This is a genomic window from Vogesella amnigena (assembly GCF_042648905.1).
GTDB classification, from domain to species: Bacteria; Pseudomonadota; Gammaproteobacteria; order Burkholderiales; family Chromobacteriaceae; genus Vogesella; species Vogesella amnigena.
In genome coordinates this window covers 1-57,671 of record NZ_JBHRYH010000008.1, presented here as the reverse complement: position 1 = coordinate 57,671, position 57,671 = coordinate 1, and the positions used below count along the sequence as shown (strand labels likewise).

At 58.9% G+C, this 57,671-nt stretch carries 46 protein-coding genes (1 of these 46 running past the window's edge); 18 read left to right on the top strand and 28 right to left on the bottom strand.

Annotated features, from left to right (window positions below; all coding sequences use genetic code 11):
* The 3 genes from ACFOKJ_RS03355 to ACFOKJ_RS03345 form a co-directional block, all read right to left on the bottom strand.
* Nucleotides 1–1,260: the 5' portion of a Mu transposase C-terminal domain-containing protein gene (locus tag ACFOKJ_RS03355; protein ID WP_390276652.1), read on the bottom strand. Its footprint begins 693 nt before the window's first position; 1,260 of the gene's 1,953 nt are visible here — the first part of the coding sequence; the start codon lies at nucleotides 1,258–1,260; its stop codon lies beyond the left edge, outside the window.
* Entirely contained in the window at nucleotides 1,257–1,976 is a 720-nt protein-coding gene (locus ACFOKJ_RS03350) for a hypothetical protein (protein WP_390276650.1), read from the bottom strand. The genes ACFOKJ_RS03355 and ACFOKJ_RS03350 overlap by 4 nt, the downstream gene beginning before the upstream one ends.
* A gap of 240 nt (nucleotides 1,977–2,216) precedes the next feature.
* Entirely contained in the window at nucleotides 2,217–2,639 is a 423-nt protein-coding gene (locus ACFOKJ_RS03345; protein WP_390276648.1) for a helix-turn-helix domain-containing protein, read from the bottom strand.
* A gap of 234 nt (nucleotides 2,640–2,873) precedes the next feature.
* On the opposite strand from ACFOKJ_RS03345, the gene ACFOKJ_RS03340 reads away from it, so the two are divergent.
* Nucleotides 2,874–3,647 (top strand): HNH endonuclease, encoded by a 774-nt coding sequence (locus tag ACFOKJ_RS03340; protein ID WP_390276646.1) that lies wholly within the window; start codon nucleotides 2,874–2,876, stop codon nucleotides 3,645–3,647.
* Nucleotides 3,648–3,650: 3 nt separating this feature from the next.
* On the opposite strand, the gene ACFOKJ_RS03335 is transcribed toward ACFOKJ_RS03340, so the two are convergent.
* Complete coding sequence (locus ACFOKJ_RS03335) at nucleotides 3,651–4,289, bottom strand: hypothetical protein (RefSeq protein ID WP_390276715.1); 639 nt, start codon at nucleotides 4,287–4,289, stop codon at nucleotides 3,651–3,653.
* Nucleotides 4,290–4,437: 148 nt separating this feature from the next.
* Here ACFOKJ_RS03335 and ACFOKJ_RS03330 point away from each other — a divergent pair, with 148 nt between their 5' ends.
* Nucleotides 4,438–5,742, top strand: a complete 1,305-nt coding sequence (locus ACFOKJ_RS03330) for a DNA cytosine methyltransferase (protein WP_390276644.1) — start codon at nucleotides 4,438–4,440, stop codon at nucleotides 5,740–5,742.
* 114 nt (nucleotides 5,743–5,856) lie between these two features.
* Here ACFOKJ_RS03330 and ACFOKJ_RS03325 read toward each other — a convergent pair whose 3' ends face one another.
* From ACFOKJ_RS03325 to rluD, 10 genes are all read right to left on the bottom strand, one after another.
* Complete coding sequence (locus ACFOKJ_RS03325; RefSeq protein WP_390276642.1) at nucleotides 5,857–7,539, bottom strand: hypothetical protein; 1,683 nt, start codon at nucleotides 7,537–7,539, stop codon at nucleotides 5,857–5,859.
* Nucleotides 7,539–8,759: an AAA family ATPase gene (locus tag ACFOKJ_RS03320; RefSeq protein WP_390276640.1), complete on the bottom strand. Its 1,221-nt coding sequence runs from the start codon at nucleotides 8,757–8,759 to the stop codon at nucleotides 7,539–7,541. Before ACFOKJ_RS03320 ends, ACFOKJ_RS03325 begins: the two co-directional genes overlap by 1 nt.
* A gap of 2 nt (nucleotides 8,760–8,761) precedes the next feature.
* Nucleotides 8,762–10,588 (bottom strand): DrmB family protein, encoded by a 1,827-nt coding sequence (gene drmB / locus ACFOKJ_RS03315; protein ID WP_390276638.1) that lies wholly within the window; start codon nucleotides 10,586–10,588, stop codon nucleotides 8,762–8,764.
* Nucleotides 10,589–10,603: 15 nt separating this feature from the next.
* Nucleotides 10,604–13,771 (bottom strand): hypothetical protein, encoded by a 3,168-nt coding sequence (locus ACFOKJ_RS03310; RefSeq protein ID WP_390276636.1) that lies wholly within the window; start codon nucleotides 13,769–13,771, stop codon nucleotides 10,604–10,606.
* 12 nt (nucleotides 13,772–13,783) lie between these two features.
* Nucleotides 13,784–15,427, bottom strand: a complete 1,644-nt coding sequence (locus ACFOKJ_RS03305) for a nuclease-related domain-containing protein (RefSeq protein ID WP_390276634.1) — start codon at nucleotides 15,425–15,427, stop codon at nucleotides 13,784–13,786.
* A 457-nt stretch (nucleotides 15,428–15,884) separates the two neighbouring features.
* On the bottom strand, nucleotides 15,885–16,967 hold the full coding sequence (locus tag ACFOKJ_RS03300; RefSeq protein ID WP_390276632.1) for a ribonucleotide-diphosphate reductase subunit beta: 1,083 nt from the start codon (nucleotides 16,965–16,967) through the stop codon (nucleotides 15,885–15,887).
* Nucleotides 16,968–17,043: 76 nt separating this feature from the next.
* Nucleotides 17,044–17,634: a hypothetical protein gene (locus ACFOKJ_RS03295; protein WP_390276630.1), complete on the bottom strand. Its 591-nt coding sequence runs from the start codon at nucleotides 17,632–17,634 to the stop codon at nucleotides 17,044–17,046.
* Between the two features lie 582 nt (nucleotides 17,635–18,216).
* Entirely contained in the window at nucleotides 18,217–21,069 is a 2,853-nt protein-coding gene (locus ACFOKJ_RS03290) for a ribonucleoside-diphosphate reductase subunit alpha (RefSeq protein ID WP_390276628.1), read from the bottom strand.
* Nucleotides 21,070–21,734: 665 nt separating this feature from the next.
* Nucleotides 21,735–22,469, bottom strand: coding sequence for a peptidoglycan editing factor PgeF (gene pgeF / locus ACFOKJ_RS03285; RefSeq protein ID WP_390276626.1), 735 nt, complete (start codon nucleotides 22,467–22,469; stop codon nucleotides 21,735–21,737).
* Complete coding sequence (gene rluD / locus ACFOKJ_RS03280; protein WP_390276624.1) at nucleotides 22,459–23,583, bottom strand: 23S rRNA pseudouridine(1911/1915/1917) synthase RluD; 1,125 nt, start codon at nucleotides 23,581–23,583, stop codon at nucleotides 22,459–22,461. Before rluD ends, pgeF begins: the two co-directional genes overlap by 11 nt.
* Before the next feature lie 157 nt (nucleotides 23,584–23,740).
* Between rluD and ACFOKJ_RS03275 the strand changes: the two genes are divergently transcribed.
* Nucleotides 23,741–24,532 (top strand): outer membrane protein assembly factor BamD, encoded by a 792-nt coding sequence (locus ACFOKJ_RS03275; protein WP_390276622.1) that lies wholly within the window; start codon nucleotides 23,741–23,743, stop codon nucleotides 24,530–24,532.
* 111 nt (nucleotides 24,533–24,643) lie between these two features.
* On the opposite strand, the gene ACFOKJ_RS03270 is transcribed toward ACFOKJ_RS03275, so the two are convergent.
* Nucleotides 24,644–24,982: a P-II family nitrogen regulator gene (locus ACFOKJ_RS03270; protein WP_390276620.1), complete on the bottom strand. Its 339-nt coding sequence runs from the start codon at nucleotides 24,980–24,982 to the stop codon at nucleotides 24,644–24,646.
* A 150-nt stretch (nucleotides 24,983–25,132) separates the two neighbouring features.
* Between ACFOKJ_RS03270 and purL the strand changes: the two genes are divergently transcribed.
* Nucleotides 25,133–29,014 carry a phosphoribosylformylglycinamidine synthase gene (purL, locus tag ACFOKJ_RS03265; protein WP_390276618.1) on the top strand — a complete coding sequence of 1,294 codons (3,882 nt, stop codon included), beginning with the start codon at nucleotides 25,133–25,135 and terminating at the stop codon, nucleotides 29,012–29,014.
* 153 nt (nucleotides 29,015–29,167) lie between these two features.
* Here purL and ACFOKJ_RS03260 read toward each other — a convergent pair whose 3' ends face one another.
* Complete coding sequence (locus ACFOKJ_RS03260) at nucleotides 29,168–29,452, bottom strand: hypothetical protein (RefSeq protein ID WP_390276616.1); 285 nt, start codon at nucleotides 29,450–29,452, stop codon at nucleotides 29,168–29,170.
* Nucleotides 29,453–29,812: 360 nt separating this feature from the next.
* Between ACFOKJ_RS03260 and ACFOKJ_RS03255 the strand changes: the two genes are divergently transcribed.
* Complete coding sequence (locus ACFOKJ_RS03255; RefSeq protein ID WP_390276614.1) at nucleotides 29,813–29,974, top strand: hypothetical protein; 162 nt, start codon at nucleotides 29,813–29,815, stop codon at nucleotides 29,972–29,974.
* Between the two features lie 660 nt (nucleotides 29,975–30,634).
* The gene (locus ACFOKJ_RS03250; protein ID WP_390276612.1) at nucleotides 30,635–30,943 is read left to right on the top strand and encodes a hypothetical protein; all 309 of its coding nucleotides are present in this window, start codon (nucleotides 30,635–30,637) and stop codon (nucleotides 30,941–30,943) included.
* Between the two features lie 181 nt (nucleotides 30,944–31,124).
* On the opposite strand, the gene ACFOKJ_RS03245 is transcribed toward ACFOKJ_RS03250, so the two are convergent.
* The gene (locus tag ACFOKJ_RS03245) at nucleotides 31,125–32,087 is read right to left on the bottom strand and encodes a tRNA dihydrouridine synthase (protein ID WP_390276610.1); all 963 of its coding nucleotides are present in this window, start codon (nucleotides 32,085–32,087) and stop codon (nucleotides 31,125–31,127) included.
* A 171-nt stretch (nucleotides 32,088–32,258) separates the two neighbouring features.
* Here ACFOKJ_RS03245 and ACFOKJ_RS03240 point away from each other — a divergent pair, with 171 nt between their 5' ends.
* The 8 genes from ACFOKJ_RS03240 (at nucleotide 32,259) to recN (ending at nucleotide 40,456) form a co-directional block, all read left to right on the top strand.
* Nucleotides 32,259–33,203 (top strand): nucleoside hydrolase, encoded by a 945-nt coding sequence (locus tag ACFOKJ_RS03240; protein ID WP_390276608.1) that lies wholly within the window; start codon nucleotides 32,259–32,261, stop codon nucleotides 33,201–33,203.
* A 6-nt stretch (nucleotides 33,204–33,209) separates the two neighbouring features.
* Nucleotides 33,210–33,431, top strand: coding sequence for a DUF1653 domain-containing protein (locus tag ACFOKJ_RS03235; protein WP_390276606.1), 222 nt, complete (start codon nucleotides 33,210–33,212; stop codon nucleotides 33,429–33,431).
* A 7-nt stretch (nucleotides 33,432–33,438) separates the two neighbouring features.
* On the top strand, nucleotides 33,439–34,341 hold the full coding sequence (locus ACFOKJ_RS03230; protein WP_390276604.1) for a histone deacetylase family protein: 903 nt from the start codon (nucleotides 33,439–33,441) through the stop codon (nucleotides 34,339–34,341).
* Between the two features lie 4 nt (nucleotides 34,342–34,345).
* Nucleotides 34,346–34,882 (top strand): peptide-methionine (S)-S-oxide reductase MsrA, encoded by a 537-nt coding sequence (gene msrA / locus ACFOKJ_RS03225; RefSeq protein ID WP_390276602.1) that lies wholly within the window; start codon nucleotides 34,346–34,348, stop codon nucleotides 34,880–34,882.
* Between the two features lie 108 nt (nucleotides 34,883–34,990).
* The gene (locus ACFOKJ_RS03220) at nucleotides 34,991–37,270 is read left to right on the top strand and encodes an ATP-binding protein (protein WP_390276600.1); all 2,280 of its coding nucleotides are present in this window, start codon (nucleotides 34,991–34,993) and stop codon (nucleotides 37,268–37,270) included.
* A complete protein-coding gene (locus ACFOKJ_RS03215; protein ID WP_390276598.1) occupies nucleotides 37,270–37,902 on the top strand; it encodes a response regulator transcription factor in 633 nt (210 codons plus the stop codon). The genes ACFOKJ_RS03220 and ACFOKJ_RS03215 overlap by 1 nt, the downstream gene beginning before the upstream one ends.
* Nucleotides 37,903–37,911: 9 nt before the next feature.
* Complete coding sequence (locus ACFOKJ_RS03210; RefSeq protein WP_390276596.1) at nucleotides 37,912–38,787, top strand: NAD kinase; 876 nt, start codon at nucleotides 37,912–37,914, stop codon at nucleotides 38,785–38,787.
* Between the two features lie 7 nt (nucleotides 38,788–38,794).
* Entirely contained in the window at nucleotides 38,795–40,456 is a 1,662-nt protein-coding gene (gene recN / locus ACFOKJ_RS03205; protein ID WP_390276594.1) for a DNA repair protein RecN, read from the top strand.
* A gap of 62 nt (nucleotides 40,457–40,518) precedes the next feature.
* Here the strand turns inward: recN and ACFOKJ_RS03200 are convergent, their stop codons facing one another.
* From ACFOKJ_RS03200 to ACFOKJ_RS03190, 3 genes are all read right to left on the bottom strand, one after another.
* Nucleotides 40,519–41,814, bottom strand: coding sequence for a tetratricopeptide repeat protein (locus tag ACFOKJ_RS03200; protein WP_390276592.1), 1,296 nt, complete (start codon nucleotides 41,812–41,814; stop codon nucleotides 40,519–40,521).
* Between the two features lie 189 nt (nucleotides 41,815–42,003).
* Complete coding sequence (locus tag ACFOKJ_RS03195; RefSeq protein ID WP_390276590.1) at nucleotides 42,004–43,362, bottom strand: aspartate aminotransferase family protein; 1,359 nt, start codon at nucleotides 43,360–43,362, stop codon at nucleotides 42,004–42,006.
* Nucleotides 43,363–43,418: 56 nt separating this feature from the next.
* Nucleotides 43,419–44,756 (bottom strand): glutamine synthetase family protein, encoded by a 1,338-nt coding sequence (locus tag ACFOKJ_RS03190; RefSeq protein ID WP_390276588.1) that lies wholly within the window; start codon nucleotides 44,754–44,756, stop codon nucleotides 43,419–43,421.
* Nucleotides 44,757–45,123: 367 nt separating this feature from the next.
* Here ACFOKJ_RS03190 and ACFOKJ_RS03185 point away from each other — a divergent pair, with 367 nt between their 5' ends.
* Both ACFOKJ_RS03185 and ACFOKJ_RS03180 read left to right on the top strand, forming a co-directional pair.
* A complete protein-coding gene (locus ACFOKJ_RS03185) occupies nucleotides 45,124–45,774 on the top strand; it encodes a GntR family transcriptional regulator (RefSeq protein WP_390276586.1) in 651 nt (216 codons plus the stop codon).
* 9 nt (nucleotides 45,775–45,783) lie between these two features.
* Nucleotides 45,784–46,359, top strand: a complete 576-nt coding sequence (locus ACFOKJ_RS03180) for a flavin reductase family protein (protein ID WP_390276584.1) — start codon at nucleotides 45,784–45,786, stop codon at nucleotides 46,357–46,359.
* Nucleotides 46,360–46,440: 81 nt separating this feature from the next.
* Here ACFOKJ_RS03180 and selD read toward each other — a convergent pair whose 3' ends face one another.
* Nucleotides 46,441–47,481 carry a selenide, water dikinase SelD gene (selD, locus tag ACFOKJ_RS03175; protein ID WP_390276582.1) on the bottom strand — a complete coding sequence of 347 codons (1,041 nt, stop codon included), beginning with the start codon at nucleotides 47,479–47,481 and terminating at the stop codon, nucleotides 46,441–46,443.
* A gap of 18 nt (nucleotides 47,482–47,499) precedes the next feature.
* On the opposite strand from selD, the gene mnmH reads away from it, so the two are divergent.
* Together mnmH and ACFOKJ_RS03165 are read left to right on the top strand one after the other, a co-directional pair.
* Nucleotides 47,500–48,540, top strand: a complete 1,041-nt coding sequence (mnmH, locus tag ACFOKJ_RS03170; RefSeq protein ID WP_390276580.1) for a tRNA 2-selenouridine(34) synthase MnmH — start codon at nucleotides 47,500–47,502, stop codon at nucleotides 48,538–48,540.
* Between the two features lie 178 nt (nucleotides 48,541–48,718).
* On the top strand, nucleotides 48,719–50,038 hold the full coding sequence (locus tag ACFOKJ_RS03165) for a diguanylate cyclase domain-containing protein (RefSeq protein WP_390276578.1): 1,320 nt from the start codon (nucleotides 48,719–48,721) through the stop codon (nucleotides 50,036–50,038).
* An 84-nt stretch (nucleotides 50,039–50,122) separates the two neighbouring features.
* On the opposite strand, the gene ACFOKJ_RS03160 is transcribed toward ACFOKJ_RS03165, so the two are convergent.
* The 7 genes from ACFOKJ_RS03160 to ACFOKJ_RS03130 form a co-directional block, all read right to left on the bottom strand.
* Nucleotides 50,123–50,977 carry a glycine betaine ABC transporter substrate-binding protein gene (locus ACFOKJ_RS03160; protein WP_390276576.1) on the bottom strand — a complete coding sequence of 285 codons (855 nt, stop codon included), beginning with the start codon at nucleotides 50,975–50,977 and terminating at the stop codon, nucleotides 50,123–50,125.
* Between the two features lie 172 nt (nucleotides 50,978–51,149).
* On the bottom strand, nucleotides 51,150–52,205 hold the full coding sequence (locus ACFOKJ_RS03155; RefSeq protein ID WP_390276574.1) for a haloacid dehalogenase-like hydrolase: 1,056 nt from the start codon (nucleotides 52,203–52,205) through the stop codon (nucleotides 51,150–51,152).
* Between the two features lie 79 nt (nucleotides 52,206–52,284).
* Nucleotides 52,285–53,253 carry a dipeptidase gene (locus ACFOKJ_RS03150; RefSeq protein WP_390276572.1) on the bottom strand — a complete coding sequence of 323 codons (969 nt, stop codon included), beginning with the start codon at nucleotides 53,251–53,253 and terminating at the stop codon, nucleotides 52,285–52,287.
* A gap of 62 nt (nucleotides 53,254–53,315) precedes the next feature.
* Entirely contained in the window at nucleotides 53,316–53,996 is a 681-nt protein-coding gene (locus ACFOKJ_RS03145; RefSeq protein WP_390276570.1) for a sarcosine oxidase subunit gamma, read from the bottom strand.
* Nucleotides 53,989–57,009: a sarcosine oxidase subunit alpha family protein gene (locus tag ACFOKJ_RS03140; protein ID WP_390276568.1), complete on the bottom strand. Its 3,021-nt coding sequence runs from the start codon at nucleotides 57,007–57,009 to the stop codon at nucleotides 53,989–53,991. Before ACFOKJ_RS03140 ends, ACFOKJ_RS03145 begins: the two co-directional genes overlap by 8 nt.
* A complete protein-coding gene (locus ACFOKJ_RS03135) occupies nucleotides 57,006–57,302 on the bottom strand; it encodes a sarcosine oxidase subunit delta (protein ID WP_390276566.1) in 297 nt (98 codons plus the stop codon). Before ACFOKJ_RS03135 ends, ACFOKJ_RS03140 begins: the two co-directional genes overlap by 4 nt.
* A gap of 134 nt (nucleotides 57,303–57,436) precedes the next feature.
* On the bottom strand, nucleotides 57,437–57,671 hold a 235-nt coding region (locus ACFOKJ_RS03130), incomplete at its 5' end, for an FAD-dependent oxidoreductase (RefSeq protein WP_390276564.1).

Sequence of the window (57,671 nt, the reverse complement as noted above, 5' to 3'; positions counted from 1 at the left end):
AATGCGCTCCTGCAACCGTTCGAGCATGAGGCTTGCCCGACGGCGAGAGTCATATTCACCGCGATCGATTGGACATGAGAAGGTAGTTCCTTTGAGCTTTTGCGTCAGGGAATGAGTCAGGGTCCGGAAAAATGATTCGATGTGGGGCTTGTCGTTCGGGTCGCGTACTTCTGCCGGTACGATAATGATGCCGAGCCTTCCACAAAGCCGTACAAATGCAGAGTTCTTAAAATCGACGCCATTGTCTGGGATGATCCGTACTGGCACACCACCCGGTAGTCCACGCTGGAGCCGGGTTAGCATGTCTTTGACAGCGGCGAGTGTCGTAGTGGCTGATGGGGGAAACATACTGATGTACATCCCAATCACCGCCCGGGTATACACATCAATAATGCAGACCAGGTACGGTCGTCCTATTACTTCGCCCGTATCCGGGTCGATCAGGATAATATCTAGGTAGTGGGTATCGATCTGAACCAAGAACATCGCGCGTGGACTCAATATCTGGCGTCCTGCCGCGCGAATCACACGGTCAGCGGCCACCTTGCCGCGCTTGGCCATTACCACGACGTAGGGGTCCAGCGCCTTAATTCGACGTTCTATGGTACGTAGCGATGGCAGCCTGACAGTGGTGTTACGTGCATCCAGCAAACCCTTTTCGGCGAGTTTGCCAACAACGAAGGCAAGTAAATCCTTGGCACTCCTTCGCTCTGGCTGCAGGTAGACCTGCTCAATGCCATCAGTGATCAGTGCCTCGACTTCGATCGAAAATCGCAGCGTCCTGTTGCCCCGCAGGTGATTGCGAGGAGTGAACGCTGAGAGATTCTTGTGCTCCTGAAAATACCGGCGTACCCATCCTGCGACAGTACTTGCAGCGGGGGGCGTGGGGTCACCTAGCTCAGCCGCAACACTTGTGATCAGCCCCTCCAGTTGTCTTTGTGACTGCGGGTGGCTTAACTGCGTCACTGCCGCCTCGACATATCGCGCTTGTCGAATGGTGCCGAGCGTTTCGGCTTCATTTAACTCGGGCAGTTTGCGTTCAATACCGTCAGCAGACATGCGCTCGAGGTCGCCGTTTAGTACCAGTAGTGCGCCAGACTCCTGCAACTCGATGAAACGCTCATAGGGAATCCGGTGTGGCTTACCCCCGGCGCTCGCTGCATAGCGCACCATGCCAGCTGCAACGTAAGTGACCTCGAATTCACTTCCATGGATCGTGAAACGGAGACCTGCCCTGGGGCGATACGGTTGCTTGGTCATACCGGCACCCCCACTTGCATGTCTAATCGAAGGGCACGTTTCAGGTTTGCTGTGGCAAGCCCATGAAATAACAGGTGGTCTGCAAGCAGTGGGGAGAGTCCTGCATCGTGCAGATGGACATACCACGCCCCGAGCATCCGTGGTTGCGGCAGTTTGTGAAGTTGTGCAAGAGCCAGGTCACACTCCTGGTGTGACCACGGCCTGATAGACGAGCGTTGATACAAAGCGAATAAATTTTCGAGTTCGATAGGGCCTGGCATATTCGTTAGGTCGCCCACGCTGAATCCAAAACCACTCTGGGTGAGCAGTGCATTGACCTTTGCCAATCGCACCCGTGTGTCGTCGTTCAGGTGAGCTCTGCTTGGTTTGATCTCTTTGACTTCCCAACTGCCAGCTCGAGTTTGGAATAAGAAATCGGAGATATAGGATTCTCCAAGACCAAGCTCGATCTCTAGGGATTGGCACCGATAGCCAGTAACTTCGGGGTCGCGCTCAAGTAGCAAGCAGAATGCTGCTTCGATCTGGCTTTCCAGTGCAACAGTCAGATCATTCTTGCGACTCGGGAACAAGGCGGTCCGCTTGCCGCGCGCGCCTTGCGTAATGCGCCTTCGCCCATGTACGACGCCGGCCAAGTCTGGTTTTTCGGAAAAAGCTTCTTCTGCCTGCTGTAGTAAGGCACTGCGCAGGGCCTGTTGCATCGAGTTGAGATACATCATCACTCCTTGCCGCACCGAACAGCAGGCAAAGCGCTGCCTATTCGGTGCTGATCACAGAATTGAAATCACCTGGGCTGGGGCGTAAAGAAGCCCACCGCGGGTCATGGCCAGCGGAAACGCAGGTGATGTTTGGCAGAGTAGGGCTTGACGCTGGAGGGAGTGGTGACGATACTGAAGTCGCGAAACGTACGTGTCGTCAGGCACTTACTCCAACGGGGCAAGCCGCAAGGTTTGTCCCGTTTACATTTTGGCTTCCTCCTTTCGACGCGAACGTACTTGCCGAACAGGCAGGGAGAGATTTGGGCTGGGGCTGTCTTTCAGCTTGATGATTTCCCGGATGATGTTGATCTCGGCTGGGCGAAGCGTGTTCAAGTGCTTACGCAAGTCCTGCATCAACCAATACACGTCTTCATGCACACCCGTAGGTATCACCAGCTTGCGCTGTGATGCCTCGATGGTCTTCTGCAACTCTTGTTGTTGCTCTTCCGTAAGAGACAGTACATCGACTAGGCGCTGGACGAACTCGGCAGTCGGGGGCCCTTTAGTGCCGATTTCCAGGGCAGAGATGTAGCTCTGTTCATAGCCAAGCCACTCCGCCAGTTCGACCTGTCGGACGCCGTAGCTTGTGCGCAACTGGTGTAGATACTTGGAGAAGGGGCTCATGTTGACCGGTGGTTAATATGAATATCACTAGAAAGAGTAGTTTTCTTTGAATGAAATGTCAAAAATCTTTGCCTCAGTTTAAATGATTTATTTAAATCACAATTTCGCAGGGCTCGTGTTTCCAACGTCAGAAATCGGCACGTACCCGGCTGGTAGTACACTCATGAGTCATGACCAACTTGGCGCTGGACGCTCTTTTAAGTGGGCGTGTAATTTCTTGTAACGGAGTAATGGATGCCAAAATACAACTTTACGGTTGGGAATCGATACACGAAGGCCGATATATATAAGGTGTGCCAAGTCCCTGATAGCAAACAGAAAGGAAATTGGAATACTGGATATACCAATTTCAATGGCGACTGGTTTATCTTTTGCAATGTTGGCACCCCGGGTCGGACAGGGCACGATTATGGTAATAGGTTCATCGGCGATGAGCTCGTTTGGTATGGCAAGACAGCTTCGAATGTTACGCAAAAATCGATCCAGTCCATGCTCAAGCCTGATGGCGACATCTTTATTTTCTACAGAGAAAGTGATCGTGACCCGTTTACATTTGCAGGCATGGCGTGTGCAAAATCACACAAAACCATTACTCCTGTTGAAATAACATGGTCATTCGACCCTTCCGCCGATCAACGATATGAAGTATTAGCTGAAGAATTGGTAGGCACCGAAAAATTCATTGAAGGTGCAGCCAAGTCGATTTTGGTCAATGTGTATGAAAGGAATCCACAGGCCAGGAAGTTGTGTATCGAAATATATGGCCACGCCTGCTCAGTATGCGGCTTTGATTTTGAGAAATATTATGGCGCCATAGGGAACGGATTCATTCATGTCCATCACCTGAAGCAACTTGCCGACATTAATGAGGAATATGAGTTGGATCCTGTGAAGGACTTACGACCAGTTTGTCCAAATTGTCATTCCATGCTGCATAGACGCAGGCCTGCATATTCGATAGAAGAGTTACGTATCTTGATGCACGCCCGAAAAGGGGAAGTTGAATAGTAGTTAGTTGGTGCCCATTTTTTTGCAGTGCAGGCGATAGCGACAGGTGCGTTTAAGAGGACAATCCTCACATCGGGGATTTCGCGGTAGACATACCATAGCGGCCAGGTCGAGCATGGCCCAATTGAGCTCGACAGCATCCCCCTCCGCTAGCACTTTATAGGCGGTCTCGTGGAGCACCGGGTCGTGGCGGATGTCGGCCTTCTGTGGGCATAGATCAAAGTATCGCCGCAAGAGCCTGGCCATGCTTGCATCCATGAGTGGCTGCCGCTGTCCGTGAACAAATAGCAAGATTGCGTTTGCAATGTACTGGCCGACTGCAGGTAGCGCCTCAAGCGATTCTCGGTCAATTGGCCAACTTTCATTGGACTCTACTACCGCTAGCGCAAGGGAGTGCAGTGGAGCCGCGCGCCTCCTCCACAAGCCGATTGGTTTCAGTGCTTCGCCTAACGCTCTCTCGTCAGAAACGGCAAGCTCTGCCCAGCTTGGGAAACGATCAAGAAACCCTGGCAGGAACCTGGCTACCGTTTCAGCCCTTGTGCGCTGTAGCAATACTTCGACAAGGATCTTCACATAGAGACTCGCTCCATCAGCTCGCCACGGGAAAGACCGACGAGCCCATGCGTGCCATGCAATCAACATGCTCCTTAGGTGAGCTACGCGATATCTAGACGGGATTCCTTGTTGCTTTCTAGTCACCATTCCTGGGCATCTCTCAGGTAGTCCTGGTATCCTAAGCGGTTTTTTGCCAAAATCCGTATAACCAAGAAATAACAAGGGTTGCAGCCACATGCAGAAGTCAAACCAGCTGCGTTTCATCGATGTCTTCGCCGGTTGCGGAGGGCTGTCTCTCGGGCTGCTCGAAGCGGGGTGCCAAGGCGTTTTTGCCATAGAGAAAAGCCCGCTCGCGTTCCTGACGTTACGGCACAACCTGGTCGATGGTACTCGGCATCAGTTCGACTGGCCGGAGTGGCTCCCAAAGCAATCGATGACCTGCGAGGACTTGCTCGCCAACTATCACGAGCAGGTAACTTCCCTGAGAGGAACCATCGATCTCATTGTAGGTGGCCCGCCATGCCAAGGCTTTTCCACAGCGGGACGGCGGGACCCAGCCGACCCTCGCAACAAGATGACGGAGCAATATCTCTCTTTGGTAGGGTTAGTCCAGCCTCGGTTTCTGGTCATTGAAAACGTGGCTGGTTTTGACATGCGCTTCGAGAACGAGAAGGGCCTGGCCGAGCTCGTGGCCAATGGTAAAAAAACTTCTTACGCTCAATACGTTGCCGACCGGCTACGTCACATGGGGTACGACGTGTATCCGGGCATCGTAAACTGCGCTGATTTTGGCGTGCCACAAATGAGGCACCGTTATTTAATGATCTGCGAGCGAAAAGAATGGAAGCGTGAAGGTGTAGACCTATTAGAATCTCTCAGATTGAGCAGCATAGATTTCAGGGCGGAAAGAAACCTACCCACAGATCGGTATGTTACAACTTCCGAGGCGATTTCTGATTTGGAAATTAAGGGCAGATCTTTAGTTGCAAACGTGGACTCGGGTGTCCCTGGATTTTTTGAAGCAACGTATCCGTTTGATTCTGGTTTTACGCCTTATCAAGTCCTTATGCGTACAGGGAGTCATGTCGCACCTAATAGCAGAAGGCTGGCCAATCATAAGCAAAGTACAATTGAATACTTCAAGACAGTTCAAAAAATTTGCCGACCAGGGCGATGCTTGTCTAAGGAGGAGCGTGAGCTGGTTGGTACCAAGAAGCATGCAACTACGGTACTTGATCCAAATACTCCCTCCCCAACGATCACAACGTTGCCTGATGATATCTTGCACTACGATGAGCCAAGGATTTTAACCGCACGTGAGAATGCAAGGCTTCAATCATTTCCCGATTGGTTTGCCTTTCAAGGAAAATACACAACTGGTGGAAAACAAAGAAAACTTGAGTGTCCTAGGTATACTCAAATAGGCAATGCTGTTCCCCCATTGTTGGCAGAGGCTATCGGTAATATTCTAGTCAAATTGGTTAAAGAAAGTAAAGCCTCTGGCTTGAATGCACTAAATAACTCCATTGGGGAGTTTTAGAACTTTAGGGTGTGAAGGTGATTTCATTTTGAAGCTGTTTTATTCCTTGGCATGATGTGATGTCTATGTAAATGCCCGCCTTCAGAGGCGGGCATTTACACATCTAAACAAGGTTCATTTTGTGGGGTTTGGATTATTATTTATTGATAGATGACTCGTGTGCTTCCATAGGGTTTCTATAGCTAATTTCAACTGCTCTGAGCTGTATGGTTCAAGTAAGTATGTCTTAAGTTCAAGCTTTCTATTTTTTACTTCATCGGTAAGCTGACAAAAAATCCCACTATTCAGCATTTCTTTGTTGATGCTTTCTAGTGCTTTTAATGCAATTCTTTTCTGTACTTTGCAGTCAATTTTAAGGGTTGCAACACAGGCAGGGACTCTAGGGAATGTGGGAGTAGCCCCTTCCTCTAAAGATAAGGTGGCAGTCATGTGATCTTTATTTAATGGCGAAACTAAGGCTCCATTGACGGCAGAGAAGCTCATATTGATACCTAAGGATCGGGCGATATCGGCTAGTACTTGCAAGCTGACTTTTGCGGGCAGAGTAGCGCCGACAAGAGTCGAACCATTCCAAGTAACTTCTACCTGCTGTGTACCATTTTTATCCCACCGGGAAATAGTTTGAAGTGGCCTTGATTTTTTTTGTATGATAGAAAGGATAAAGTCAGGAATTGCAAGAAAAGCCTCTCTAGACGCCTTCATTGTTTTTGGGAGTCTGGCTACTCCCGCTCGCATTCCCACAAGAAAGGCCGCAACAAAATAAACTCGTTCTCCCAAATTAGGTATACGTAGCTTTACTGCAGCAAGTGTCTCGGGTTCCGGATTGAGTAAAAATAATAGTGCGCCTCGAGGGACCGCGAATCCTTCTTGATCCGAGAAGGCATCATCGGGAAGGTCTCTGCGCAATGCAATAATATCTTGACTGAATTTGACAAATTTTTGTAGAGCCGTTGCTGATTCCGTATCACTTGGCGATCCGAAAATTGCCTCTAATTTTCGAAGCAAAGACGTGGCACTAAATCCATCTGAAGCATTGGTGGAGGCTAGAATGGGAACAAGTGCAGCTATCAGTGGCTGATATACATCGTTTTCTGTCGATAGACCTAAATGAGTTGCTAGAGAAACAGAAAATTCAACTGGTGAGTCGATTTGTATGTTTTCACCACCATAACCGTGCAGTCTATTAAATAGCGATGATCCTTGTGATGATGCAAGAGTAGAGATCCCAGCTGCAAATGCCCCTGCACAAGCTTCTATGACTGCTATCGATTGAAAAGGATCACGAGATGTTGAACCGTCTTTCGATTCTGGTACATCAATAATTTTTTTTCCTTGATTTTCTTCTTCGGGTGCAGCTTGATATAATTCGTCTGATTCAAAAAGCTCTGGGGCAACTTCAAATGGAACAAGCCCGCCAGGAATGTCGTTGTATGCCGAAATTCTTGCAGAAAACTCCGTTAAAGCCTTCTGAGATTGAAATGCAAATCTCTTCACCTGCTTAATTGGAATTACAGGAATTGCCAGTGTATGATCTTCAATATTTTTTATTTCAACCAGAACAACCATCCCATAGGGCAAGTCTCCTTGGGCGCCGACAAGGGCTGCATGTGTCGGCTTAATTGCTTCTATTACAAGCCCTCCGGAGGTCAGGTGATGGTCCCTTGCCGCATTTTGTTCTAGCCGAGGTGAAATAAATCCACTAGCGAGACACATGGCAATATTGTTCTCGTGCATTGCCAGATACATGGGGGTATTTTTTTTTATTTGCTTTTTTGTGGTCGTCGATGTTGCTTCCATCAAATATTCTCCAATTCGTACACGCCAGATTGGGTAGGAATCCACGACAGTAGCGTCTTCATATGAGTATCGCCGATTAGCATTACATTCAACATTGCCCGCGCACGAGAGCACATAACGTACAATGCCATCTTTGTATTGATCTCAGATGAGCCTCCATGCATTAGTTTTCCAGGGTCGATAAGAAAGACCGCATCGAATTCCAATCCTTTGGCGCTAGTGTAATTTAGAACGGTAACATGCCCCGGGGTGTCAAAATCAAGATTTTGGGCAGGCCAATTCGCATCATTGGAAGCATATGATTGCAAAATTACCCCAGAGCCATTAAGGCGATCCGCGAGGCAGGTTAACATTTTCTTACGCTCAATGTTTCCCATTACTAATACAGCAATCTCCTCCGTTCGTCTGATTTTTGCATAGCGCCCAATTTTGTCTGCACATGCAATCAAGAAACTATCGTGAGTGTCTCGCGATATGATGCTTACAACAGGAAGGTCTCCCGTTCTAGTCGGCAACTCAGGTATGCCGCTTGGAAGCCCAGCGTAGAAGAAATTAGAAAATGTCGCAATTTCTTTAGTGTTTCTATAATTTTTTTTTAGTAAAAATACATTTTCTGCCGCTGGGTAAAGGCCAAGATTTATGCGGATATCTTCGATCGTAGCATTGCGATGAGATGTTAGGCGCTGGTTTTCATCTGCCAATACGGTAACTGCAAGTGGAGGTTTAGCTCCTTTGGCATTGGCAACATCCATGATAATCTTTAATGCCTGATACATTAAAGGAGAGAAATCTTGGCCTTCATCGATAATCAGATGCCCCCAGTTTACCCCCCCCAATTGCCTCTTTGATGTGATGGTACTTAAAGTGTGAAATTGAATGATTGGCCAGTTGTGCTCAAATTTACTGCCATTGACTTTTGGTGGGGTAGCCCTTTTCCCCATAAAAGACCCCCACCACCTATAAAGCCAGGAATGTAATGTCGAAACAGTAACGCCTTGAGCTATCTCTCCCCGGTTTGAGGCATACTGGACGAGCACTTTGCTGTACATCATGACTCTTGGGTTGCGACCTAGATTGGATAAGTAATGAGCCCTATGAAATGCAATCACACTTTTCCCAGTTCCGGGCGGGCCAACAATCAACACACTGCCTTCGGGTGGGGCCCCTTGATAGATTGCCGTCTGATCACGATCTAAATCAGTTAACTTGGGGAATCTCATAGTTACTTGACTTGTAGAGCAATATCGTTAAGAAGCCCAGGTATCCTACCATCAGGCGAGCCAATAACAAGCCTCCGGTCAAGAAGGCTATTATTGAAAGTGCAACTTGTCTCCGACACTAGTGCACAGGCATGACACGCTGCGGCATTCATCCCATCAATACCTTGCTTCTCTGATTCTGAGCAGACCGGGTCCGCAGAGCACCAGGAAAGATCCGCTAGCGTTCGTTGTAGCGTTGTAAGAAACCGCTCTGGGTTCCCCTGCCTGACTAGTCCACCAAGTGAACCTTCAGTGTCTCCATCAGAGGTGTAAAGTAAGATGCCCGCTGCGGCATTTACTCCGGTGTCGCAATAGATACGTTCACGAATTGATGACGATGAATAGCCGGCATCAAACGAAAGTCGTCTAATCAAGCCATGTGCCAAGGTATGTAACGCAATAAAGCGCGGCGACGCATAGACACTGGCAGGTTCTCGACCCCACCTAGAGCAGGCTTCTGTTAAATGTTTAAGAGAATCGGAGATGGCAGGTGCTACAAGTGTTTCCCATGTGCTCACATAAGACTCGGACAACTTGAGAAAAATTCCCTCGCCAAAAGTTTCTACTCCCGGTAACCAATTGAGTCCTGCCCCTAAGTCAACCGGCACTTCTGTTGCAGTGTTATCGGGTTTTACACGCTTGAAGCCAATTAGAGCGCGCACCTCACGCAATCTTTCTATTAGGGTAATTTGTTCGAATGGACGAGAATATTCTGCGGGCCAAGCTCCATGCAGAAATTGGACTGAAGTTTTAAGGTTTTCTGATTGGATGCCACTAGGTCGCGCGAGATACGGCCATTCTGAAATTAGGAAACTATGCTGACTTTTGTCAAAAGATGTTTTATCTTCGGCATTGTTGATATTTTCCCCACTTAGCACATCAATCACCGCACCGCGGACATCTTCTTCGTTTAGACCGAATTCATCCACGCCTGAGTTGATGATGTCACTAAATAGTTCAGGCATTTGTTGCCAGTTTGGAATGGCAACCAAAACAGAACGTAATCCTATTATCCTTGGATGGGCAACAAGCCAGCTTCTGAGTGCTTTTTGAGGATCTTGTCCACTTTCACTTGCACCAGAACCAATGTCCAATGCGCTACGTGTAGCAACATAGTAGATGTTGCTTGCGGCCCTAGGGAAAACCCTTGGTATTGCAGTGCAGGTCGACATTTTATGCGATTCCCATGGCTGGCGACCTAAGCAGCTGAATGGATATGGTCGATTAGTCAAACCCTCGAAAGTATTACGCTGTCCGCAGCTCTTGCAGACAATTGCCATGGCATTGAAGTCACCGCCACTAGCTCCAGAAGTTTCGAAGGTCATCTTCGCTGTCTGTCTACTGCATTGACCATTCTCAGGAATTTGGGTGTTCCTGTGACACCACCGGTACCAATCAACATCTTGCAGGTGACCGTGTTCGCAGGCGGCGACAAAACGCATTGGTACTAGCGCTGTTTCAACGCATTCTCCACCTGAGCACATTGGTTGCTTGAACTCATTTCGCTCATCATCAGCATGCGAGTAATTATAAAGTCGCCGACATGAGGGACAGAACATCCATCGAGGAAATCGACTGAATGGTACTGCACCATGCTGTTCAGCTGATGGTGGGCGCCGAATATCTGCCATGAGGGCACGCTGTAACGCATTGTCCGGAAGTACTGGGCACTCGGATTCTGGCCAGCGTGAAATATCAGTGCAGACGAATGACTCACTGCCTAGATCTACAACTGCACCAGGTCCAAAAGGAGAAATCAGTTGTGCTGCACGTATCGACTTATCACCCATTTTTATTTCCTTGCCTTACACAACCTTAATGCGAACTTCAGCATCTACATTTCGGACTGACATCATGGTCGGCCAGCATGCTCCAGCTTTTGCTTTCCCATATTCTGTAAGGAGGGCAGCGAACTGTGATCCCACCTGACGTCGCTCATATAACAATGGAAACCCAGACTCTGCGACTTCTTGCCACTCTTGCATTCGATCATTCATCAAGTCTGATACATGGCTTGCTTCTGATTTGTCGCATGCGCACATGATTTCCAAAAGAAATTGAACGCAATCTCTAACTTTGGGGTCTGAAAAATCCACATTTTTAGCAGCGTCGTTGGATCTAAACCCTGTTCCGTGCCTAATGGCAGCTACCAGCGCAGCGTGTAGAGTCCGTTCTCTGGCAGGCAACGCATATGGTGTAACGCTCGTTGGTTCTACGTGCCTGTATATCGCTTCGTGGTAGGCCCGGAAATCTTCATAGTGCGACCGGTCCCTTGGTTTTGATGCCGAGAAGAGAGATACAACTAGGCCTGGAACTTTTCCTCGCCCAACGCGGCTTGTGGCTTGAATGTACTCGGAAGTTAGTTTGGGCTGCCCATTCATCAACATGATTCCGAGGCGATCTAGGTCGACTCCAACGGAGATAATGCTAGTGCATGGGACTAGATCAACCGGTGGGTCGTCTGAGGTATATGGCTTTTCTAGCGCCTCGATCGCTTCGCCCAAACTCTTAACCATTTGTGCACTCAACTCTAGTGGTTCACCTATGGTTCTTGCCAGCGCAGTAGATGATGCAATGGCTGCTATACGGGCTTGGACTTCATCTCGCGCGGCAGTAAGGGTTCGGCCAAGTTCGCGTCTGCTATTGTGATAGGCAAGCAAAGTCCAATACGAATCAAGCGCCTCAGGGGAAAGGGGGACTTCCCGAACTGATTGCAGCAAGGCGGCCGAGGTCCAGGCCATGGCAACGACAGGTTTAATGTAGCCTTGCCCCATTACCCCTAAGTATGTGCGTCCCGGGGCTTGATGGTCCGTGCTAAAGAAAAATGCATCGTCCCATCGACTTCCTGGTGATGGGAAAACGGAAACCTCCCTACCGTAAAGCCCTCGTACTTGTTCGTGAGCATTCCGGATCGTGGCAGTTGAGCCAATGCGCTTAGCTTTACCTTCACGCATTGCAATTACCGCATCAATCGCTGCGTCATAGGGTGCTGCTAGAGACCCAAGGGGGCCAGATATAAGGTGCAGTTCGTCTTGCAGGATTAGCGAGGGGGGGATTGACGAGTCATCTTGCCCCCCAAAAAAGACGCGTGCCCTATCGTCCCAAGGTAGCATCGCAAACTTATCGACGGTTCCAAGTAGCAGTGAAGGAGGCGTTTGATAAAGCGCCTCGTCTACAACGTTAAGCGGAAGTTCTTCCTTAAATTCACAACTATCACTGACACATCTGAAGATAAATTTGTCAGGCTGGGCTATCACCCCAAAATCGTTTTGGGACCATTTTTTCTGCCCTTTGGGCATGCGGGTTGGGAAAATCTCTGTTCCACAACAGGGGCATGCTTGTAGCAAAAATCCATTTTTAGGATTGCGGCTTTCAAGTTGTTCCTGAAGCTTCTCGTGAGCTTTTCGGAACTGATTTGGTGTTACGCTTTCTCCAACCCAGAGTCCGAGGGAAAATGGTCGATGGCCGAGCTCTTCATCACGTTTCCTGCGGAGCATCTCGAGGGCAACGATAAGAGCGCTAGTTCTCTGGAACTGCTGAGCGGTGAGAAAACGCAGTGTATAGCGACTTAGTATTGCGGTTCCTGTGTCTTGAGTGCCATGTACAAGTCGGCGCCTGATTAATTCAAAGGCCGAAACGAGCAGATAGGCCTCAGTTTTACCGCCGCCAGTTGGAAACCAAATAACATCTACTATGTCGCGATCAGCTGAACCTTGGTTGACTAGTGATTCAATCGTTGCGATTAGAAATGCGATCTGAAATGGGCGCCAAGAGCGGCCCTTAAAGTCAAATGGTGGGCATGACTTATGCTCGGAACGCTTGTATGGAATTTTAGGCCGCTCTTTGATTAGCACCATCTGCATAGCCATTGCTTCGTTTGCCAATCTGAAGCACTGCCATGCAATTTCATTGTTCTCAAGAAGATCAACCCCTAAGCTCATTCTTCTTAGCCAGTCACTGGCTCTGGCCGCAAACTTTTTTGCAACCTTAGGGTTACTACTGTTCGGAACACTTTCGTTTTGCTTCTCGACCCATATGCTGTATGCGGTAATGAGCGAGCGGAGGGCAGTTATAACCTGAGGACGGTCAGCGTTTACAAGGAATGTAAGGTCACAACAATTGGGATGAACATCTGGTGCAGTAAGCTCAAACGTTGCTTTCGGCACGTCGACGCTTGGTATAAAGTCGATAGAAACCCAATTGGACCTGCCATCGATTGGGGTATTCCAGTCAGCAGCGGCACCATGTCCTCGTGCAAACGGTTGTACGGATCGATAAAGAAACTCGACTTCTGCTTCTTCTGACTCAGGATCATGGTTCGTGCCAATTTTTGGGTATGGGAGGATCCCATCCTCGACTTCACATCGCATTCCAACTTGAAACAACGATAGTGCGGGGTCTGGGCCTCTCTTATTCGCATGTTGGGTGTTAACCAACGCAATTGTCACTATGGCTGTACCATCCTGTAAGGAACGCCAGCATGGTACAACTTTGGCGCGGCCCTCAAGAACTGAAACTGGCCCTGATGTCTTCTTTAAAAGCACGACCTCTGGGGTGTCTTTGCTTGCTAGTGGCCGCCGATTCCAGACGGACGCACCACGTCCGCTATGGCTGGAATCTTCATCTTTTTGTTCATAGCGAGCGGCCCAGACATTACATCGTATCTCGCTACTATCTGATACTTTGAAGCTGATACCTACAGCTGCGGGGAGTGCCTCTGCGGCAAGGTCGATGCCACCGCCTTGGTCTCCTGTGGATTCATCCCCATGTTCTGTTTGCGCTTCAAACTCGTCAGCGGTAGCTGTGACGGCTTGAATGGTTTCCTCTACCTCTACGCCAGCCGGAAATAAGATGCCCGTCAGGTAACGTAGGAATGGGGTACCAGTTATTTGCTCGGTCTCTCCGCCGGTCGGTCCAAAGAGGACCGATCTTAGGTATGTCGTTATGCTATCGCGAGGTGCATATCCGGGCATTTCTCCGTCTCCCTAGGTGGTGATTTTGGACTGGGCTGCTGTAGTGACGGCCCTAGTAATTACGTCGTGATCTGCCATTACGAATAATCCAAAATTTGCTCTTGTCATTCCAAGGTAAAGTTGCTTAACAGGATCGTCCGCATGCTTATCTACATCGCAAATCACGATAAATGGTGCCTCTAATCCTCGGAATTCATTGATAGTGGCAGCTGCTAAGGCCTGCCGATGGAAGGGGGATGTATTCCAACCTGCTGCCCAATTTTTCCAAGGAATACCGGCTAGGCGGGAGATTTCGGGGATGGACGATTCATTTATCGCTCGAGTAGACACCAATACAATCTCCCCTGGCGCGATTTCTGGATCCTGCAGCCACTTGCGTATTGTTGCGGCGGCTGATTCGATTTGCTTTTTTGGGTCTGGTGCAGCTGCAAATATGACTTCTGGACCTTGGCCGCGTACATTCTGACTACCAATTGATGCTCCAGTTACTGTTTCCACAGTACTGACGATCTGAGGTGTGTTGCGACAATTGCGAGTAAGAGAACCAACAAATGCCAAGGACTCCAAGTATTGCTGACTACTTTTATCAAAAGTACAGTCCTCAAGTACTTGATTGTTTGGGTCCGAAAACCAGCGCCACCGTCCAGATTTCAGCCCGCCACGGATAATGCTCGATAGAACGTTGAGTGCATTGGGGTTTGTTAGTTGCTGGCCTTCATCTACGATGAGGCACCCGTAGGTATGCCGCGCAGAGGGGGGGGTCTTTAGTAGTTCTGAAAAAGATATAACTCGTGACCGATCAGGAACAAGGGACGCTTGCAAGTGGGCAGCAAGTGATTCGGTTCCCGTCACCAAGATGGGGTCACGGTGCATTTCCCTGCGAAGACACTCTACTGCAATGAGTGTTTTTCCACAGCCTGCACCGCCAGTGCAAAGCACGCGGTCGGAACGGTCACAGAAATCAAGGAGTCCATATTGTTCAACGGTAAGGGATAGTTGCTCTTCGCGTACGCGAGCTGCTGAAAGAGAAAGTGGTATGACCCTATCAAACCAAGGTCGCATCGTGCCAGCGATGGTCGCCACTTCATCTTTCGTCCATCGTCTTAATGTTCGACGGCTCTTAGAGCGCCAATATGAATAAAATCTAGAAAGCATCTCCGTGATGGAGTGGACAGAATCAAGATCTTCTAAGGTCGCGACTATCTCCGCGGGCATTTCTGTGCCGCCGATAATGCCTCGGTTTATTGCATCTCTTTGTGATGTTCGAGCAAAAATTACCCCAAACCCAGTAGGAGCAGCGTCAACCAGCTTTCGATCAAGATGTGGGTAGAGGTACTTGTCTCTTAGAGCAAAGTAAGCAGAGCTTACTTGGGCCATTGGCGACTCTGCTCGTTCAATAGGACGCTTACCCCTGCTCTCGTAGCGCCAAATGCCGCGTTCATCGCAGTGTACTTGGCCCCCCTTGACTTCAATAGCAAGAAGTCCCTCTGGGGTCACGATGACGAAGTCGATCTCTCCCCACTTCTTATATTCGTGATCTGAAAGGTTGAGTGAGGTGAAAACGATAGCCGCATCACCTGCCTCAGTGCGCTCCAATAGCTTAAAGATATCATGCTCTGATCCTGTTGCCCCTGCAGGAGGCAGTGGTGGCACCATTCTCATTGTTAACCTTTAATTTTCTTATTAATCAAATGCTTGCGCAGTATGCGTGCATTGCTTGCGAATCTAAAGCACTTGTCCTCGGCAAAAGACCTGAGGGTCAAAGATGTTCTCCAGCGTGAAGAACTCTTGCATGGATGCGATTTGGGTTTGATGATACTGGAATGAAAGGGGGGCCGCCAATGCCCAATTGGAACTCGCTTAAGGAGCGAAGGATGGTCTTCCTCTGCATTTGTCTGAAGGGAGGCCAGTGTTCAAGTATCCTTGAGTAATAGCTATCAGCATGCAGTTTATGTAACTTATTGAAAACGAAGGAAGATAGCTGTAGTCAGAAAAAAAGCCTCGTTATGCGAGGCTTTTTGATCATGTCGGTGTGTCTACTTATGTGTCGTTGAGTACAGACTTATCTGCCGTTTGAACAAACTTATCTGTCGTTCGACGCCCGTTTTTTATGTCAATCCCAGCTCAGCGCGCCGCCAGTCTGGTACTCGGTAACGCGAGTCTCGAAGAAGTTCTTTTCCTTCTTCAGGTCGATCATTTCGCTCATCCACGGGAAGGGGTTGTTCACGCCGGGGAACATCTGCTCCAGGCCGATCTGCTGCATGCGGCGGTTGGCGATGAAGCGCAGGTATTCCTTGAACATGCTGGCGTTCAGGCCCAGCACGCCGCGCGGCATGGTGTCTTCGGCGTAGGCGTATTCCAGTTCCACCGCGTGCTTGAACAGCTCGGTGATTTCGGCCTTGAAAGACTCGGTCCAGATTTCCGGCTGTTCCAGCTTGATGGTGTTGATCAGGTCGATGCCGAAATTGCAGTGCATGGATTCGTCGCGCAGGATGTACTGGTACTGCTCGGCGGCGCCGGTCATCTTGTTCTGGCGTCCCAGCGCCAGGATCTGCACGAAGCCCACGTAGAAGAACAGGCCTTCCATGATGCAGGCGAACACGATCAGCGATTTGAGCAGCTTCTGGTCGTTTTCCAGGGTGCCGGTCTTGAATTCCGGGTTGCACAGCACGTCGATGAACGGAATCAGGAACTCGTCCTTGTTACGAATCGAGGTTACTTCGTGGTAGGCGTTGAACACTTCGCCTTCGTCCAGGCCCAGGCTTTCCACGATGTACTGGTAGGCGTGGGTGTGGATGGCTTCGTCAAAGGCCTGGCGCAGCAGGAACTGGCGGCATTCCGGGCTGGTGATCTGGCGGTAGGTGCCGAGCACGATGTTGTTGGCCGCCAGGCTGTCGGCGGTTACGAAGAAGCCGAGGTTGCGCTTGACGATGCGCATTTCGTCTTCGGTGAGCTGGCCGGTTTTCCACTGTTCGATGTCGCGCTGCATGTTCACTTCCTGCGGCATCCAGTGGTTGGCGCACTGCGCCAGGTATTTTTCCCATGCCCATTTGTGCTTGAACGGTACCAGCTGGTTTACGTCGGTGGTGCCGTTGATCACTTTCTTGTCCACCACGTTCACGCGGTTGGTGCCATGGGCGTCCATGGAGTTGGCTGCGGGGGTGGCGGTCTGGATCGGGTCGTCAAAGCTCAGCATATTGGCCTCAGTTATCTGTTCGTTACTTGGTTTGTCTGTTTGCGGCCAACCTTTGCTGGCTGGCCGCGGTTGTTGTTCAGTTGCCGCGCGGTATGGTGCCGCTGTAGGGGGCGGCGCGGATATTGCCCAGGCTTGGCACCTTCCACACCCGCTGCATGTGCGCGTAGTCGCGCTGGCGGGCATCGCCCAGGGTGAGGTCGGGCAGGTTGTCCAGGTTGAAGCGCACTTCGCCGAGATACACGGTTTCGCCGGCTTTCACTTCGAACGGCTTGTCGAGCCGGAAGCTGGCCTGGCGCTGGTGCATGCCGAAGATGCCGGACCAGTCGCGGCTGCCGGCATCGCTCCAACTGCCGCTGGCACGCGCCAGCTGGTAGCGGCCGGCGGGCAGGGTGAGCAGTTGCAGCTTGCCGATGGCTGGCGAGCTGCCAGCTTCGCCAAAGATGCTGTCGGTACCGAAGTTGGCGCTAGCCACGCCGCTGGCGCTGTTGTCCAGCCCGTACCAGTACACATTGGCGCTGGCGTGTTCCGGCTGGTAGGTGCGTACGGTCATGGAGAACACGGCATAGCCCATGCCGGCCGGCGGTACCAGGCTACCTTGTAGCTGGTCTGCCATGCTGGCGCAGCCGGCGAGGGCGGCGGCCACGCAGGCAATCATCAATCGACGCATGATGCTCTCCTTGTTGCGAACATGGCTGGTTGGACACGCTGGTGCGTGGCCCGGTTTCGGCGCATCCGGCAGCCGCCTCGGTGGAAGCGGCTGGGAGATGCGGGTTGGCCGCATGCGGCCAACCTTGGTCTATTTGTTACTACGCGGTGAACGTTGGGCTTCGCTGCGCTCAACCCAACCTACGCTGCAGACACGGTAAATTAGCGAACAATCTCCAACGTTACATCCCAATGACTATGTCTTCCTGATGGCGGTGGGCGCTGACCCGGGAAATTGGTCGGAATTGCTCGCAATTTACAAACTTCTTGAAGATCAAACCTCTTCCAACCGAGGACTTGCCCTGAACTACTTGTGCCACCTACCTGATATCCCAATACCTGCAATACAGAGTTGGTGATACCCAAGACGTGAGGCTCAATGCAGCGAGGGTGTCCATGGTATGTAAACTCCAGAAGCTGTTTGCTACGAATTGCTTGGGTGATAATTTGCTGCATGCTAAGACTCCCAAAAGATCTTGCAATAAACAAACGTACTCTCATCCAATGCTGCTTGGTCTAATGACCAAGCAGCTAGCAAAACAAATTACTGGCAGCTTTCGCAGTCAGGATTGTCGATCGAGCAGAACTTGGCATCGGTGGCCGGGGTGTTGTCCACGGCTGCCGGTGCCGCTGCCGGTGCTGCCTGTACCGCGTTCAGTTCGCCGCCACGGCCGGTGGATTTCTCCGCCGAGCTGGCGCCCAGGGTGCGCAGGTAGTAGGTGGTCTTCAGGCCTTTCACCCAGGCGTGCTTGTACAGCTCGTCCAGTTTCTTGCCGGAAGCGCCGGCCAGGTACAGGTTCAGCGACTGTGCCTGGTCGATCCACTTCTGGCGGCGGGATGCGGCTTCCACCAGCCAGCGCGGGTCCACTTCGAACGCGGTGGCGTAGATGGCTTTCAGCTCGGCCGGTACGCGGTCGATGCGGCCCAGGCTGCCGTCGAAGTATTTCAGGTCGGCAACCATCACTTCGTCCCACAGGCCCAGTTTCTTCAGGTCGCGCACCAGGTATTCGTTGGTGACGGTGAATTCGCCGGACAGGTTGGATTTCACGAACAGGTTCTGGTAGGTCGGCTCGATGGAGGCAGACACGCCAATGATGTTGGCGATGGTTGCGGTCGGGGCGATGGCCAGCACGTTGGAGTTGCGCATGCCGTGCTTGGCGATGCGCTCACGCAGGCGGCTCCAGTCCATGCGTTCGGTGCGGTCCACTTCCAGGTAGCCGCCGCGCTCTGCGGCCAACAGGTTGATGCTGTCGTGCGGCAGGATGCCACGGTCCCACAAGCTGCCCTTGTACGACGGGTAGCGGCCACGCTCTTCTGCCAGCTCGGTGGAGGCGAGGTAGGCGTAGTAGGCCACGGCTTCCATCGATACATCGGCGAACTCGACGGCGGCTTCGCTGGCGTACGGGGTGCGCAGCTGGTGCAGGCAGTCCTGGAAGCCCATGATGCCCATGCCTACCGGGCGGTGCTTCAGGTTGGAGTTGCGCGCCTTCTTCACCGGGTAGAAGTTGATGTCGATCACGTTGTCCAGCATGCGCAGCGCTACGCGTACGGTCTGCTGCAGCTTGTCGGTATCCAGCTCCAGGCCGTTGGCACCTTGCTTCAGGTGACGCGACAGGTTTACCGAGCCCAGGTTGCACACGGCGATTTCGTCGTCGTTGGTGTTCAGGGTGATCTCGGTGCACAGGTTGGAGCTGTGTACCACGCCCATGTGCTGCTGCGGGCTGCGGATGTTGCACGGGTCCTTGAAGGTGATCCACGGGTGGCCGGTTTCAAACAGCATGGTCAGCATCTTGCGCCACAGGCTCAGTGCCGGAATCTGCTTGAAGACTTTCAGTTCGCCGCGCTTGCCCTTGGCTTCGTAGGCGGTGTAAGCCTTTTCGAATTCCTTGCCTACCAGGTCGTGCAGGTCCGGGCATTCGGACGGCGACAGCAGGCTCCACTCGCCACCTTCCATCACGCGCTTCATGAACAGGTCCGGAATCCAGTTGGCGGTGTTCATGTCGTGGGTGCGGCGGCGGTCGTCACCGGTGTTCTTGCGCAGCTCCAGGAATTCTTCGATGTCGGCGTGCCAGGTTTCCAGGTAGGCGCACACCGCGCCCTTGCGCTTGCCGCCCTGGTTTACTGCCACGGCGGTGTCGTTTACCACTTTCAGGAACGGCACCACGCCCTGCGATTTGCCGTTGGTGCCCTTGATGTGGCTGCCCATGGCGCGCACCGGGGTCCAGTCGTTACCCAGGCCGCCGGCGAATTTGGACAGCAGCGCGTTTTCCTTGATGCCTTCGTAGATGCCATCCAGATCATCGGCGATGGTGGTCAGGTAGCAGCTGGACAGCTGGCTGCGGCGGGTGCCGGAGTTGAACAGCGTCGGGGTGGAGGACATGAAGTCGAAGCTGGACAGCACGTTGTAGAACTCGATGGCGCGTTCTTCGCGGCTCACTTCGTTCAGCGCCAGGCCCATGGCCACGCGCATGTAGAACGCCTGCGGCATTTCGATGCGGGTACCGTCCACGTGGAGGAAGTAGCGGTCGTACAGGGTCTGCAGGCCCAGGTAGCCGAACTGCAGGTCGCGTTCCGGCTTCAGCGCGGCACCCAGTTTTTTCAGGTCGAACTCGCCCAGTTTTTCATCCAGCAGCTCGGCGGCAATGCCTTTCTTGATGAAGTCCGGGAAGTACAGCGGGTAGTGGGTGTCCATCTCGGCCTGGCTGATGGCCTCGCCCAGGATTTCCAGGCGGATGTTGCCCAGCAGCAGGCGGGCGGTTACGTAGTCGTAAGCCGGGTCCTGCTCGATCAGTGCGCGGGCGGCCAGAATGGCGGACTTGTTGACTTCTTCTTCCGATACGCCGTCGTAGATGTTCTTCAAGGTCTCGGACAGGATGGCGTCCACATCGGTGTTGGCCAGGCCCACGCAGGCGGCTTCAATGGTGCCGCGCAGTTTGGCGATGTCCAGCGGCAGCTTGCGGCCATCCTTGCGTACTACGTTGATCTGGATCTGGTGCAGCGCTTCGCCACGGGAGGCGCGTTCCTGCGAACGCTGCTCGCGGTACAGCACGTAGGCGCGGGCCACGTCGTGCTCGCCGGCACGCATCATGGACAGCTCTACCTGGTCCTGGATGTCTTCGATATGGATGGCGCCGCCTTCCGGCTTGCGACGCATCAGCGCATTGACCACGCCTTCGGTGAGCTGGGCAACCTTGTCGCGGATGCTGGCGGAGTTCACGCTCTCGGCGCCCAGCACGGCCAGGAAGGCCTTGGTCATGGCGATGGAGATCTTCACCGGCTCGAATGCAACAACGGCGCCGTTGCGACGAATGGTCTTGTACTGGCTGAAATCAGCCTGCGGCGCGGCGGCGCGACCCAGTTCGGCGGCGGTGTTCGCTTCGGTAGTGGTCAGTGGCATTGTCTTTCCCTCGTGGTGGGGTGGTTATTCGTATCGACCTGACGGCCCGCTGGCGGGCGGCCATCACGTTGGCCGCATGTGCGGCGTCGGGCTGACTACCCGTTGGCGGCCTTGCCCGGCAGGTGGGCCGGGCAGGGCGCGAGGTTATGGCGCCGGCTGTGGACAATTCTGTTGAAAAGCTGTGAGCCAGCTGTGCACAAACACAATATAGTGGGTTGGCACCGGAAAACGACGCAAATTCTAGTGGTGAAGGGGCGTCAGAACAAGTCTTGACAGCCGGGTGAAAAACCGAAATCCGCGCCAGTATTGGCTTGCAGGCTGGTTCGGTATTTTCAGGAAATTTTTCTGCCCTGGTGGCGTCGGCGCGACATGCCTGTTGCATCAAGGCTTTGCGGCCTGCTCCGCATCAAGGACGGCGTGGCAATAAATGGCATTGTGGCGATTTCGATACGCCCAAAACGCAACAAAGGGCGGTCAAGGCCGCGCGCCGCACACAAGATATTGTGTGTGGCCAATGACAAAGCCCTTTCGCTGGGCGAAAGGGCTTTGTTTTACAAACAAGGAGACTGCCGATTCAATGACTTAGCCGGAGCGGCCCGGCTCGGCCGGGTCCGGCAGGGTGCGAGTGATGCACCTTGCTCGCAGCCGGGCACAAGATATTGTGTCTACTTGAGCCAGATCAGACTGGCCATGCGGCCAGTTACCTGGTCGCGGCGGTAGGAGAAGAAGCGTTCGCGGTCGATTACCGTGCAGTAGTCGCCGCCGTATACCTCGCTGATGCCCAGTGTGGCCAGGCGCTGGCGTGCCAGCTGGTAGATGTCGGCGAGGTATTTGCCGTCGCCAATCGGGGTAAAGGCTTCCACCGCATGGATATCATGCGCCAGGAAGGCGTCACGCACCTCGCCCCCCACCTCGAAGGCATCCGGGCCAATGGCCGGGCCAAGGTAGGCGATAAGGTTGGCCGCCGGTTCGTTCATGGCCTGCACGGTGGCCTCGATCACGCCATTGCACAGCCCGCGCCAGCCGGCATGCGCAGCGCCCACCACGGTGCCGGCACGGTCGGCCAGCAGCACCGGCAGGCAGTCGGCGGTCATGATGGCGCATACGGTGCCGGGGGTGCGGCTGAAGCTGGCGTCGGCCTGCACCTTGCTGCCCGGCGCCACGCTGGCGGCATCCACCACCACGGTGCCGTGCACCTGCTGCAGCCAGGCCGGCTCGGCCGGCAGGTGGTCGCGCAGCGCAGCACGGTTGGCTGTCACGTTGGCCGCATCGTCACCCACGTGGTCGCCCAGGTTCAGGCTGTGGTACGGGGCAGGGCTCACGCCGCCGGCGCGAGTGGTGATCAGGCTGCCAACGCCGGCCGGCAGCGGCCACTCCGGGGTGATCCACTCAGGGGACATAGTGCACCTCTACGTCGTAATCGTCGTCGTCCCAGTCGTCGTCATCGTCGTCTTCGTTTTCGGCGGCCTTGAGTGCCTGCTTGGCGCTGGCGGCGGCCATTTTCTCGTCGGCCTCGGTGCGCAGCAGCTCCAGCACGATTTTCATGTCGTCCGGCAGCGGGGCCTTCCAGCTGCGGGTAATGCCGGTAGCCGGGTGTACCAGTGCCAGCGCGTAGGCGTGCAGCGCCTGGCGGTTCAGTGTCTTGATGGCGGCGTCGGCTGCCTCGCTGCCATGGTGGCGCGGGTTGCCGTATACCGGATCGCCGGCCAGTGGGTGCTTGGCTTCGCGCATGTGCACGCGAATCTGGTGGGTGCGGCCGGTTTCCAGCTTGCACTCCACGTAGCTGAAGTCGGCAAAGCGCTCCAGCACGCGCAGATGGGTAATCGCCGGTTTGCCGCCAAAGCGCACCACGGCCATTTTCAGACGGTTGTGCGGGTCGCGGCCGATCAGGGTTTCGATCTTGCCGTCGTAGGGCACCACGCCGTTGGCGATGCAGCGGTATACCCGTTTGACCGAGCGGGCCTGCAGCTGCTGCACCAGGTTAGTCTGTGCCTGCAGGGTGCGCGCCACCACCATCAGGCCGGAGGTGTCCTTGTCCAGGCGGTGCACGATGCCGGCGCGCGGAATGCGGGCCAGCTCCGGGTAGCGGTACAGCAGGCCGTTGAGCAGGGTGCCGCTCCAGTTGCCGGCTGCGGGGTGTACCACCAGGCCGGCCGGCTTGTTGACCACGATCAGGTGCTCGTCTTCATACACCACCGGGAAATCCACCGGCTCCGGCTGGAAGGCCTGCTCGTCCGGCGAGCGCACGATCTCCATATCGACCACTTCGCCGCCCAGCAGCTTGGTCTTGCCGGGTACGATCTTGCCGTCCAGCTTCACCTTGCCGTCCTTGAGCCACTGTGTCATGCGGCTGCGCGAGTAGTCGGGCAGCAGCTTGGTCAGTGCGCCATCCAGTCGCTCGCCGGCCAGCTCGTAAGGCACGGTGAATTGTTTGCTCTCGGAGACTTCCTCGCCACCGGCGTCCAGCGCGTCATCATCCAGTAGCTCGTCGCCGAGCAGGTCTTGTTCATTCATATTGTCAGCTGCAGGTTCTGCTAAAGAGGTGATTTTATAAGGATTAGCCCCTGCTTGTCCCGTCGGGGTTGGCCGCAAGGGCATGACAACGCGCAGTGACAGGTGCGCGGCGGGCGGTTTTGGTTATAATCGTGCGCAGTCTAAACAGGGACGTCTCATGAAAAAACGCTTTGTAACCTTGCTCGCCGCCGCGTTGCTGGCGGGTTGTGCCACGGTGGATACCCAGGATGAAACCCGTGGCTGGTCGGTGGATCGCCTGTATTCCGAGGCGCACGACGAGCTCAATGGTGGCAACTACACTCGCGCCATCAAACTGTATGAGACCCTGCAGGCCCGTTACCCGTACGGCAAGCACGCCCAGCAGGCCCTGATGGAAGAGGCCTACACCCATTACAAGGATGCCGAACCGGAGCTGGCCATTGCTGCGGCCAACCGTTTCATTCGTCTGTACCCTACCCACGAGAGCGTGGACTACATGTACTACCTCAAGGGCCTGGTGTACTACAACGACGATGATTCCTTCCTGTCGCGCATGACCGGCCAGGACATGAGCGAGCGCGACCCGAAAGCGGTACGCGAGTCCTATGCCGCCTTCCGCGAACTGGTGGCGCGCTTCCCGCAGAGCAAGTACGCCGAAGATGCCAGCATCAAGATGCAGCGTCTGGTTAGCGCACTGGGTGGCAACGAAATGCACGTGGCGCGCTACTACATGAAGCGTGGCGCCTGGATGGCGGCGATCAGCCGTGCCCAGATAGTAGTGAAGGAATACGCCAACACCGGTTACAACGAAGAGGCGCTGGCCATCATGGTGGCCGCCTACGACAGGCTGGGCATGAAGGCGCTGAGCGAGGACAGCCTGCGTGTACTGCAGCTGAACTACCCGCAAAGCCAGTACCTGAAAACCCCGTGGCAGACCCAGGGTATGCCGTGGTGGAAGTTCTGGAGCTGATGCCAGGCAATGCAAACGGCACCGCAAGGTGCCGTTTTTGTTTCTCTGGTCGGTAATTGACAACGGCGCCCGCGGGCGCCGTTGTCTTGTTCTGCTTGTCGGGCGGGGCGCTTACACGGCGTCCTCGCCGGTTTCGCCGGTGCGGATGCGCACCACTTGCTCCACCGAAGTCACGAAAATCTTGCCGTCGCCGATCTTGCCGGTGCGGGCGCTGTTGACGATGGATTCGATGGCGCGATCCACCAGATCATCGGCAATCACCACCTCGATTTTCACCTTGGGCAGGAAGTCCACCACGTATTCGGCGCCACGATATAGCTCGGTATGCCCCTTCTGGCGGCCAAAGCCCTTTACCTCGGTAACGGTCAGGCCATTAATGCCAATCTCGGACAGCGCTTCGCGCACTTCGTCGAGTTTAAACGGCTTGATGACGGCTTCTACCTTTTTCATTTTCGCAACTCCTTGATTTTTCTTGGCTAACCGGGTGGGCGGCATCGCGGCTGTCAGACAATAATCTGGATGCGGCCTTAAAGAAATGCATGTTTTCGTGTATTATGGCGCGCTTTCCTGATCCTTGTCTCTCCTAGTTGCGGGAATCCAATGTCGCACATTCTCAAGCTGCGGGGCGGTGCCGCCCTGTCCCAGTTCCGACTTGAAAAACTCCTTCAGGCTGCACGCGAAGCCGGTCTACCAGACCTGACTATCGCCGCCGAATACTGGCACTTTGCCGAAAGCGAAGCGCCGCTGACCGAGCAGCAAGTCGCCGTTCTGGAAAAACTGCTGACCTATGGCGAGCCGCCGCTGGCGCAAGAGCCGGCCGGTGAGTTGTTCCTGGTTACTCCGCGTCTGGGTACGCTGTCGCCGTGGGCCTCCAAGGCTACCGACATCGCCAGCCATTGCGGGCTGGAAGCCATCCAGCGCATCGAACGCGGTATCGCGTATCGCGTGCAGTCCGCCACCGCATTGAACACTGAGGCTCGCCAGCGTCTGGCGGGCCTCTTGCATGACCGCATGACCGAAACCGTGCTGGGCTCGCTGGACGAAGCCAGCCGCCTGTTCGTGCATGTGGATCCGCAGCCGCTGTCCACCGTGGACATCCTGGCTGGCGGCAAGGCCGCGCTGGATGCGGCCAACGCCGACATGGGCCTGGCCCTGTCGCCGGACGAAGTGGACTACCTGGTGGAAAACTTCATCAAGCTGCAGCGCAACCCCACCGACGTTGAGCTGATGATGTTCGCGCAGGCCAACTCCGAGCACTGCCGCCACAAGATCTTCAACGCCCAGTTCATCGTGGACGGCGAAGAAAAGAGCAAATCGCTGTTCCGCATGATCCGCGACACCCACGACGCGCACCCGCAGGGTACCCGTGTGGCGTACAAGGACAACGCTTCGGTAATCGACGGCGCCACCATCGAGCGCCTGTACCCGCAGCCGGGCAGCAACACTTACGCCTTCAGCGAAGAGCCGACCCACATCCTGATGAAGGTGGAAACCCACAACCATCCGACCGCGATTTCCCCGTTCCCCGGTGCCTCCACCGGCAACGGCGGTGAAATCCGCGACGAAGGCGCCACCGGCCGCGGCTCGCGCCCGAAGGCGGGTCTGACCGGCTTCACCGTTTCCAACCTGAACATCCCGGGCTTTGAACAGCCGTGGGAAAGCCCGGATTACGGCAAGCCGGGCCGCATCGCCTCGGCACTCGACATCATGATCGAAGGCCCGATCGGCGGCGCTGCGTTCAACAACGAATTCGGTCGCCCGAACCTCACCGGCTACTTCCGTACCTTTGAAGAAGACTTCCAGGGCGAGCGTCGCGGCTACCACAAGCCGATCATGATCGCCGGCGGCCTGGGCAGCATCCAGGAACAGCAGATCTTCAAGAACGAGATTCCGAAAGGCGCACTGCTGATCCAGCTGGGCGGCCCCAGCCTGCTGATCGGCCTGGGAGGCGGCGCGGCATCCTCCATGGATACCGGTGCCAACAGCGAAAACCTGGACTTTGATTCGGTACAGCGCGGCAACCCGGAAATCGAACGCCGTTGCCAGGAAGTGATCGACCGCTGCTGGCAGCGCGGTGCGGCCAACCCCATCGTGTCGCTGCACGACGTGGGCGCCGGCGGCCTGTCCAACGCCTTCCCGGAACTGGTGAACGACGCCGGCCGTGGCGCCATCTTCCACCTGCGCAAGGTGCATCTGGAAGAAAAGGGCATGACCCCGATGCAGATCTGGTCCAACGAATCGCAAGAGCGTTACGTGCTGGCCATCCTGCCGCAGGATCTGGATATCTTTACCCAGATCTGCGAACGCGAGCGCTGCCCGTTCGCCGTGCTGGGCGTGGCCACCGATGACGGCCACCTGCAGGTGCGCGACGACTACTTCGACAACAACCCGGTGGACATGCCGCTGAACGTACTGCTGGGTAAGCCGCCGCGCATGACCCGCGACGTGAAGAGCAAGGCAGTGACCACCGCCGCGTTCAACGCCGCACAGTACGGGCTGAAGGAATCGGCCTACCGCGTGCTGCACAACCCGACCGTTGCCGACAAGAGCTTCCTGATCACCATCGGCGACCGTACCGTGGGCGGCATGACCGCGCGCGACCAGATGGTAGGCCCGTGGCAGGTGCCGGTAGCCGACGTGGCGGTGACCACCATGGGCTTCAACACCACCCTGGGCGAAGCCATGGCCATGGGTGAGCGCACGCCGACCGCACTGTTCGATGCGCCGGCTTCCGGCCGCGTGGCGGTAGGCGAATCGCTGCTGAACCTGGCTGCGGCCAACGTGGGCGAACTGGGCAACGTCAAGCTGTCCGCCAACTGGATGGCTGCTGCCGGCCACCCGGGCGAGGACGCCAACCTGTACGCCACCGTGCAGGCCGTGTCGGAAATCTGTCAGCAGATCGACGTAAGCATTCCGGTAGGCAAGGACTCGCTGTCGATGAAGACGGTATGGCAGGACGGCGACGACAAGAAAGCCGTTACCGCACCGCTGTCGGTAATCATCTCCGCCTTCGCACCGGTTGCCGACGTGCGCAAGACCGTTACCCCGCAGCTGCAGGCCGCCGACAGCGCGCTGCTGCTGCTGGACCTGGGCGCCGGCAAGAATCGCCTCGGCGGTTCGGTATTCGGCCAGGTATGGAAAGACATGTCCGGCCAGGCGCCGGACGTGGACAGCGCCGAGCAGCTGGCCGCGGCCTTCACCGTAATCCAGACGCTGGTGGACGATGGCAAGCTGCTGTCCTACCACGACCGTTCCGATGGCGGCCTGTTCGCCACCGTGGCCGAAATGTGCTTTGCCGGCCACCTGGGCGCGCAGATTGAGCTGTCGGTACTGACTGGCGGCGATGCGGCCAAGGTCAATGCCGTGCTGTTCAACGAAGAGCTGGGCGCGGTGCTGCAAGTAGCTGCCGATGAAATCGACAACGTGCTCAAGCGTTTCGACATCATGGGCCTGTCGCAGCTGGTAACCGTGATCGGCACACCGTCCGACGACGGCGTGCTGCGTCTGGTACACGGCGACATCGAGCTGCTGGCCGAAAGCCGCGTAGCCCTGCAGCAAGCCTGGTCCGAGACCAGCTACCGCCTGCAGCGCCTGCGTGACAACCCGGCCGGTGCTGACAGCGAATACGCGCAAATCGCTGACACCGCATCGCGCGGCCTGTTCGCCGAGCTGACCTTCGACACCGAAGACAACCCGGCAGCACCGTACATCGCCACCGGCGCACGCCCGCGCATCGCCGTGCTGCGAGAGCAGGGCGTGAACGGCCAGATCGAAATGGCTGCCGCCTTCACCCGCGCCGGCTTCGAGGCGGTGGATGTGCACATGTCCGACATCATCGCCGGCCGTGTGCAACTGGCCGACTACAAGGGCCTGGCGGCCTGCGGCGGCTTCAGCTACGGCGACGTACTGGGAGCGGGCGAGGGCTGGGCGAAGAGCATTCTGTTCAACAGCCTGGCACGCGAACAGTTCGAGGCCTTCTTCGGCCGCGGCGACACCTTCGCACTGGGTGTATGTAATGGCTGCCAGATGATGTCCAACCTGTCGGATATCATCCCGGGCGCACAGTACTGGCCGAAGCTGAAACGCAACGCCTCCGAGCAGTTCGAAGCCCGCTTCGCAATGGTGGAAGTCACCGAGTCGCCGTCCATCTTCCTGCAGGACATGATCGGCTCCAAGCTGCCGGTAGTGGTATCGCACGGCGAAGGCCGCGCGGTATTCGCGCCGGGCCACCAGCAACAGGTAATCACCGCACTGCGCTACGTGGACTTCAACGGCCAGCCGACCGAAACCTACCCGCTGAATCCGAACGGTTCGCCGGCAGGCATCACCGGCGTTACCACGCCGGACGGCCGCTTCACCATCATGATGCCGCACCCGGAGCGCGTATTCCGCAGCGTGCAGAACAGCTGGCACCCGCAGGGCTGGGGCGAAAATGGCGGCTGGTTCCGCATGTTCGCCAGCGCCCGCCGCTGGATCGGCTAAGCCGCGTTTCTTCCCGGCTGGCAGCCGCCAGTCCGGGCAGCAACAGCAAAACGCCGCGCCTCGTTATCGAGCGCGGCGTTTTTTATGAGTGGAGGCATATCCGGATTATGCAGCAGCGGGCAGGGCGTCCCCCTCCTTGCCCGTGCTGCCTGCCTAGTTGTAAGCCACCGAAATCACGTCTGCCGTACCATCCTCGCTCACCACCCGTGCCTTGGAAACAAACTGGGTGTTATCCATGCCGGCACAACTCGGGCCGGACTGCACTTTACGTGCGGCCAGGTAAGCGCGATTGTTGGCAGCGTAGTAGGCCAGATCGCTGGCATTCGTCTCGCAAGGTGCTTTTACCAGTGCGCCACGAAAATGGATCACGCCGCCATTAGCGTACGTTGCGGTGGCAGTCAGGCACATCGGTATTGCCAGGAGTAAAAACTTTTTCATTGCACGCCTCCTCATGAAATCTGCCTTTTGCATCAAGTAATAGTTATCGAAGTTGTAATTTGCCTTCGGTAACAATTCATGAGGTGGATTCTAGTTGAAACTTGTTAAGTTTCAACTGTAAATAATTATACCTATGACATATCTATAACTATATTTATCGAATATTGTTGATGGAAAATTCTTCAATATCGGTGTAGGGCTGACGCACGATGGCAGCTAGCATCAGTTAGTGTTGGGGAAACCAAGCAGAAGAGCTGGCAATAACGTGCATGCATTTCATGTCTATCGTTAAATAAATACAAATATTTCGGACAAATATCAATGAGTTGCATGCACTTCCCTTGGGCGGAAATCATCGCCATGGTTCGACTGATCTATGCAGCAAAACCTTGGTGGAGTCGTGCTGGTTTTTCCAGATTGTTTTGGCGCGAGCCAATGGCGGCAAAATGGGGAAATTCATTTATAGAAATAAGCGGAAAAATGAAGACCAGGGGAATATTTCGCGGGGTGATTAATAAGTAATCTTGCTAACCGCCAGTCAGTTTGTCCGTGGTGCGTGTGCCACAACTGTGATCATCCATTGGCCATTCAAGAAGCGAGAAACGTGATATGGCCATTTTGCTGAGCAAAAAATTGCCAACAGGCAGTCGCGTGCAACACGGTAACCATCGTTTTATTACACGGAAGACGAGCCACTACACATCCGAGCCTGTGTTGTGAAGATGGCCATAGACAGGAACCTGGTTTAGCCTTGGTCGTCATCGGTGTGATGGAACTGTGCGATAGCCCAAGTAAGGGCACACGAAGGGAAAGGGCGAAAGTGCATCCACTGCGCGCATAATATTTAACATAATAAACATTATGCGACGTAAACACTAAACCCCTTGGGGGGCTTTTTCAGTGTTCTGGCTGGGGTTCGCCAGCATCCGTCAGCACCATCAGACCGGCGATGGCCAGCCTGCCAGAAGCCACATCGTTCCTGGCTTTTCTCGCGTTACATGTTGGCCGCAGCAATGACTTCCAGTGGAATGCCTTGCCGCTAGGTTCACTAGATTTACGAGGCATTAACAACAAACAATGCGGTTAACGATAAGTCGTTTATAAGAAAAAACCCATAGATATCAATGCCACCCAAACTGGATCATGCACTGGCTATCAATTGTTGATCTTAAGGTGTGCATCATGCAGATTGGCCATCTCGACTCGCTGGCGGCGCTGGCTGGAGCAAAACGTAATGAAGCTGGGCAGCAAGGTTTGCACAAGAAGCAAAGCCTGGTTGGCGGCGATCCGTTCGAGCAGCTGGTAACAGCTTGCGGCAACAATCGAAAGCTGGCGGAAGCGCTTGTGGCTTACGAATCTATCGAACATGGCCGTGCAAGTCGGCGGCATGCAATCACGGCAGCGCTCTGCCGTATCCGGACCTATCAGCGCTATAACCGCCTGCTTGCCGCTGCGGATGGCGTGGCACCTGTACTAGTTTCCGTGACGTAGCGCTGGCATTGCCCGCATGCTCTGCGGGCAAAAAAATACCTCCTGAATCGTCACGCTCAGGAGGTCTTGTAAGGTGCGGCTATTGCCGCGATTCCTGAACTGCCAGCGAGGAACGCTCAGTAATCCAAGAACTGCTTGCATGATACGTTGCCAGTGCCTTCGCGACTATTCGTAAAAATACCTAGCAGCCTTCTGTGGCGGCTTTCAAAGCTGACTCAAGCGCCGAGAAATCACTTAAAGTCCTGATTTTATTAAACATAATCCCAGCCTCCGCGTAGTTGCGCTGCAGCATTTTCAGCCATTGCTTGCTACGACTGACAGCATAGTTATCGTTGGCTGCGCGCTGCTGACATTGCAATGCCATATCGCGCAACCACGGCAGCATTTCCACCCAAGGCATAAGAGGCAAGCGTTCGCCGGTTTGCTGCATGTGCTGGATGCGCAGGGCAAGGTCCGGCGCCGATACCAGCCCCCGCCCGATCATTACCGTTTCGCAGCCACTGATGTCACGTATCGCCAGGTAGTCTTCCAGAGTCCAGACTTCGCCGTTGGCAACCACCGGTATGGCTACCGCCTCGCGTATCCGGGCCAGCCACTCCCAATGCGCCGGCGGCTTGTAACCTTGTACCTTGGTGCGTGCGTGCACGGTCAGTTCATTGGCGCCCGCACTGGCAATGGCCTGGGCGCAAGCCAGGGTAAGGCTGGTATCTTCATACCCCAGACGCATCTTGGCGGTTACCGGTGTGCTCGCCGGCACGGCATCCCGCACCGTCTTGACGATGGTATGCAACAGCTCTGGCTCCTTGAGCAGCACGGCACCACCGCGATGGCGGTTGACAGTAGGTGCCGGGCAGCCAAAATTCAGGTCGACGGAGGATGCTCCCAGCTCGGCAGCGCGCACCGCGTTGGCCGCAAGGAACCTGGGGTCGGAGCCCAGCAGTTGCACACGCAGTGGTGTGCCTGCACGGGTGGCGGATTGGTTGTGCAGCTCGGGGGCCAGCCGGTAAAACGCCCGGCTTGGCAACACCGAACTGGTTACGCGCACAAATTCGGTAACGCACAAGTCGATGCCGCCAATGCGTGTCAATACGTCACGCATGATGTCGTCGACCAGCCCTTCCATGGGTGCCAGAACGATCTTCATGAAACCTGCCATAAATCAGAAGGTGCGAATTGTATACAAGCATGCCCTCGCCTACTACGCCGTTAATTGCGACTGCCGGCTTTCCGCGACCGGAGCGCCGGCGATACTTGACGGCGGCAGGCAAACAGTAGACTCTCGCCGCCTTTTTTGCGGCCAACTTGCAGGATCATCATGAGCGACAAACGCGCAATCATTATCGATACCGACCCTGGGCAGGATGATGCGGTGGCCATTCTGGCCGCCCTTGGCGCCCCGCAACTGGATGTGCTGGGCATTACTGCCGTGGCTGGAAACGTTGCTCTGGCACAGACCGAGCGCAACGCACGCATTATCTGCGAATGGGCCGGCCGGCCGGATGTGCCGGTGTATGCCGGCGCCGCCGCGCCGCTACTGCGCCCGCTGGTTACCGCCGAGCATGTGCATGGCAAGACCGGGCTGGATGGCGTGCCGCTGCATCAGCCAGAGATGCCGCTGCAGGCTGAGCATGCCGCCGACTTCATTGTCACCACCCTGCGCGAGCGCCCTGCCGGCACTGTCACGCTATGCGCGCTGGGGCCGCTGACCAATCTGGCCCTGGCGCTGCGCATGGCGCCGGATATTGCGCCGCGCATTCGTGAAATCGTGCTGATGGGCGGCAGTTACTTCGAAGGTGGCAACATCACGCCAGCAGCGGAATTCAATATTTATGTTGACCCGCACGCAGCTGACATCGTGCTGCGCTGCGGCGCGCCCATCGTGATGATGCCGCTGGATGTCACCCACAAGGCACGCAGTTCGGCCGCGCGCATCGGCTGGCTGCGCGCCCTGCCCAATCGTGCCGGCAACCTGGCGGCAGACTGTCTCACCACGCTGGAGCGCTACGATGTGCAGCGTTACGGCGAATTTGGCTCGCCATTGCACGACCCGACCGTGATTGCCTACCTGCTGCAGCCACAACTGTTCGGTGGCCGCCAGGTGAATGTCAGTGTCGAGCTTGCCGGCGAGCTGACGCTTGGCGCCACGGTAATCGACTGGTGGGGCATCAGCGGCCGTGCGGCCAACGTGCATTACCTCACCGAGGTGGATGCCGATGGCTTTTTCCGCCTGCTGGCCGATTGTCTGTCCACCCTGCCCTGAATCACCATGCCAACAACTACCTTGCTGCCCGGGCGCTATCGCCATTACAAGGGCAAATTTTATGAAGTACTGGGCGTGGCACGCCACTCGGAAAGTGACGAGCTGCTGGTGGTCTACCGCCCGCTGTATGGCGACATGGCGCTGTGGGTGCGCCCGCTGGCAATGTTTACCGAACAGGTGACAGTCGACGGCGTAACGCAACCGCGTTTCGAGCGGGTGGCGGACTAAGCCTGCCATGCTGATTTTCCGTACTGATCAATTCCCGCTGCCGTTGCCAGCCGGGCATCGCTTCCCGGCCGAGAAATACCGCATGCTGGCCGATGCCGTATCCGCACTGCCAGGCGCACACATGGACACCGCCCCGGCAGCCACCGACCGCGAGCTCAGGCTGGCGCATGCGGCCAACTACGTAGACAGCATGTTTGATGGCAGCGTGTCGCCGGGCATCATGCGCGAGATCGGTTTGCCGTGGAGCCGGGAGCTGGTAGAGCGCAGCGCGCGCTCGGTAGGCGCCACCATTGCCGCCGCGCGTAGTGCGCTGCTGCATGGCGCCGGTGTGAATCTGGCAGGTGGTACGCATCATGCCGGCTACGCCAAGGGTGGCGGTTTTTGCGTATTCAATGACGTGGCGGTGGCGATCCGCTTGCTGCAGCAGGAGGGGTTGATTCGCCGCGCCGCGGTGATTGATCTGGATGTGCATCAGGGCAACGGCACAGCCGAGCTGTTCCAGGGCGATGGCAGCGTGTTCACGCTGTCGCTGCATGGAGAAAAGAACTTCCCGTTCCGTCGGGTGGCGTCTACGCTGGATGTGGGGGTTGCCGACAACACCGGGGATGATGTTTATCTGCAGCTGCTGGATGACGCGCTGCGCACCCTGGCCGACAACGCCCAACCGGACATCGTGTTTTACCTTGCCGGTGCCGACCCTTACCTGGGCGACCGCCTTGGGCGCCTGGCTTTGAGCAAGGCCGGCCTGCTGGCACGCGACTGTCGCGTGTTCGACCTGTGCGAACAGCGGCAGTGGCCGCTGGCGGTAGTCATGGCCGGTGGCTATGCAGTGCCGATAGCCGACACGGTGGACATCCATCTGCAGACAGTGCGCGAGCTGCTGTCGCGTCATCACCCGAAAGGAGGTTGATCTCATGGAAATTGCCAAAGCCACGTTTGCCGGTGGCTGCTTCTGGTGCACCGAGGCGGTATTCCGCCAGCTTGACGGGGTGCTGGATGTACTGCCCGGCTACATCGACGGCCATCTGGACGATCCGGACTACGAGCGCGTCTGCCATGGCAACACTGGCCATGCCGAAGCCGTGGAACTGAGCTACCAGCCAGAGCGCATCAGTTATCAGACCTTGCTGGAAGTGTTCTTCCTGACCCACGACCCGACCACGCTCAACCGCCAGGGCCATGACATCGGTACTCAGTATCGCTCGGCAATCTTTACTCACGACCAGGCGCAACTACAGAGCGCACGTGACATGATCGCCAACCTGGAAGCCAGCGGGCGCTTTGATGCGCCGATTGTCACCGAAGTGAAAATGGCGCCGCGTTTCTATCCTGCGGAACATTTCCATCACGACTACTTTTCCCGCAATCAGACTGCCGGCTACTGCCAGGTAGTCATCGCACCTAAGCTTTACAAGCTGCACGAACAGCATCCGGAGCTGCTGAAAGCCTGACCGGCTGCGGGGTCGGCTGCGGCCAACCCCGTTCCACCTCCGCCCTCCGCTTTGTTTCGCCATCGGCTACAATGGCGCCATTGCCCGTCCAGACCGACGTCATTGCCGATGCCCGCCAGCAAGCCCCGCCCGCCTTATGCCTCCCTGTCCTTGCCGCAGCAATGGCGCCAGATGATTGGCGACCTGCCTCTGCGGGTAAAGGCAAGCTTCGTGTTGCTGTGGTTATTGCTGTCCATGGCCATCCTGCTGGCGGCGCTGTTCCTCACCGCCGAAAGCCGGCAGCAGCAGTTCAACGCCGCCACCCTGCATATCAAGAAAACACTGGAAGAACGGCTGCTGATCTGTGAAACCGCCATTTTCGGTTTTGCCGAACTGTCCGCAGCCAACCAGGGCAACGAACAGGCCCGGCTGCGCCAGTTTGCGCAGAACATCGGCAACCGCTATCCCTATATCCACCTGATCGGCCTGCAGCCGCGCGTCGGGCTGGCCGAACGCGAAACACTGGAGGCTGAAACCAGCTTCCAGCGCCGGCAGCCATTCCTGATCAAGGACTATCACCGCAACGATGGCGATGACTGGCGCAATGCCGCCTACTGGCGCCCGGCGCCGGCACGGCCGTATTACATTCCGCTGCTCAATGCCCTGCCGCTTGGCGACAGCCTCACCGGCGACATGTATGGCCTGGACATTGCCCATGACCGCATCCTGGGCAAAGCCGTAGAGCAGGCCATCCGCAGTGGCGAGATCGAGGTTACCCCGCCCTATACCCTGAGCAATGGCGAGCAGGGCTTCGGTTATCTCAAGGCCGTGTATACCGATGGCGCCGCGCCAGACACCATTGCCGAACGGCTGAACACTTTCGCCGGTGTCATCATGCTGGGCGTGCGGGCGCAGACGCTGCTGAACGTGCGGGGCGATGACAACCATCAGCTTGACTTGCGGCTGGTGGTCAACGGCCAGGCGCACCTGCCAACCGGTACCGCGTCGACACATACCCTGGGCTGGCTGCAACAGCAGCTGCTGCCGCCGCAGCACACCCAGCTGGCCATCGACCGCGATTACTTCCCCTACCGCCTGGAAGTGCGCCAGCTAAGCGGGCTGCCCAGTGTCTCCGTGTCCTTGTTGCTGCTGTCGCTGGGTACCGGCCTGCTGCTGACGTCGTTGCTGGTGCTGGTGGCCGCCTCGCAACACAACGAACGCCTGCAAAGCGAGCACTATCACGACACCCTGCGCCGCGAGCGGCAGCAGGCGCTGGTTACCCTGGAAAGCATCGACGATGCTGTACTGGTGGCTGGTGACGCATCGCGGGTGGAGTACCTGAACCCCAAGGCTGCGCTGCTGCTGGGCATGGCGCCGTCTGTGCTGGTGGGCCGGCCGCTGGCCGAGGTATGGAAGGTGCGCTACGAGCTGGCGCGCGAGGCCATCGCCGACCCGGTGGCCGCCTGCCGGCAGCAGCTGGACCGGGTGGCGCTGCCGGAAAACGCCTACCTGCTGCGCCCGGATGGCCAGGGCGCCTATATCGAAGGTACGGTGTCGCCGTTGCTGGATCAGGACGGCGCGCTGCGCAGCATCGTGATCACCTTCCGTGACATGGCGCCGCTGCGCCAGCGCATGGCCGAGGCACTGGAACGCAGCGAGCAGCGCCTGAAACAGCACCAGGCGGAGCTGGCACGGGTAGCACGTATCAACACCCTGGGCGAGATGACCTCCGGCATCGCCCACGAGATCAACCAGCCACTGTCGGCCATCGTCAGCTACAACGAAGCCTGCCTGAGCATGCTCGATGACGAGGAGCCGGACCGCATTCTGCTGAAGACCGCGCTGCTGTCGTCGGTCAAGCAGGCGCAAAGGGCTGGGCATATCGTCAAAAAACTAAGAGAATTCGTCGCCAGCAAGCAGGCCGACCTCACCGCGGTGGATGTGAACCAGGCGGTGCTCAATGTCATCACCCTGATCGAATCCGAGCTGCGCGATCACGACGTGACGGTAAATACCGACCTGTCCGGCACCCTGCCACGGGTACAGGCCGATACCATCCAGGTGGAGCAGGTGGTGATGAACCTGTGCAAGAACGCCATGGAAGCACTGATGGATGTCAGCGGCGAGCGCCGCTTGTTCATCTACAGCGAGCGTCGCGGCGGGCGCATCCGCGTTGGCGTGCGCGACAATGGCCCCGGCATGTCGGCGGACACCCTGCAGAAGATCTTTCAGCCATTTTTCAGCTCCAAGTCGCAAGGCATGGGGCTGGGGCTTACCATCAGTCATACCATTATCGAAAACATGGGTGGCGTACTCAGTGCCGGCAACCTGGACAGTGGTGGCGCCGAGTTCTATTTCGAGCTGCCCATGATCAAGCCGCAAGGCGAACCGGAAGGAGCAACAGCGTAATGCCTGCCATGACCCCGACGATTTTTGTCATCGATGACGACCCGGCCGTGCGCGACTCCCTGGCGCTGCTGATCGGCACCCAGGGCATGCGCGTGCAGACCTTCGAGCATGCCGAAGCTTTCCTGCAGAAATTCAATCCGGATGAAATCGGCTGCCTGGTGCTGGACATCCGCATGCCGCAGACCTCGGGCCTTGCACTGCAGGACATGCTGAACCTGCGCAGTGTGCAGATGCCGATCATTTTCATTACCGGCCATGGAGATATCGAAGAATGCCGCCGCGCCTTCCGTGGTGGTGCGGTAGACTTTCTCACCAAGCCGATCAACGCGCCGCAGCTGCTGGAAAGCCTGAAAAAGGCGATTCGTATCAGTATTCAGCAACAGGAGCAGATGGCCGCGACGCAAGAGGTGCGCCAGCGCCTGGAGCGCATCACCGACCGCGAACGGCTGATCCTGCGCCATGTGGCAGAAGGCCTGTCCAGCAAGGAAATCGCCCGCGAGCTGGACCTGTCGCCACGCACGGTGGAGGCGCACCGGGCCAAGCTGTTCGAAAAACTGGAAATCGACTCACTGGCCGAACTGGTGCGCTTCTACCTGCGCGCGCTGGATGCAACCCAGCCCGGCCAACAGTAAAACTGCAACATGACCCGACTCTTCAACAAAATCGGCCTGGTGGCTCGCCACGGCAAGCCGCACATCATCGAATCGCTGCTGAAGCTGGCCGCCCACCTGTCCGGCCGCGGCTTCCATATCCTGCTGGACCGGGAAAGCTGCGCCAGCAGCCCGATAGCGCACTACCCGCTGGCAGACCGGGACGACCTGGGCAAACTGGCCGATCTGGTGATCGTGCTGGGCGGCGATGGCACCATGCTGTCGGTGGCGCGTGTACTGGCGCCCTACCGCGTGCCCATGGTCGGCATCAACCAGGGGCGGCTCGGCTTCATGACCGACATCTCGCTGCACGAGATGCTGGACGCTGTGGATGGCATTCTCGATGGCCAGTTCGTGCCGGAAGAGCGCATCCTGCTGCACGCCTCGGTGATTCGCGAGGATGCCGAAGTGGTCAGCGCGCTGGCGCTGAACGACGTGGTGATCAGCCGTGGCTCGCTGGGCTCAATGATCGAATTCGAAGTGTTCGTCGATAACCAGTTCGTCTACAGCCAACGCTCCGACGGGCTGATCATCAGCACCCCCACCGGCTCCACCGCCTACTCGCTGGCCTCCGGCGGCCCCATCCTGCACCCCACGCTGCAGGCCTTTGCGCTAGTGCCGATCTGCCCGCAATCGCTGTCCAACCGCCCGATTGCCGTCAGCAACAACTGCGAGGTGGAATTCATGCTCACCCGCGGGCTGGACACCAAGGTGCACTTCGACGGCCAGTCGCACTGCGACCTGATGGAGATGGACCGCGTGATCATCCGCAGCTACCGCAACACGCTGAAGATCCTGCACCCGGTGGGCTACAACTACTACGACATGCTGCGTCACAAGCTCCACTGGGGCGAACGCCTGCTGTGAGGCCAACATGCTGTTATCCCTGAACGTCAAAGATTTCGTCATCGTCGATCAGCTGCAACTGGAGTTCGCCCCCGGCTTCACCGTGCTTACCGGTGAAACCGGCGCCGGCAAGTCCATCATCCTGGATGCGCTGGGCCTGCTGCTTGGCGATCGCGCAGAAGTGAGCCAGATCCGCGAAGGTGCCGAGCGCGCCGAGCTGTCCGCCCATCTCGACATCCGCCAGCAGCCTGACCTGCAGGCCTGGCTGGCCGACAATGAGCTGGCTGGCGACGACGGCGAGCTACTGATTCGCCGCATCATCGACCGCGGTGGTCGCTCGCGCAGCTTCGTCAACGGCCAGCCCGCCACCCAGGGCCAGCTCAAGACCATGGGCGACTACCTGGTGGATATCCACGGTCAGCATGCACACCAGTCACTGGTGCGTCCGGACGCGCAGCGCGAGCTACTGGACGCCTATGCCGGCGCCGGCCAGCTGGCGCGCGATGTGCGCGCGGCCTGGCAGAGCTGGCAACAGGCACGCAAGGCGCGCGAGGATGCCGACCGCCGCCAGCGCGAATCCGAAGTGGAGCGCGAACGCCTTACCTGGCAGATCGGCGAGCTGTCCGAACTGGGTCTGGCCGCCGACGAATGGCCACAGCTGAACCAGCTGCACAGCCGGCTGGCCAATGCCGCCGAGCTAGCGCAATCGGCGCAGGCGGCGGTGGATGTGCTGTCGGAAATGGATGGCAGCTGCCTGACTTTGTTATCCCAAGTGCAGAGCCGGCTGGGCAAGCTTTCCGGCTACGACCAGAGGCTGGCCGAATCGCTGGCGCTGCTGGATTCGGTGGATGCCGAACTGCGCGAGGTGGTGTACAGCCTGCGCGATTATGTCGGCGGCTTCGAGGACGACCCGGGTCAGCTGGTAGACGTGGAGGCGCGCATCCACGCGCTGATGAGTGCCGCCCGTAAATACCGCTGCCAGCCGGAAGACTTGCCCAAGAAACTGGCCGACTGGCAGCAGCAGCTGGCCGAGCTGGAAGCCGCCAGCGACATCGACGCGCTGAGCGTGGCGGAAAACGCCGCGCTGGCGCGCTACCGCGCTCATGCCGAGGCACTGTCCGCCAAGCGCCGCCAGGCCGCCGCCGAGCTGTCGGCGCGCATCGGCAAGGAAATGCAGCGCCTGGCAATGGAAGGTGCACGCTTCGCCATCGAGCTTTCCGCCGCCAGCGAACCCACCGCCCACGGTCTGGAAACCATCGAATACCTGGTGGCGGCCAACCAGGGCGGCACCCTGCGGCCACTGGCCAAGGTGGCATCCGGCGGCGAGCTGTCACGCATCAGCCTGGCCATGCAAGTGGTGATCAGCCAGGTGGCCAGCGTGCCGACGCTGATCTTTGACGAAGTGGACGTCGGCATCGGCGGTCGCGTAGCCGAAGTGGTGGGCAAGTTGCTGAAGCAGCTGGGCGAGCGCTACCAGGTACTGTGCGTTACCCATCTGCCGCAGGTAGCCTCCTGCGGCAACCAGCACTGGCGCGTCAGCAAGGCGGCGGAAGCTGGCCGCACTGTCAGCCGCATCACCCCGCTGGACGCCGAAGGCCGCATCCTGGAAATTGCCCGCATGCTGGGCGGCGAAGACATCACCGCCACCACGCGCCAGCACGCCAGTGAAATGCTGGCTAGCAATACCTGACGCGGCAATTTGCTACCGCTACCGCCCGGCCACGTGCCGGGCGTTTTCATGCTGCCGTGTCTTTATGTTGCCAGCCAGGCGCTGTACAGCTCGCCGTGCATCGGCACGCCGGATTCCTGGCGCAGTATCACCGGCTGGCTTTGCCAGCGCGCAAAACCGGCAGCGGCCAGCTGTGCGGCGAGGTAGGCCGGAGCATGGCTGTAGCGGCCGCTGCTGTTGAGGCGGAAGCTGGCCGCATCACTGGCCAGCAACTCGCTGGAAAACACCAGTTGCCCGCCGGGCTGCAGGCTGCGGGCAATGGCCGGCAGCACCGCTGACAGGTCGCCGATGTAGATGAAGGTGTCCATGCAGACCGCCAGGTCGAAGCATGCTTGCTGTGTTTGCAGCCAGCTGCCCAGCTCCGCCTGTTGCAGCGCGTGGTAGATGTGTTTGTTCCGTGCCTCGCGCAGCATGCCGGCGCTCAGATCCACGCCGGTCAGATGGCTGGCGTAGGGCCGTAGCACGGCGCCGATCAGCCCGGTGCCGCAGCCAAGGTCGGCGATACGCCAGCCGCCTTGCGGCCAACCCTGCTCCGCCGCCAGCGCGGCCACCATCGCCGGGCCCTGGTAGCTCAGCTCGCCCAACTTGCGCTCGAAGCTGCTGGAGAACTGGTCGAATGCCTGCTGCACGTAGCCATCGCTGCAGCGTGCCGGGGTGGCCTCGCCACCACAGGCGGCCAGCAGATGCCGCGCGATGGCGTTGTCCGGCTCCTGCTGCAGCCACTGCCGCAACAGCGCCTGCGCGGCCTCCGGCTGACCAATCTCGTGCAGCGCCTGCGCCAGGGTGGCCGGCGGGTGTTTGCTGGCGCCTTCGCACACGATGCCGCGGTAGTTGCATTGTTGTGCCAGCGCCGCCTTGCCGCCCGCCGCATGGTGGGCGGACAGCAGAAACCAGGCATCCGGCTGTTCCGGCTGCAGCTGCAGCGCCTGCAACCAGGCCTGCTCGGCCTGTTCGCCATTGCCCAGCGCCGCCTCGCTGGCGCCCAGATTGGTCCAGAAGAAATACTGCCCGCCATCGCGCGCCACGGCGGCGCGAAACGCCTCGGCCGCCTCGACATGCTGTTGCAGGCTGGCACTGACAATGCCAAGGCTGAACCACCAGGCGGCAGGTGCGCTGTTCGCCGCCACTGCCTGCTGCAGCCACGGCAGCGCCTCGGCATCGCGCCCTTGCTGATGCAGCACGCAGCCAAGCCAGTGCTGTGCGGCGGCATCATGCGGAGAGGCAGCAAGATGCTGGCGGTACAGTTGCTCGGCGCCAGGCAGATCACCGGCAATGTGTAGACGCTGGGCGGTATGGAACAGGGAATCGGAGGCGGGCATGGTGTGACAAGCGGCGTGGCAAGGCTGTCACTATATGAATTTTGTGCGGAGACGGCCAGCGGGAAGCCATTTGTAGGGAGGAAGCCCAAAGAGCGTTCCGCCAGCATGCGTGCAGACCCCGGATGCGCCAGTGGCTTATCCGGGCTACGGGTGGTGGGCTTGCCCCTGGCCTTGCGCCGCCCTGCTGCGCTACTTCACCGCTGCCACGAAGTCGGCGAATGCTGCCACCAGCCGATCCACATCCGCGGTGGTGGTGTCCGGGCACACCAGAATCATGTTGTGGAACGGGGTGATCAGCAGGCCGCGATTGAGCAGGAACAGGTGCACGATGTGCTCCAGCTCGCTGTCCAGAATCTTGTCCGCCTCGCTGCCGTTGACTGGCGGCACGGCGGTGAACTGGAACTCGGTACGCGCGCCGATCTGGGTGACGCACCACGGCAGCTGATGCTGCGCGATAACGCCACGCAGCCCTGCGGCCAACCTTTCCGCCAGGCCGAACATGTACTGGTAAGCACTGTCGGTCATCACCTCGGCAAGATTCGCCCGCATCGCCGCCATCGCCAGCAGGTTGGCGGTGAGCGTGGTGCCGATGCCGCTATGGCCGGGTGGCGCGCTGCGCTTGGCCTCTTCGGCGCGGCGGGCGGTCTGCTCGCTGAAGCCATACACCGCGCACGGCACGCCTCCGGCCACCGGCTTGCCGACCACGAACAGGTCCGGCTGCAGGCCGTGGGCGCGGGTGTAGCCGCCGGGGCCGCTGCTGATGGTGTGGGTTTCGTCGATCAGCAGCAGCGTGCCGTAGCGCTGGCACAGCGCCTGCGCCGCCTGCCAGAAGCCCGGCTGCGGCAGCACCATGCCGATATTGGTCATTGCCGGCTCGGCCAGCAGGCAGGCTACCTCGCCATCCTGCAGCGCGGCTTCCAGCGCCGCCAGGTCGTTGAACTCCACGCTGCGGGTGTGCTGGGTGATGTCGTACACCTGGCCCAGCAGACTGTCGCGGGTCTGCGGCTTGCCGTCCACCAGGTCGACGAACACGTCATCCACCGTGCCGTGATAGCAGCCGTTGAAGATCAGCACCTTGCTGCGCTTGGTGATCGCCCGCGCCCAGCGGATGGCAAAGCGGTTGGCGTCCGATGCCGACAGCGCGAACTGCCAGTACGGCAGGCCGAAGCGGCGCGCCAGCTCCTGCGCCACCCACACGCCGTCCTCGCTGGGCAGCATGGCGGTGTAGCCGCGCTGCGCCTGGCGGGCGATGGCCTCGGCTACCGGCTTGGGGCTGTGGCCGAACATGGCGCCGGTGTCGCCGAGGCAGAAATCCACGTAGTGGTGGCTGTCGGCGTCGGTGAAGCGCGCGCCCTGCGCCGCTGCCACGTATAGCGAAAACGGCGTGGACCAGTCGTTCATCCAGTGCAGTGGCACGCCGAACAGCAGGTGGCCGGCGGCACGGGATGACAGTTCGCGCGAACGCGGCATACGGCTGATGAAGGTATCGCGCTCGGTCTGGTACAGCGCCTGGGCCTTGTCCCAGTTGATGCCATGGCGGATGGTCATGGATCACTCCTTGGTATGTTGTGTCGATTGCGGCCAACGTTGGCCGCAGGCAGGCGTTAAACGTGCAGCTGCAGGTGCTCGCGCTCCCAGGCGGTAATGCCACGATTGAAGGTTTCGAATTCCTTCTCCTTCACCGCGCAGAACGCCTGTACGAATTCCTCGCCCAGGATCTCGGCCAGCTCCGGGCAGTCCTGCATCAGCTCCACTGCGTCTTCCAGGCTGCGCGGCAGCTCGTAGTCCAGGTCGTAGGCGCTGTCGTTCATCGGCGCGGAAGGCTCGATCTTGTTCACCATGCCCAGGTAGCCGCAGGCCAGGGTGGCAGCCATCGCCAAGTAGGGGTTCACGTCCACGCCCGGCACGCGGTTTTCCAGCCGGCGCGCGGCGGGGCCGGACGGCGGGATGCGGATGCCACAGGTGCGGTTGTCGTAGCCCCATCGCACGTTGATCGGCGCGGCGGTGTGGCGGCTCAGGCGGCGGTAGCTGTTCACGTACGGCGCCAGCATCGGCATCGCCTGCGGCAGGTATTTCTGCATGCCGCCGATGTGGTGGAAGAACAGCTCGGTGGCGCTGCCATCGGCGTTCGAGAAGATGTTTTCACCGCTGTCGCTGTGCACGATGCTCTGGTGAATGTGCATGGCGCTGCCCGGTTCGCCTTCCATCGGCTTGGCCATGAAGGTGGCGAAGATATTGTGACGGTAGGCGGTTTCGCGCACCGCGCGCTTGAACAGGAATACCTGGTCAGCCAGTGCCATGGCGTCGCCGTGGCTGAAGTTGATCTCCATCTGGCAGGCGCCCACTTCGTGGATCAGCGTTTCCACATTCAGCTTGGCCGCTTCGCAGAAGGCGGACAGCTCCTGGAAGAAGGGGTCGAAATCGTTTACCGCATCGATGGAGAACGACTGGCGGCCAACCTCGGAGCGGCCGGCGCGGCCGGATGGTGGGCGCAGCGGCTCATGCGGATTGTTGTTCTGGCGGATCAGGTAGAACTCCATCTCCGGCGCCACCACCGGGCGCCAGCCACGGTTTTCGTACAGCTTCAGCACCTTGCGCAGCACCGCGCGCGGCGAGATGCCCACCGGGCGGCCATCGAAATCCTCGCAGTCGTGAATCACTACCGCCACCGGCTCGATCGCCCACGGCACCAGGCGGATGGTGGACGGGTCCGGGCGGCACACCATGTCCGGGTCGTTGGCACCGGCAAAGCGCTCGAACTCGGCAAACTCGCCGTTCACGGTGATGGTAAGCACCGCCTTGGACATTTTCATGCTGTCCTCGGCTAGGAACAGGTTCTTGGGCACGATCTTGCCGCGCGCTACTCCGGTCATGTCCGGAATCACGCACTCCACTTCGTGGATCTGGTGCTCGCGTATGAACGCGGCGAGTTGTTCATTCATGGTCGTTCTCCTCCGGTGTTGCCTTATTTGTATTCCGGGCGCCTCGAAAAGCCCTGATTTTTAAGCGAGACAAGGCGCGAGCGAAAAATGTCGCCGCCGCATATGCGTTGATATGTAAGGAGACATTTTTCGTGAGCAACGCAGTATCGCGACGAAAGCGGGGATTTTTTGAGGCGCCCTGCCGTTGGTTCCCGTCCTTGCCCGGCTTGATCCATCCCTTGCAAAACAGAAAAGCGCAGCAAAACGCAGGTTGTGCTGCGCATGTTAGGTTTGATCAAATATATATGTCAATGATTTGATCAAATCCAGTTTTGCAGCATTGCCCTGCTCTGCTATGCTTGCGGCCAACTATGCTCGCCTCCCCGCCATGAAGACCGCTTCCGCCTCCACCCTGCAAGACGATATCTACGACAAAATGCGCCACATGCTGATGCTGGGCCGCTGGCTGCCGGGCGAACGTCTGAAGATCAATCACCTTGCCAGCGAGCTTGGCGTGAGCCAGATGCCGGTGCGCGCCGCACTGCAAAGGCTGGCCGCGGAAAAGGCGCTGGTGAACATTCCCAACTGCGGCGTAACCGTGCCGCAGCTCACGGTGGCACAGTTCGATGACATTCTGCAGAACCGCATCTTGCTGGAAGGCCAGGCCGCCTGGCTGGGCGCGCAGCAACTGGATGCCGCCGGCCGCGAACAACTGATTGCGCTGTGCCGGCAGATGGACATCGCGATTGCCGCCGACGATGTGAAGGGCTACCTGGACGCCAACGAGCTGTTCCACCTGGCGCTGTACCAGGCGGCCAACTCGCCGCTGCTGCTGTCGCTGATCGAAACCGTGTGGTTGCACGTCGGCCCTATTTCCAACCAGCTGCACCAGGATCTGGATGTGTGGAAAACCATGAACGATGCACACGGCGTGCTGATCGCCGCGCTTCAGCGTAACGATGCCGACGGCGTGCGCGCCGCCATCGCCCAGGACTTGCGTACCGCCGGCAGCTACCTGCGCCGGCTGTGTCTGGATTGAGGACTCATCGTGCCGAACTACCAAGCTGTTGATCTCACCAAAAGCTACCGCCAGCTCAACCATGGCCCCACCGTGCTGGTGAGTAGCGCTCACGACGGGCGCCAGAACGTGATGGCCGCTGCCTGGAGCATGCCGCTGGACTTCAACCCGCCCAAGGTGGCGGTGGTGATCGACAAGGCCACCTTCAGCCGCCAGTTGATCGAGGCTTCTGGCGAGTTCGTGCTGAATGTACCGGTAAAGGCGCAAGCTGCTGCCGTGCTGCAGGTCGGCTCGGACAGCGGCTTGGAAGTAGCCGACAAGTTCGCCGCCAGCGGTCTGCTTGCCGTACCTGGCCACGCGGTGGCCGCGCCGCACGTGGACGGCTGCGCCGGCTGGCTGGAGTGCAAATTGATTCGCGAGCCACACAATCAGCAGCAGTACGACCTGTTCATCGGCGAGGTGGTATCCGCCTGGGCCGACCCTACTCTGTTTGTCGATGGCCACTGGCAGCCGATTCACGACGACGCCAAGCGCACGCTGCACTACATTGCCGGCGGGCACTTTTTCACCATCGGCGACACGCTGGACGTGCCGCTGCCGGAGTAGCGATCTCGCTGCACAACAAAAAGGCAGACCGAAGTCTGCCTTTTTGTTTGCCATGCGGCCAAGGTTGGCCGCAAGCCGCTGTCAGCTTACATGGATGACCGGCTCGCCTACCGCCAGCTTGCCGATGCGGCTGGCGTACTCAAAGCCGGCGGCATGGAACAGCTGCAGCACCTGCTCCGCCGCTTCCGGCGCCACCGCCACCAGCAGGCCGCCGCTGGTCTGCGCATCGGCCAGCACCCGCAGCTGCCACTCGGCCACGCTGTCGGCGCAGTGCACGTCGGCGCCGAAGCTGGCCAGGTTGCGCTCGATGGCGCCCGGGCCGATGCCCTGCTCGGCAAAGCCGCGCGCCTCGCGGATCACCGGCACGCTGGCCATGTCCACGTGGGCAGTGAGGCCGGAGCCACGGCAGATTTCCAGCAGGTGGCCCAGCAGGCCGAAACCGGTTACGTCGGTGAGCGCATGCACCGCGTCCAGCGGCGCCAGTTGGCCGCCCACCTTGTTGAGCTGGGTGGTGGAGGCGATCAGCGCGCGGTAGCCGGCCTCGTCCAGCAGGCCTTTTTTCATCGCCTGCGCCAGTACGCCCACGCCCAGGCCCTTGCCCAGGATCAGCACGTCACCAGCCTTGGCATCGCAGTTGCGCTTGATCTGGTCAGGGTGCATCAGCCCCATCACCACCAGGCCGTAGATCGGCTCCGGCGCGTCGATGGAATGGCCACCGGCAATCGGGATGCCCGCCTCGCGGCATACCGATTCGCCGCCCTGCAGGATGTCGCGGATCACTTCCACCGGCAGCGTGTTCACCGGCATGCCGACGATGGCCAGCGCCATGATGGGCGTGGCGCCCATGGCGTAGATGTCGGAGATGGCATTGGTGGCGGCGATACGGCCGAAATCATGCCCATCATCGACGATGGGCAGGAAGAAATCGGTGGTGGCCACCAGCGCCTGCTGGTCGTTCAGGCGGTACACTGCCGCGTCGTCGCTGGTTTCGCGCCCTACCAGCAAGTCCGGGTACGGCAGCAGGTCCTTGGCGCCGGCAAGAATCGATTGCAGCACGGACGGCGCGATTTTGCAGCCGCAACCGCCGCCGTGAGACAATTGCGTCAATCTGATATCAGCCATCGAAAAGCTCACAAAACCATGTTGTTCAAGGCCGCGACCGTAGCACAGCTATCCCAGTTTGACGAGATCATCGACGTCCGCACCCCGGCGGAATTCGCCGAGGATCACATCCCCGGCGCCATCAACTGCCCGGTGATGAGCGATGAAGAGCGCGTGCGGGTAGGCACGCTGTACAAGCAGGTGTCACCGTTCGAGGCGCGCAAGGTAGGCGCCGCCATCGCCGCGCGCAATATCGCCCGCCACCTGGACGAACAGTTCGCCAGCCACCCCAAATCGTGGCGACCGCTGGTGTACTGCTGGCGCGGCGGGCAGCGCTCCGGCTCCATGGCCATCATCCTGGCGCAGATCGGCTGGGCGGCGCATCAGTTGCAGGGCGGCTACAAGGCCTATCGTCACCAGGTGCTGGAAGATCTGGCCACCCTGCCCGCGCAGCTGGATCTGCGCGTGATCGGCGGCCCCACCGGCAGCGGCAAGAGCCGGCTGCTGCAGGCACTGGCCACTGCCGGTGCGCAGGTGCTGGACCTGGAACAGCTGGCGGTACATCGCGGCTCGGTACTGGGCCGCCTGCCGGATAGCCCGCAGCCCAGCCAGAAAGGCTTCGACAGCCAGCTGGCAACCGCCATCAAGGCGCTTGATCCGGCACGGCCGGTATTTATCGAGGCCGAGAGCAAGAAAATCGGCTTTGTGTCGCTGCCGGATGCGCTGTTCGCCCGCATGCACGCCAGCCCCTGCCTGCAGGTGGAGGCACCGTTGGCCGCACGGGTGGCGTTCCTGAAGCAGGACTACGACTTTTACCTGGCCGAGCCGGAACGGCTGGTTACCCAGCTGGGCTTCCTGCGCAACGTACACAGCAAGGCACAGCTGGATGCCTGGAATGCCATGGCGCGCAGTGGCGATTTCGACAGCCTGGTGAGCGAACTGCTGGTCAATCACTACGACCCGCTGTACCGCCGTTCGCAAGGCAAGCACTACACGGCAGCACAACAGCCACTTAGCCTGCCTGCACTGGATGATGCCACGCTGGCCGAAGTAGCGCGACAGCTGGCGGCCGGGGTGTGATCCGGCAGTCACGCCCTTGTCGGTTTGCCCCTCCCCCTCACTGTCCGGCGTCGCCATGGCGAAAACTGCGTCGGCTTTGGCGCAGACAATGGCGTATAAATATTGTAATGTCGGCGGGGTAAACGAGTTTCTATAAATAAACCTGCTACCGGCCTACGATTCACTAGCCCCCCATGTCATGGCGATGGAAAACCAGATCAACCCTGCCTCCTTCATGAATCTGCTGCTGGATGCCATCTGCCTGGTGGATGCAGACGGTCGCTTCGTGTTTGTCAGCGGGGCCTGCGAGCAGATTTTCGGCTACACCCCGGAGGAAATGCAGGGGCGCAAGATGGTCGAGTTCATTCATCCGGCTGACTTGCCCCGCACCCTGCAGGCCGCCAGCCAGATCATGGCCGGCCAGCCGAACCCGCACTTCGAAAACCGCTACCTGCGCAAGAATGGCGAGATCGTGCACATCATGTGGTCGGCCCGCTGGTCCGAGTCCATGCAGATGCGGGTGGCAGTGGCGCGCGACGTAACCGAGCGCAAGCAGGCGGAAGCAATGCAGACCGCGCTGTTTGCCATCTCCGAAGCCGCCCACAGCGCGGAAAACCTGCAGGCGCTGTACGTCCACATTCACCAGATCATTGCCGGCCTGCTGCCGGCACAGCACTTTGTGGTGGCGCTGCAGGAGCCGGCATCGCAACAGCTGCAGATTTGCTACCCGCAGCCGGCGCCGGCGGGCATCGGCAGTCTTGGCCTGCAGATGCTGGCCAGTGCGCAGCCATTGCTGTGGCAATGCGGCCAACAGGGCGGTCAGGACGAGCCAGGCCTGCAGAGCTGGCTTGGCGCGCCGCTGCGCAGCCAGTCCGGGGTCATGGGGGCGCTGATCCTGAAAAGCCATGATCCGCTGCTGCACTACACTCCTCGTCACCAGGCCTTGCTGGAATATGTGTCCGCCCAGGTGGCTACCGCCATCGAGCGCAAGCAGCTCTACCAGCGCCTGCAGCAGATGGCGCGCTATGACGCGCTGACCGGCCTGCCGAACCGTGCCTTGCTAAACGAACGGCTGGGCGAGGCGCTGGCACGCGCGCGGCGCAATGATGACACCCTGGCACTGCTGTACCTGGATCTGGACAATTTCAAGCAGGTCAACGACAGCCTCGGCCACAGCGCCGGCGACCAGCTGTTGCAGATCGCGGCGCAGCGGCTGAGCCAATGCGTGCGCGACACCGACCTGGTGGCGCGCATCGGCGGCGACGAATTCGTGGTATTGCTCGAAAGCCATGCGCAGCCGGAACAGGCGGAGCGGCTGGCGCAAAGAATACAGCAGGCCTTTGCTGTACCGGTGGAGCTGGCCGGGCAGCGCGTTCCGGCATGGGTCAGCATCGGCATGGCGCATTACCCGCAACATGGCAGCAGCGAACAGCAGTTGCTTACCCACGCCGACAGCATGATGTACCGCCACAAGAAACAGCGCCGCGACGGGCAACTGGCCACGCCGGCAGCCAGTTGACCCTCCGCCAGGCCGCTGCAAGCGCCATGCAAAACGCCCCCGCAGCGAAAACCGCGGGGGCATGTTGTTGACACGGAGTGGCGCTTACAGCCAGCCAGCCACGCGTGCCTTGTTGTTGGCAACCCACTTCTCGGCGGCGGCTGCCGGCTTGACGCCGTTTTCCACATCCAGCATCACGTTGCCGACTTCTTCGGCCTTCCAGGTGAATTTCTTCAAGAAGCTGGCCACTGCCGGTGCCTTGGCTGCCAGGCCCGGGTTCACCACGGTGTCCACGTGCTCTTCCTCGCCATACACTTTCTTCGGGTCTTCCAGGAAGCGCAGGCGCCACTTGGCGAACATCCAGTGCGGAATCCAGCCGGTTACCGCGATCGGACGCTTGCTGTTGATAGCGCGCGCCAGTTCCGATGCCATGCCAGGGCCGGAGCTAGGCAGCAGCTTCACGTCCAGTTCGTAGTCCTTGATCGCCTGCTCGGTCTTCTTCATCACCCCGGCGCCGGCATCAATGCCAACGATACGGTTCTGGAACACCTCCTTGTACTTGTTGAGGTCGGCAATGGTCTTGGCCGGCACGTATTCCGGCACGATCAGGCCGATCTTAGCGCCCGGGTAGTTGCTACCCAGCACCACCACCTTGTCCTTCAGCTTCTGGTAGTAGTCGCCATGCGTGGCCGGCAGCCAGGCCGACAGCGTGGCGTCCAGATCGCCGCGCGCCACGCCCTGCCACATGATGCCGGCAGCCACCGGCACCAGTTCCACCGGATAGCCCAGCTTGGTCTTGATGATGTTGGCCGCCACCTGGGTGGTGGCCACGCTGTCGGCCCAGCCTTCCACATAGCCGATCTTGATCAGCGGCTTGTCCGCGGCCCAGGCCGCGCTGCTACAAGCCAGTGCTGCGGCCAGCAGCGTGATACGGGTGAAGCGTTTGTTGCCTGTATTCATGTCGTGCCTCATTCTGGTTTTGTGAGTAATGACGAGATACTGCCCGCTACCGGACGCCTGGTGACGTCTCTCAGTCACCCCGGAAAACCTCCACTGCCCTTGCCTGCCAGCACGGTTGCGGTACGTGGCAAGCGCTGGTCGCATCGGCGGTGGCGTTGTCCGGGGCTGCCCCTTATTGAATCTCTTCCGGCTTCACCACCAGCCAGTTCTTGTCGGCAGTCACCGCCTGCCCCAGCGCCTGCTGCTGCTTGGCGGACTTTTCCCACCACGACTGCATCGCCGGCATGTACTTGGCCTTGCGGTTCACCCACACCCGCATGCCGCCCTTCTCCACATCGGTACCGTTCAGCAGCATGTAGCCATCGGAAATCGGTGTGTCGCCGCCCACCAGAATCGGTTTCTTCCACTGGTCGATCCAGCCCAGGATGGTGCCGAGCTTGCCTTCGTACCAGGTCATCGGGTTCATCAGGTAGGGGGTCAGCTCCAGCGGCATGTTGGCCGCAGGGTCGTACTTGCCCTTCTTGATCTGCAGCCGCGAGGTGGTCAGCTCGCCGTTGCTGCGGTTTTTCAGCAGCAGGTTCACGCCGATCACGTTTTGCGGCTTCACGTTGTAGCCATACTTCGGATCGCTGGCCACCATGCGTACCAGCTCCTCGCTGGCGGCAGTCATCACGTATACCTCGATGCCGTTTTCCTGCAGGCGGTTGTACAGCTCCTTCATGCCGCTGAACGGACGCGGACGGTTCACCGAGCCCTCTTCCACCTTGTCGCCGTTGTAGTAGCGAATCGGTATCGGCTTGTCGTAGGCCATCAGCTCGTCCACATAGCCTTTCAACTGCTGCAGCGTAAAGCCGGAGAACACCTGCGCCACCCACGGGTAGCACACCAGGTCATCCACCTCGCACAGCCGGTAGTAGTAGCTGTTCAGGCTTTCCTGGAAGCCGGGCGTGTCCTTGAACGGGATCAGCTTCAGCGACGGGTCCAGCTTGTCGCGGGTGAGCACGCCCTTCATTTCCAGATACGGCAGCAAGGACTCTTCCAGGTCGTAGCGGTAACTGGTGTTGTCCATGTCGAACACCGCGTACTCGCCCTTGTTGGCATGTTTGGCTATCAGGCCATTGAGTTTGGCTGCCACCTCCGGCGGCCAGTGTTGCAGCTCGGTGGCTTGGCTACCGGCGGCGGCCAGCAGCAGGGACAGGGATACAGCAAGACGTTTGAATCGATTCATCAGCACACTCCGGTGGTGGCATGCTTCTGCCGACAGCAAAAAAAACCCGGCATGTTGCACACGCCGGGCACAAATGGGGTTACGCCCCCCACACTTCTCCAAACACTCGCAGCCAGTTCTCGCCCAGCACCTTGCGCATCTTGGCCTCGCCCCAGCCGGCACGCTCCATGGCGGCAGTCAGGTTGGGGGTCTCGCCGATGGTGCGGATGCCTTCCGGGTTGAGAATGGTGCCGAAATTGGTCAGACGACGGTAACGGCCCTTGTCATGGGTGATCCAGTCGAAGAAGCCCTTGTCGTAGCCCTGGGTGAAATCGGTGCCGAAGCCCACGCAGTCTTCGCCCACCAGGTTGATCACATAATCCATCGCTTCCACGTAGTCATCCACGGTGGCCTCAATGCCGCGCTTGAGGAATGGCGGGAACATGGTCACGCCGATGAAGCCGCCGTGATCGGCGATGAACTTCAGTTCTTCGTCGCTCTTGTTGCGCGGGTGCTCCTTCAGGCCGGACGGCAGGCAGTGCGAGTAGCACACCGGCTTTTTCGATTCCAGGATCGCTTCCTTGGAGGTGTTGCCACCCACATGCGACAGGTCAACCATGATGCCGACGCGGTTCATCTCGGCAATCACCTCGCGGCCGAAGCCGGACAGGCCGCCGTCACGCTCGTAGCAGCCGGTGCCGATCAGGTTCTGCGTGTTGTAGCACAGCTGCACCACGCGCACGCCCATGTCGGCGAAGGCCTCCACGTAGCCGATGTTGTCTTCGAAGGCATGCGCGTTCTGAAAGCCCAGAATGATGCCGGTCTTGCCATCGGCCTTGGCCTGGCGGATGTCGGCGGTGGTGCGCACCAGCGAGAGGATCTCGTCATGCTTGCGGATCTTCTGCTTAATCTCGGCGATGTTGTGCACGGTATCGGCAAAGCCTTCCCATACCGACACGGTACAGTTGGCCGCGGTCAGCCCGCCCTTGCGCATGTCCTCGAAAACCGAGCTCTCCCACTTGGCGATGATCAGGCCGTCAATAACGATGCTGTCTTGATGCAGTGACATGGTGTGATGTCCTTTGTCGGGTTGGCAGCGTAGGGGCGCCGCCGTGGCGAAATGGTTATGTTTCAGGCGGCAACTGTCTTGCGTGCCGGGCTGGCCTGCTGCTTGTCCACCAGGCGCAACAGCGGGTGGCTGCCGGATTCCGGCAGCTGCGCCACCGCAAAGCGGTACGGCTTGGCTACCTTGCGCAGCAGCAGCCACAGGTAGTCGGCAAAGCTGCGGCGGATGATCAGGAACACCCCGTCGTCCTCCAGCCGCAACACCGTCCCGCCAGCCTTGCCCAGCACCGTGCTCACCGCCTGGCCCACGGCCAGCGATTCGAAGTCGTACACCCCCATGTGGCGCAGCACGGTGACGTGCTCGGCACCGGACAGCGACACGCAGGTCAGGCCGCCGCTGTTGTCCACCGCGTGGGCGAACAGTCCTGTGAACGCTGCCTCGAATGCGGCCAACCTGGCACCCAGTTCGGCGCGGCGGGTCACCAGCAGCAATTCGTCCGGCGACACCCAGACCAGCACGCCGCCTTCGCCGCTGCTGAACTGCCCGGCCGCCGGCACGCTGGCACCGGTCACACTGACGATGGCGGCGGCAATGGCGGCATCCGCCAGTTCGCCGCGAATCGCGATGTAGCCCAGCAGCGGCAGTTCGTTGGCACGCACTTGCTGGCTGTTGTCGGCCGGCACGGTCTCCGCCGGCAGGTTGAAGTTCACCAGCGGGGACTGCAGGTAGGGTTGGAAGTTAGGCATGTTGACGCACCCCTTCTTGATCGACGAATACGGAGGAAACCACTTTGGCCGGGTGCATCTTGCCCTGCGCCCACACATACACGGTGTCGCCGCTGCGCTGGCTGCCACCCTTCAGCACTGCCATGGCAATGGAGCGGCCGAGGAAGGCGCTGTGGTAGCTGGAGGTGACGTGGCCCTGCATATTGGCCGGCGGGGTGGCGTCCGGCGTGGACAGGATCTGCGCGCCTTCGGCCAGCACCACTTTCGGGTCTTCGGTGTACAGGCCCACCAGCTGCTTGCGGTCGCTGCGCACGGTGTCGGAGCGGCTCAGCGAGCGTTTGCCGAGGAAGCTGAACGGCTTCTTCATGCCCACTGCCCAGCCCATGGCCAGATCCATCGGTGTCATCGAGCCGTCGGTATCCTGGCCGACGATGATGAAGCCCTTCTCGGCCCGCAGTACGTGCATGGTTTCGGTGCCGTACGGGGTGATGCCGAATTCTTCACCGGCCGCCATCACCTGTTCCCAGATGTAGTGGCCGTAGCAGGCATCGACGTTGATCTCGTAGGCCAGTTCGCCGGAGAAGGAGATGCGGAACACCTTGGCCGGTACGCCGGCCACGGTGCCTTCGCGCCAGTCCATGAACTTGAAGTTCTCGGCCGACAGGTCGATGTCGCTGCACAGTTTCTGCAGCACGGCCCGGCTCTTCGGCCCCACTACCGCGGTGGTGCTCCAGTGGTCAGTGGTGGAGGTGAAGCGCACTTTCAGTTCCGGCCATTCGGTCTGGTGCCAGCGTTCCAGCCAGTTCAGCACACGGGCGGCGCCGCCGGTGGTGGTGGTCATGTGGAAGTGGTCGTCGGCGATGCAGGCGGTCACGCCGTCGTCCATCACCATGCCGTTCTCGTCCAGCATCAGGCCGTAGCGGCACTTGCCCGGGTCCAGCTTGCTCCAGGCGTTGGAGTAGATGCGGTTGAGGAATTCGCGCGCGTCCGGGCCTTTGACATCGATCTTGCCCAGGGTGGAGGCATCCATCACCCCCACGCTGTTACGGGTGGCCAGGCATTCGCGGTCCACCGCCTGGTGCATCGTTTCCTTGCCCTGGGGGAAGTACCACGGGCGCATCCACTGGCCGACGGTCTCGAACAGCGCGCCACGCTTGAGGTGCGAGGCCTGCATGGCGGTGTAGCGGCGCGGCTCGAAGGTGTCGGCCTTGTGGCTGCCGGCCAGCGCGCCGAAGGTTACCGGGGTGTAGGCCGGGCGGTAGGTGGTGGTGCCCACCGCGGAGATCGGTTTGCCCAGTGCCTCGGCGGCGATGGCGAAGCCGTTGACGTTGGACAGCTTGCCCTGGTCGGTACCGAAGCCCAGCGCGGTGTAGCGCTTCACGTGTTCGATGGAGCGGTAGTTCTCGCGCACCGCCAGGTGGATGTCGGCGGCGGAGACGTCGTTCTGGAAGTCGACAAAGGCCTTGGCGCCGTGGCCTTCGGCCAGGCCGTCCGGCACGCGGAACAGGCGGCGGGTGGCGGCCACCTCGTGCTCGTCGCCCTGCGGGCAGTCGCCGTGGGTGCTGCGGCCGAAGCCGGCCAGCATGGCGCTGGTGGCGGCATGGGTTTGCGCCAGCGCGGTGGACAGTTCCCAGCGACCGGTGATGGCACCGGCACAGCTGATGCCCTGGCGGCCTTCGTCCGGCACCACGAAGGACAGGCTTTCCTCTTTCCAGTACGGGCGGCCGGTGTTGTGGCAGAACAGGTGCACGGTGGAGGTCAGGCCGCCGGAGGACAGGATGCTGTCGGCCGACAGGCGCGGGCCCTTGCCACGCACGGTGTTGGTGAACGGGTCCAGCTGTACCAGCTGTGCACCGCTGACGGCGGTCTTGCCATGCACCTGGGCAATGCCGTAACCCAGCATCAGCTCCACGCCGGCCTGCTTGGCCTGCTGCTGGCGCCAGTCGGCGGCACCGCGCAGACGGGTGTCGATCAGTGTCACGCGGCTGCCGGCTTCGGCCAGGTCGCGGGCGGCGTCGTAGGCGGCGTCGTTGTGCGTCATCAGCAACACGTTGCGGCCAACGGCCACGCCGTAGCGGTTGAGGTAGGTCTGGCCGGCGGCGGCAGTCATCACCCCCGGGCGGTCGTTGTTGCCGTAGACCAGCGGGCGCTCGATGGCGCCGGCGGCCAGCACCACGTGGTGGGCGCGGATCTTGTGCAGGCGCTGACGCGGTTGGCCCGGGTTGCGGCTGCCGATCGGCAGGTGGTCCTGGCACAGTTCCAGTGCCTGCACCAGGTTCTGTTCGTGCAGCGCGAAGGCGGTGGTGCGGGTCAGTACCGTGACATTGCCCAGGCTATCCAGCTCGGCCAGGCGTTCGTTCACCCACTGCATCGCCGGTTTGCCATCGATACGGGCGCTGGCGTCGGACAGCATCCAGCCGCCGGCTTCGTTCTGTTCATCTACCAGCAGGGTCTTGAGACCGGCGCGGCCGGCCAGGGTGGCGGCCCACAGGCCACAGGCACCGCCGCCCACCACCAGCACGTCTACGTGGTGGTGCAGGTGGTCATAGTATTCCGGGTCGGCTTCCACCGGGGCGCGGCCATAGCCGGCCGCCATGCGGATCAGCTTCTCGTACAGCGGCCAGGCGGCTTTCACCGGGCCCATGAAGGTCTTGTAGTAGAAGCCGGGCGGCATGAAGCGGCTGAAGCTGCCGGCCATGCCCTTGAGGTCGAAGTGCAGCGACGGGAAGCCGGTGGTGGTGGTGGCGGACAGGCCGTTATACAGCTCCACCTGGGTGGCTTTCAGGTCCGGCACGGTGTAGGCGCCGGTTTCCAGCTGGATCAGCGCGTTCGGCTCTTCCGAACCATGGCCGATGATGCCGCGCGGGCGGCCGTACTTGAAGCTGCGGCCGATCAGCTTGACGCCGTTGGCGATCAGCGCCGAGGCCAGGGTATCGCCGGCGAAACCCTGCAGGCGCTTGCCGTCGAAGGTGAACTGGAGCGGCGACTGGCTGTTAATGCGCTGGCTGTTGCGGTGGACACGGTAGGCGCTCATGCTTCGCTCTCCTTCAGGTACTGCGTTTTGCCTTCTGCCAGCGTCCAGCTGCCGGCAATCTGATAACTGGCGGTGTGACGCTTGACGACGAACACCTTGCGGCAGCCGGCGGTGTGCTGCCATTGCTCCCAGAACCAGCCGCGGGTGTTCTTGCGCATGAACAGGTAGTCTCCCCATTCGGCATCGCTGGCGTCTTCCGGGTTGGCCGGGCGGGCGATATACGCCTCGCCGGCATAGCTGAATTCTTCTTCCTCGCGGGTTGCCCCGCAGTGCGGACAGTGAAGCTGGAACATCGGATTCTCTCCTCGCAAACTTGGTCACAAACCCCAGCGTAGCGGTCCCTGCTAGGCGCGCCGCCGCAGACAGTACAAGTCGTACGGCAAGGCGGCGCAACAACGCAGGGAGGGGGTTGTGGGCAAGTTTCTCCTTAGTGGGCTACGCCGGCGGCGCCGTGCTCGTCAATCAGATGGCCGGTGCTGAAACGGTCCAGCGCAAAGGCGGCGTTCAGCGGATGCGGCGCATCGTTGGCGATGGTGTGGGCGAACACGTGACCCGACCCCGGCGTGGCCTTGAAGCCACCGGTACCCCAACCACAGTTGAAGTACAGCCCCTTCACCGGCGACTTGCCGATGATCGGGCAGGCATCCGGCGCCACGTCCACA

Coding starts and splice junctions, on each gene's coding strand:
- ACFOKJ_RS03350 (WP_390276650.1), bottom strand. CDS start 1,976: ATGATGTATCTCAACTCGATGCAACAGGCCCTGCGCAGTGCCTTACTA.
- ACFOKJ_RS03345 (WP_390276648.1), bottom strand. CDS start 2,639: ATGAGCCCCTTCTCCAAGTATCTACACCAGTTGCGCACAAGCTACGGC.
- ACFOKJ_RS03340 (WP_390276646.1), top strand. CDS start 2,874: ATGCCAAAATACAACTTTACGGTTGGGAATCGATACACGAAGGCCGAT.
- ACFOKJ_RS03335 (WP_390276715.1), bottom strand. CDS start 4,289: ATGTTGATTGCATGGCACGCATGGGCTCGTCGGTCTTTCCCGTGGCGA.
- ACFOKJ_RS03330 (WP_390276644.1), top strand. CDS start 4,438: ATGCAGAAGTCAAACCAGCTGCGTTTCATCGATGTCTTCGCCGGTTGC.
- ACFOKJ_RS03325 (WP_390276642.1), bottom strand. CDS start 7,539: ATGGAAGCAACATCGACGACCACAAAAAAGCAAATAAAAAAAAATACC.
- ACFOKJ_RS03320 (WP_390276640.1), bottom strand. CDS start 8,759: ATGAGATTCCCCAAGTTAACTGATTTAGATCGTGATCAGACGGCAATC.
- drmB (WP_390276638.1), bottom strand. CDS start 10,588: ATGGGTGATAAGTCGATACGTGCAGCACAACTGATTTCTCCTTTTGGA.
- ACFOKJ_RS03310 (WP_390276636.1), bottom strand. CDS start 13,771: ATGCCCGGATATGCACCTCGCGATAGCATAACGACATACCTAAGATCG.
- ACFOKJ_RS03305 (WP_390276634.1), bottom strand. CDS start 15,427: ATGGTGCCACCACTGCCTCCTGCAGGGGCAACAGGATCAGAGCATGAT.
- ACFOKJ_RS03300 (WP_390276632.1), bottom strand. CDS start 16,967: ATGCTGAGCTTTGACGACCCGATCCAGACCGCCACCCCCGCAGCCAAC.
- ACFOKJ_RS03295 (WP_390276630.1), bottom strand. CDS start 17,634: ATGCGTCGATTGATGATTGCCTGCGTGGCCGCCGCCCTCGCCGGCTGC.
- ACFOKJ_RS03290 (WP_390276628.1), bottom strand. CDS start 21,069: ATGCCACTGACCACTACCGAAGCGAACACCGCCGCCGAACTGGGTCGC.
- pgeF (WP_390276626.1), bottom strand. CDS start 22,469: ATGTCCCCTGAGTGGATCACCCCGGAGTGGCCGCTGCCGGCCGGCGTT.
- rluD (WP_390276624.1), bottom strand. CDS start 23,583: ATGAATGAACAAGACCTGCTCGGCGACGAGCTACTGGATGATGACGCG.
- ACFOKJ_RS03275 (WP_390276622.1), top strand. CDS start 23,741: ATGAAAAAACGCTTTGTAACCTTGCTCGCCGCCGCGTTGCTGGCGGGT.
- ACFOKJ_RS03270 (WP_390276620.1), bottom strand. CDS start 24,982: ATGAAAAAGGTAGAAGCCGTCATCAAGCCGTTTAAACTCGACGAAGTG.
- purL (WP_390276618.1), top strand. CDS start 25,133: ATGTCGCACATTCTCAAGCTGCGGGGCGGTGCCGCCCTGTCCCAGTTC.
- ACFOKJ_RS03260 (WP_390276616.1), bottom strand. CDS start 29,452: ATGAAAAAGTTTTTACTCCTGGCAATACCGATGTGCCTGACTGCCACC.
- ACFOKJ_RS03255 (WP_390276614.1), top strand. CDS start 29,813: ATGGTTCGACTGATCTATGCAGCAAAACCTTGGTGGAGTCGTGCTGGT.
- ACFOKJ_RS03250 (WP_390276612.1), top strand. CDS start 30,635: ATGCAGATTGGCCATCTCGACTCGCTGGCGGCGCTGGCTGGAGCAAAA.
- ACFOKJ_RS03245 (WP_390276610.1), bottom strand. CDS start 32,087: ATGAAGATCGTTCTGGCACCCATGGAAGGGCTGGTCGACGACATCATG.
- ACFOKJ_RS03240 (WP_390276608.1), top strand. CDS start 32,259: ATGAGCGACAAACGCGCAATCATTATCGATACCGACCCTGGGCAGGAT.
- ACFOKJ_RS03235 (WP_390276606.1), top strand. CDS start 33,210: ATGCCAACAACTACCTTGCTGCCCGGGCGCTATCGCCATTACAAGGGC.
- ACFOKJ_RS03230 (WP_390276604.1), top strand. CDS start 33,439: ATGCTGATTTTCCGTACTGATCAATTCCCGCTGCCGTTGCCAGCCGGG.
- msrA (WP_390276602.1), top strand. CDS start 34,346: ATGGAAATTGCCAAAGCCACGTTTGCCGGTGGCTGCTTCTGGTGCACC.
- ACFOKJ_RS03220 (WP_390276600.1), top strand. CDS start 34,991: ATGCCCGCCAGCAAGCCCCGCCCGCCTTATGCCTCCCTGTCCTTGCCG.
- ACFOKJ_RS03215 (WP_390276598.1), top strand. CDS start 37,270: ATGCCTGCCATGACCCCGACGATTTTTGTCATCGATGACGACCCGGCC.
- ACFOKJ_RS03210 (WP_390276596.1), top strand. CDS start 37,912: ATGACCCGACTCTTCAACAAAATCGGCCTGGTGGCTCGCCACGGCAAG.
- recN (WP_390276594.1), top strand. CDS start 38,795: ATGCTGTTATCCCTGAACGTCAAAGATTTCGTCATCGTCGATCAGCTG.
- ACFOKJ_RS03200 (WP_390276592.1), bottom strand. CDS start 41,814: ATGCCCGCCTCCGATTCCCTGTTCCATACCGCCCAGCGTCTACACATT.
- ACFOKJ_RS03195 (WP_390276590.1), bottom strand. CDS start 43,362: ATGACCATCCGCCATGGCATCAACTGGGACAAGGCCCAGGCGCTGTAC.
- ACFOKJ_RS03190 (WP_390276588.1), bottom strand. CDS start 44,756: ATGAATGAACAACTCGCCGCGTTCATACGCGAGCACCAGATCCACGAA.
- ACFOKJ_RS03185 (WP_390276586.1), top strand. CDS start 45,124: ATGAAGACCGCTTCCGCCTCCACCCTGCAAGACGATATCTACGACAAA.
- selD (WP_390276582.1), bottom strand. CDS start 47,481: ATGGCTGATATCAGATTGACGCAATTGTCTCACGGCGGCGGTTGCGGC.
- mnmH (WP_390276580.1), top strand. CDS start 47,500: ATGTTGTTCAAGGCCGCGACCGTAGCACAGCTATCCCAGTTTGACGAG.
- ACFOKJ_RS03165 (WP_390276578.1), top strand. CDS start 48,719: ATGGCGATGGAAAACCAGATCAACCCTGCCTCCTTCATGAATCTGCTG.
- ACFOKJ_RS03160 (WP_390276576.1), bottom strand. CDS start 50,977: ATGAATACAGGCAACAAACGCTTCACCCGTATCACGCTGCTGGCCGCA.
- ACFOKJ_RS03155 (WP_390276574.1), bottom strand. CDS start 52,205: ATGAATCGATTCAAACGTCTTGCTGTATCCCTGTCCCTGCTGCTGGCC.
- ACFOKJ_RS03150 (WP_390276572.1), bottom strand. CDS start 53,253: ATGTCACTGCATCAAGACAGCATCGTTATTGACGGCCTGATCATCGCC.
- ACFOKJ_RS03145 (WP_390276570.1), bottom strand. CDS start 53,996: ATGCCTAACTTCCAACCCTACCTGCAGTCCCCGCTGGTGAACTTCAAC.
- ACFOKJ_RS03140 (WP_390276568.1), bottom strand. CDS start 57,009: ATGAGCGCCTACCGTGTCCACCGCAACAGCCAGCGCATTAACAGCCAG.
- ACFOKJ_RS03135 (WP_390276566.1), bottom strand. CDS start 57,302: ATGTTCCAGCTTCACTGTCCGCACTGCGGGGCAACCCGCGAGGAAGAA.